Source organism: Achromobacter pulmonis, assembly GCF_902859765.1.
Classification (GTDB): domain Bacteria; phylum Pseudomonadota; class Gammaproteobacteria; order Burkholderiales; family Burkholderiaceae_B; genus Achromobacter; species Achromobacter pulmonis.
On sequence record NZ_CADIJV010000033.1, the window covers coordinates 1 to 55752 of the forward strand.

The following is a 55752-nucleotide window of genomic DNA, read 5'->3' on the forward strand; positions in this document are numbered from 1 at the left end:
AGCCGGGGCGCCGGCCGCCGGCTGGCCCGGCGCCACGCCCAGACCGGCCGCCATGGTCTGGCCCAGCGCCGCGCCAGCCGCCAGGCCCGCGCCGATGCCGGCGATACCGCCTTCGTTCTGCGCCGCCAGCGGGATCGAGGTGGCCGTCTGGTACTGGGTGAACTTGCCCAGGTCGCCGGCCATGCCCATCGAGATCCGCGTGTCCAGCGCCTTCTGCAGTTCTTCCGGCAGCGACACGTTCTCGACGGTGAAGTTGTCGAGCTTGACGCCGTAGCGATCGAACACCGGCGCCAGTTGCTCGGCGATGCTCTGCGACATCAGCCCCTGGTTGCCGGCAATGTCCAGGAACGGCACCTTCGAGCCGCCCAGCGCCGTGGTCATGGCCGCGACCACCATGTTGCGCAATTGCATTTCCAGGTCGTCGACGGTGTAGACATCGCGCGTGCCGCTGACCTCGCGGTAGAACGTGGCCGGATCGGTGATCTGATACGAATAGACGCCGAAGGCGCGCAGGCGCACCATGCCGAATTCGCTGTCGCGCAGCGTCACCGGCTGCGCCGTGCCCCAGCGCCGGCCCAGTTGCAGGCGGGTACTGAAGAAGATGACGTCCGACTTGAAAGGCGACTCGAACAGCTTGTCCCAGTTCTTCAGGTAGGTCAGCACCGGCAGGGTCTGGGTGGTCAGCTTGTACATGCCGGGGCCGAACACATCGGCCACCTTGCCTTCGTTGACGAACACCGCCATCTGCGACTCGCGCACGGTCAGGCTGGCGCCATACTGGATTTCGAAATCCTGCATCGGATGGCGCCAGGCCAGCACGCCGTCGCGATCCTCGTTCCATTGCAGGATGTCGATGAACTGCTTGCGGATAAATGAACCGAGACTCATGGCAAGTCCTCCTGTGTCGGATAGGGTCGACGCGCGCGGCCGCTCAGGTCAGGCAGGCGGCGTTGACCACGCCGGCGGCCAGCGAGATCGAACCGATCAGGCCGCCCATGGCGATGTTGTTTTCCTCGATGGCCTCGTGCAGGCCCTGGATGGCGCGCGACACGACGGCGTAGACCACCAGTTGCACCGCCATCGCCGCCAGGCCCCACACCAGGAACATGACGAAGCTGGCATGGATGGCGATGCTGGAGCAGAGCGTGAAGGAAAAGCCCACCAGCGCACCGCTGTAGGACAGCACCGCCGCGATATTGCCCTGGCGGATCAGCTCGAATTCCTTGTAGCGCGTCACGGCGGTGTAGACGGCGGTGAAAATGCCCAGCATGACCAGCGCCGAAACAATGTAGATCAGATAGGTCACCGCCGGATGCATCGCTTCTCCCATGATCGCCCCTCTCCAGGCTCTGATTGCGCGCAGTATATACGGCGCCTTCGATATACTGCGAACGCATTTTCTGAGTCGGAACCCCCATGCGCGACCGCGTTCTCATCCTGTCGGTATTGATCGTCGCATCCTGCGGCCTGGGCTACGAGCTCATCAGCAGCGCGCTGGCCAGCTATCTGCTGGGCGATTCGATCCTCCAATTCTCCTCCGTCATCGGCTGCTATCTGTTCGCGATGGGCATCGGATCGTGGTTGTCAAAATATGTAAAAGACGACGACGTTTTGAATCGGTTCATCGACGTCGAGCTGGCCGTCGCGTTATTGGGCGGGGTTTCCGCCGCGGTCCTGTTCCTGGTGTTCGCCTGGCTGTCGGCGCCGTTTCGCGCCGCCTTGTACGCCGGCGTCTTCATTATCGGACTGATGGTGGGCATGGAGATCCCGCTGGTGATGCGGGTGTTCAACCAGCGCAAGGCCGAGTTCCGCGAAATCGTCAGCCGCGTGCTGACCTTCGATTATCTCGGCGCGCTGGCGGTGTCGCTGATCTTCCCGCTGCTGTTGGCGCCCAAGCTGGGCCTGCTGCGCACCAGCTTCCTGTTCGGCATGCTCAATGCCGGGGTGGCACTGTGGACCACCTGGCTGTTCCGCGCCGAGATCCGGCGCCCGGCGGAACGGGCCATGCGCGGCTGCGTGGTGCTGGGCCTGCTGGCGCTGGGCTTCCTGTTTTCCGGTCAGATGACGGCGTGGGCCGAGAAGGGGCTGTATGGCGACGACGTGGTGCATGCCGAGACCACGCCCTACCAGCGCCTGGTGGTGACGCGCTGGCACGACGACCTGCGGCTGTACATCAACGGCAACCTGCAATTCTCGTCGCGCGACGAACACCGCTACCACGAATCGCTGGTGATCCCCGGCCTGCAGGCGCTGCCCTGGGCCCGCAACGTGCTGGTGCTGGGCGGCGGCGACGGCCTGGCGGTGCGCGAGATCCTCAAGTACAAGCATGTCGAGCATGTGACGCTGGTGGACCTGGACCCGGCAATGACCGGCCTGTTCTCGCGCTCCGAACCCCTGACCAAGCTGAACCAGGGTTCGCTGACCGATCCGCGCGTCACCGTCATCAACGACGACGCCGGCCGCTGGCTCGAAAGCCACGCCGAGGTCTACGACTTCATCGTGGTGGATTTCCCCGACCCGTCCAACTTCGGCCTGGGCCGCCTGTACTCGGTGCCGGTCTACCACCTGATGGCGCGCCACCTGGCCGAGAACGGCTATATGGTGATCCAGTCGACCTCGCCCTACTTCGCGCCGCGCTCGTTCTGGAGCGTGGACGCCACGCTCAAGGAAGCCGGCCTGAACACCTGGCCGTACCACGCCTACGTGCCATCATTCGGCGACTGGGGCTTCATCCTGGCCGGCAAGCGGCGCGACTACACCCCGCCGGACAAGGTCAGCGTGCCCACCCGCTACCTCGACCCCGCCACCCTGCGCGAGCTGTTCCACTTTCCCGCCGACATGCCGGCGCTGGCCATGCCGCCGAACCGCCTGAACGAGCAATCGCTGGTGCGCTACTTCGACGAGGACTGGCGCAAGGTCATCCGCTGATGCGCCGCCGCACCTTCCTGCTGGGCGCCGCCACCGCCGCCGCCGCGGGCACGGCGGGCTATTACCGTTCGCGCGTGGTCGAGACCACGCCCGAGGTGCGCTATCCCGGCATGCAGGCCGGCCACGCACTGCGCGATGGCGCCGCGCTACCGCCGTCCTCCGGCACCCGGCGCTGCCAGGTAGCGATCCTGGGGTCCGGCGTGGCCGGCCTGTCGTGCGCCTGGAAACTGGCGCGCGAGGGCTTCACCGATTTCGTGGTGGTCGAAGGCCCCGAGTACGGCGGCAACGCCGCCGCCGGCACCCGCGATAGCCTCGACTATCCGTTGGGCGCGCATTACCTGCCGCTGCCATCGATGCAGTCCACCCACGTGCGCGAGATGCTGGCCGACTTCGGCATCGCCGAACGCGACGCCTTCGGCGCGCGGCCTTATTACGACGAAGCCATCCTGGCGCACTCGCCGCAGGAACGGCTGCTGCGCGACGGCCGCTGGGAAGACGGCCTGCTGCCGATGCACGGGCTGCCCGCGGCCGATATCGATCAGCACCGCAAGTTCCTGGCGCTGGTCGAGCGGCTGCAGGGCGCGGTCGGCAACGATGGCCGCAAGGTCTTCTGCATCCCGATCGTGCTGTCCTCGCGCGACCCGGCCTGGCGCGCGCTGGACACGCTGACCTTCCGGCAATGGCTGGAGCGCGAAGGCTACACCTCGCCCGCGTTGCACTGGTACCTGAACTACTGCTGCCGCGATGACTACGGCGCGCCCTACGACCGGGTCTCGGCCTGGGCCGGTCTGCATTACTTCGCCAGCCGCGACGGCCACGCCGCCAACGCCAACGATGGCGCGGTGCTGACCTGGCCCGGCGGCCTGGCGCCGCTGGTGCAGCGGCTGCGCGGCGCCATCGACGCGCGGCTCGGCCACCGCAACTGGCTGCTGCCCGGCACCGCCGCGCGGCTGCGCGAAAGCGCCGCCGGCCCGCGCATCGATTGCCTCGCCGCGGGCGCGGCGGCCAGCGTCTTTACGCTGCAGGCGCAACGCGCGGTCTGCGCCATGCCGCTGTTCGTGGCGCAGCGCCTCCTGCCGGACATCCGCGCCTATGGCTACGATCCGGCCATGCATACCTCGCCGCACGCTCCCTGGCTGGTGTCGAACTTCGTCATGGACGGTTATCCGCGCGAGGCGCCGGGCGAGCCGCTGTCGTGGGACAACGTGGTCTACCAGGGCCAGGCGCTGGGCTACGTGGTCTCGACCCACCAGCTGCTGCGCGTGGCGCGCTCGCCGCGTACGGTGTTCACGGCCTACCACGCCCTGAGCAACCAGACGCCGCGGGCCGCGCGCCAATGGCTCGCCGACGCCCGGCCCGAGGCGCTGCGCGACGAAGCCGCCGTCGACCTGATCGCCGCGTATGGCGACGAATTCTGGCGCCGCGCCCGCCAGTTGGAGATCACGGTGCGCGGGCACGCCATGGCCTCGCCCTATTGCGGCTACCTGTCGAACGCCGGCCTGGCCGCCTTGCGCGAGGTCGACGGTCCGGTGCTGTTCGCCCATGCCGACCTGTCGGGCTATTCCGTGTTCGAGGAAGCGGCGTGGTGGGGCGTGGCGGCGGCGGGGCGTATCCTGGGACAACGGCCGGCGAGCTGACGCGGCGGGCGGCGCCGGCGCCGCAGGGCGTCAGCCGCGTCCTCATGGATATTCCTCGTCGCGCGGCGCCGGCCCCTGCCCTACAATCGGCCGCTATTTCCCTTGGACTCGCACCGATAAATCACGATGGGCAAGCAAGTCATTGTGCTGGGCGCCGGCATCGTCGGCGTCTGCTGCGCGCTGGAACTGCAGCGGCGCGGCCTGGACGTCACGCTGGTCGACCGCCAGGCGCCCGGCCAGGAAACCTCGGCCGGCAACGCCGGCGTCCTGGCCCGCAGTTCCCTGATGCCCTTCAACCATCCCGGCCTGTGGCGCCAGTTGCCGCGCCTGCTGCGCAACGACGCCGTGCAGTTCCGCTATCGCGCGTCCTATCTGGCGCGCAACCTGGGCTGGGCGGCCGGTTTCCTGGCGCGCGCCCGGCCGTCGGTGTTCTATGAAACCACGGCGGCGCTCGACGGCCTGATCCGGCTGTCCGCTGCCGAACACCTGCGCCTGCTGGACGCGGCCGGCATCCGGCATCGCCTGCGCGACAGCGGTTGGATCTTCCTGTATCGCAGCGAGCAGGCCTGGCACGGCAGCGCCCTGGCGCGCGCGGCCTACGCCCGCCACCAGGTCCCGACCCAGGCGCTGGCGCCCGCCGAGCTGGCGCAACTGGAACCCGCGCTGGCGCCGATCTTCGCGCGCGCGCTGTGGATCCAGGGCTCGTATTCCGTGGACGACCCCGGCGCCGTGACCGCCGCCTACGCCGACCTGTTCCAGCGCTCGGGCGGCACATTGCGGCGCCTGCGCGCCAGCGCGATCCGCCGCGACGGCGAACGCGGCTGGGAGGTGCAGGGCGATGCCGGCTCGGAAACGCTGACCGCGCCCGCCCTGGTGGTGGCGCTGGGCCCGTGGTCCAAGGCCTTGCTCAAGACCACCGGCATCGACCTGCCGCTGGCGTTCGAGCGCGGCTACCACATGCACTACGGCGCGGCCGATGGCCCCGCGCTGGGCCGCCCCGTGTACGACACGGGCGGCGGCTACGTGCTGTCGCCCATGGCGCGCGGCCTGCGGTTGACCACCGGGGTCGAACTGGACGATTGCGAGGCGCCCCCGCGCCCGGTGCAACTGGACCTAGCCGAGGCCCGGGCACGCGAAGCGATCGGCCTGGGCCCCCGGCTCGACCCAAAGGCCTGGCTGGGCCGCCGCCCCACGCTGCCGGACAGCCGCCCGATGATCGGTCAGGCGCCGCGCCATCCAGGTCTGTGGCTCGCGCTGGGCCACCAGCACATCGGCTTCAGCACGGCGCCCGGAACCGCTCGGATACTGGCCGAGCTGATGTGCGAAGACGGCGCCCCGGCCCGCCATGCGGCATTCCGGCCCGGCCGCTTCATCTAGGCCGTATCGACATTCAAAGAAGGCGCGCGCAGGCCGGCACTCGCCCGCCGCGGTCCAGCGAAAAACAAAACGTCCGGCGCGGCCTCCGATAGAAGGCCACGCCGGACGCGGTGATGGCGCCGGCCGGTGCGGCTTCGCGCCATCAGCCCAGCAGCAACGCGTCGTCCGACAGCTTCTCGCCGCGCACGCGCTCGAACATGGCCAGCAGGTCCGGCACGTCCATGCCGCGGCGTTCGTCACCGGACACGTCCAGCACCACCTGGCCCTGGTGCAGCATCACGGTGCGGTCGCCCACGTCCAGCGCCTGGCGCATGCTGTGGGTGACCATCATGGTGGTGAGCTTGCTTTCGGCCACGATGCGCGCCGTCAGTTGCAGCACGAAGTCGGCGGTGCGCGGGTCGAGCGCAGCGGTGTGCTCGTCCAGCAGCAGGATGCGCGACGGTTGCAGCGCCGCCATCAGCAGGCTCACGGCCTGCCGCTGGCCCCCCGAAAGCAGGCCGATGCGGTCGCTCAGGCGGTTTTCCAGGCCCAGGCCGAGCGTGGCCAGGCGTTCGCGGAACCCTTCCTTCATCGAAGCCTTGACCGCGCGGCCGTAGCCGCGGCGCGCACCGCGCAATTGCGCCAGCGCCATGTTCTCTTCGATGATCAGGTCTTCGCAGGTACCGGCCATGGGATCCTGGAACACGCGCGCCACGCGGCCGGCGCGGCCCCACACCGGCTGGCGCGTGACATCGGCGCCGTCGATCTCGATGCGGCCGGAATCGACCGGCAGGTCGCCCGAGACAGCATTCAGGAAGGTCGACTTGCCGGCGCCGTTGGAACCGATGACGGTGACGAACTGGCCCGAGGGGATCTCCAGCGACAGCCCGCGCAACGCGCGCGTTTCGATCGGCGTGCCGGCGTTGAAAGTGATCTTGAGGTCTTTTGCGGACAACATATCAGCGCCCCTTCTTGCCGACCAGCCGGCGCTTGAGCATGGGAATGACCAGGGCGATCGTGACCAGCACCGCGGTGACGAGGTTCAGGTCCTGCGCCTTCAGGCCGATGAAGTCGCTGTTCAGCGCCAGCGCGATGAAGAAGCGGTAGACAATGGCGCCGATGATGACGGCCAGCGTGGCCAGCACCAGCTTGCGCGACGGCAGGATGCTTTCGCCGACGATCACCGCGGCCAGGCCGATGACGATGGTGCCGATGCCCATGGAGATGTCGGAGCCGCCCTGGGTCTGCGCGAACAGCGCGCCGGCCATCGCGACCAGCGCGTTCGACAGCGCCATGCCGCCCAGGATCATGCGGCCGGTGTTGACGCCCTGCGCGCGGGCCATGCGGCCATTCGAGCCGGTGGCGCGCACCGCCAGGCCGGTCTGGGTGGCGAAGAACCAGTCCAGCGCCAGCTTGGCCAGGATCACGATGACCAGCAGGATCAGCGGCCGCGCCACGTAATCCGACAGCCATGCGGGCTGCAGAATAGTGAAGACGGTGGGCTCGGTGATCAGCGGCACGTTGGGCTTGCCCATGATGCGCAGGTTCACGGAATACAGCGCGATCATCATCAGGATGCTGGCCAGCAGATCCATGATCTTGAGCTTGACGTTGAGCCAACCGGTGACCAGGCCCGCCGCCGCGCCGGCGAACGTGGCGGCGACGGTGGCCAGGAACGGGTCGGTGCCCGCGGCGATCAACGTGGCACAGACGGCGCCGCCCAGCGGGAAGCTGCCGTCAACGGTCAGGTCCGGAAAGCGCAGCAGGCGAAAGGAGATATACACGCCCAAGGCCACCAGGCTGAAGATCAGGCCGATCTCCAGCGCGCCTAGCAACGAGAACAATGACATGGGACAAATCCAATCAGGTAAGAAACGAGCATATTAGAGATTCGGAACGTCCAACTTCTTGCGTTTCGGGATCAGTTTTACCCGAGCTTTCGCAATAAACGTTTCCTGCCGTGCGATTTTCTCTCGATTCCTGCCAAGGCGTCGCCGGGCTTGGCGGCCGGGGCCGCAAGCGGGCTGCTTGATGAACGCTCCGGGGAGCAAAACGCGGCGCGGCGGCCGGGGGCCGACATGCCGTTCAAGACCAACGCCTGCGCGCCGGGCCGCGCGCACCTTGTGGATGCTGCCGCCCTGGAAACCCCGCGTACCGGCGCGGGGCCAACAAGAAAACAAGATAAAACAAACCCCGCTCATGCCGGGTGGGCAGGAGCGGGGCCGGACGACTTGCGTTTTACTTTACCACCACCGCGGCCGACTTGATGATGGCGTCGGACAGCGTCACGCCCTGCTTGGCGGCGGCGCCCGGGTTCACGTACAGCTCCAGCTTGGAGATGGTTTCCGACGGGATCGCGCCGGGCTTCTCGCCCTTGAGGATGCGCACCACGATCTTGCCGGTCTGCACGCCCAGGTCACGGTAGTTGATCCCCAGGGCGGCGATGCCGCCGCGCTTGACGCTGTCGGTATCCGAGGCGATCAGCGGGATCTTGGCGTCGTTGCCGACCTTCACCAGCGACTCGTAGGCCGAGACCACGTTGTTGTCGGTGTTGGTGTAGATCACGTCGACCTTGCCGATCAGGCTGCGCGCGGCGGAAGCCACGTCAACCGAACGCGGCGCGGCGGCCTCGACCAGGCTCATGCCCGACTTGGGCAGCAGTTCCTGCAGCTTCTTGACCACCACGACCGAGTTGGCCTCGCCCGGGTTGTAGACCATGCCGACGCGCTTGGCGTTGGGCACGATCTTCTTGATCAGTTCGACCTGCTTGTCCAGCGCCAGCAGGTCCGACACGCCGGTGACGTTGGTGCCCGAGGCGTCCATGCTGGGTACCAGCTGGGCGGCGACCGGGTCGGTCACGGCGGAATACACCACCGGCACGTCCTTGGTGGCGGCCACCACGGCCTGGGCCGACGGGGTGGCGATGGCGACGATGGCGTCAGGCCGGTCGCCGACGAACTTGCGCGCGATCTGGGCCGCGGTGCCGGTGTTGCCCTGGGCGCTCTGGTACTGCCACTTCAGGTTCTTGCCCGGCTCGTAGCCGGCCTGCTTGAGGGCGTCCTGCACCCCGTCACGCACCGCATCCAGCGCCGGATGCTCGACGATGGCGGTAACCGCCACCGACTTCTGCTGCGCCGCCACCGGCGCGGCGATAGCCAGCGCCAGCGCCATCGCGCCAACCGTCAGAAAATGTTTTTTTCCGATCAGCATAGGTAAGCTCCTTGAACCCTGCGTTATTTGTTCATTGTTACGGCTGTTCCGCGGGCTTCCCCACGGGTCCGGACAGCCGTAAAGCCGTATAGTCTAACGTGTCGCAACCCAATTTCACTTGGGGGGAATCCCTGAAATGGTGCATGCGCGGCAGACGCGCCCCATGCCGGGGCGGACTGCGCCAATGCACAAAAAGCGCCACGCCCGCGCGACACGACATCCGAGACATCCAAAGGGCCACATCATGATCAAACGCGCACTCGGCCGTTCCGGCCTGCAGATCCCTCCCCTCACCTTCGGCGGCAACGTCTTCGGCTGGACCGTCGACGAGGCCGGCACGTTCTCGCTGCTGGACGCGCTGGTGGACGCCGGCCTGAACTTCATCGACACCGCCGATGTCTATTCGCGCTGGGTGCCCGGCAACCAGGGCGGCGAATCCGAAACCCTGATCGGCAAGTGGCTCAAGCGCTCGGGCAAGCGCGACCGCGTGCTGATCGCCACCAAGGTCGGCATGGAAATGGGCCCGGACGCCAAGGGCCTGGCGCCGGCCTACATCCGGCGCTCGCTGGAGGCCTCGCTGGCGCGGCTGCAGACCGACCACGTCGACCTGTACCAGTCGCACCAGGATGATCCCGCCACCCCGCTGACCGACACGCTGGGCGAATACGCCAAGCTGATCGAGGCCGGCAAGGTGCGCGCCATCGGCGCCTCCAACTACACGGCGGTGCGCCTGTCCGAAGCGCTGATCGCCAGCGAACGGCACAACCTGCCGCGCTACGAGAGCATCCAGCCCGAGTACAACCTCTACAGCCGCGAGCCGTTCGAGGCGCACCTGCAGGCGCTGGTCAAGGCGCAGGACTTGGGCACCATCAACTATTACGCGCTGGCCAGCGGCTTTCTCAGCGGCAAGTACCGCAGCCCGGCCGACGCCGGCAAGAGCGCGCGCGGCAAGAAGATCGTCGACACCTATCTGAACGAGCGCGGCGATCGCATCCTCAAGGCGCTGGACGACGTGGCCGAGGATGCCGGCTGTACGCCGGCCCAGGCCGCGCTGGCGTGGCAGATCGCGCAGCCCGGCATCACCTCGCCGATCGTCAGCGCCACCTCGCTGGCGCAGCTGGACGAACTGGTCAAGGCCGCCAGCCTGACGCTGACGCGCGACCAGCTGGCCAGGCTCAGCCTGGCCAGCGAGTGGCGTTGACGCGGGCGCGCGCCAACGCCGCGGGCGTCAATCCAGCTTGACGCCCGAATCGGACACCACCTTGGCCCAGCGCGACACTTCGCTATCGACGAACTTGCCGAAGGCCGGGCCGGTCAGGGTCGGAATGGCCGAGCCGTTGCCTTCCCAGGTTTCCTTGAGCTTGGGCGTGTTCAGGGCCTTGGTGATCTCCGCCGCCATGCGGTCCACGGCTTCCTGCGGGGTGCCGGCAGGCGCCCAGACCGCGTACCAGGTCGACACCACGTAGTTCGGCACGCCGGCCTCGGCCGCCGTCGGCACCTGCGGCAGCGACGGTGAACGCTTGTCGGCGGCCACCGCCAGGGGCTTGATCGCGCCCGCCCGGATGTGGCCGGCCGACGAGCCCAGGCCGTCGAACGCCAAGTCCACCTGCCCGCCGATCAAGGCCGACAGCATCGGGCCCGCGCCCTGATACGGCACATCGACCAGCTTGATGCCGGTCTGCATGGCGAACAGTTCGCCGGCCAGGTGGTGGGTGCTGCCCTTGCCGGCGGTGCCGAAGTTGATTTCACCGGGGTGCTTCTTGGCGTAATCGACGAATTCCTGCACCGTCTTGACCGGCAGCTTGGTGGAATTGATGACAATCACCTGCGGCGGTTGCGCCACCAACGCCACCGGCACGAAGTCCTTCTGGATGTTGTAGTTCAGGTTCTTGTACAGCGACGGCGCCAGGGCGTGGTGCGCGCCGCCCATGAAGAAGGTGTAGCCATCGGGCCTGGCCTTGGCGGCCACGCCGGCGCCGACGGTGCCGCCCGCGCCGCCCTTGTTGTCGATTACCACCGACTGGCCCAATTGCATCGTCAGTTGCTGGGCCAGGGGACGGGCAAACGTATCGGTGCCGCCTCCCGCGGGAAAGGGCACGATAAGCGTGATGGGCCGTTCCGGCCACGAGGCGGCGCCGGCGCTGCCGGCAAAACCTGCGGCCAGGGTGGCCAGCAGGGCCACGGCGAGTGTGCGGTATTTCATTGTTGTCTCCTCTCTTGCTGCAGCGTGGGGACGGCGCGTTTCCCGCGTCTCGTCTCTTGTGTTCTTGGATTGGAATGCTGCCTGGTTCGGGAATCGTTCTGAAAGGGATCGGGCTCCTTGGAAAAAAATGGCCGGTCCTCATGGACCGGCCCGGCATGATGGCGCTACAGCGCCTGGTAGGTTTCGCGCAGCACGTTCTTCTGCACCTTGCCCATGGTGTTGCGCGGCAGTTGGTCAACGATGTGGACGCGCTTGGGCACTTTGAAATTGGCGATGCGCGCCTTCAGTTCGGCCTGCATCGCAGCGGCATCGATGTTGGCGCCGTCCTTGGGCACCACCACCGCCACCACGGCTTCGCCGAAATCGGGATGCGGCACGCCGATGACGGCCGACTCGGCCACGCCCGGCATGTCGTCGATCAGGGTCTCGATCTCCTTCGGGTAGACGTTATAGCCGCCCGAGATGATCAGGTCCTTGCTGCGGCCGACGATCGACAGGTAGTCGACCGGCACGTCGCGGCCGGCGGATTCGCCGCCCCAGCGCCCCACATCGCCGGTCTTGAACCAGCCGTCCGCGGTGAATTCCTCGCGGGTCTTCTCCGGCATGCGCCAGTAGCCCGAGAACACATTGGGCCCGCGCACCTGCACATTGCCGATCTCGCCCGGCGCCAGCGCGATGCCGGCATCGTCCACCACCCGCACCTGCACGCCCGGCAGGGCCCGGCCCACGGTGCCGGCCAGGCGCTCGCCATCGGCCGGATCGTAGGGATTGGAAGTCAGCATGACGGTCTCGCTCATGCCATAGCGTTCCAGGATGGCGTGGCCGCTGCGCTCGCGGAAGTCGTTGAAGGTTTCCGACAGCAGCGGCGCCGAGCCCGAGATGAACAGGCGCATGTTGGCGCACACCTCGCGGTTGAAGCGCTTGTCGGCCAACAGCCGCACGTAGTATGTCGGCACGCCCATCATCACCGTGCTTTGCGGCAGGTAGCGCAAGGCCTGGTCGGCGTCCAGCTTGGGCAGCCAGATCATCTTGGCGCCGGCCAGCAGCGCGCCGTGCGAGGCCACGAACAGGCCATGCACGTGGAAGATCGGCAGCATGTGCAGCAGCACGTCGTCCGAACGCCAGCCCCAGTACTTGTGCAGCACCTGCGCGTTGGACGCCAGGTTGCCGTGCGACAGCATCGCACCCTTGCTGCGGCCGGTGGTGCCGGAGGTGTACAGGATGGCGGCCAGGTCGTCCGGCTTGCGCTTGACGGTCTTGAAGGTCTGCGACAGCCCGCCGGCCGCGTCCAGCAGGGTGCCGGTGCGGTCTTCGTCGAGCGTGTAGACGTAGGCGCAGCCGGCCTTGTCGGCGGCGCGCTGGACCCAGTCGCGGTTCTTGCTGGCGCAGACCACCACGGCGGGTTCGGCGTTGCCCAGGAAATACTCGATCTCGGCTTCGCGGTAGGCGGTATTCAGCGGCAGGTATACCAGGCCGGCGCGCAGTGTCGCCAGGTACAGCAGCAGGGCTTCGGGCGATTTCTCGACCTGCACCGCGACCCGCGCGCCTTCGGGCAGCTTGAGCGAACCCAGCAGGTTGGCCAGGCAGGCCGTGGCGCGGTCGATGTCGTCCCAGGTGTAGGCCAGCTCGGGGGTTTCGAGCGCGACCTGTTTGCGATCGGCGGGGAATCCGCCCTCCAGCACAGCGTATAGATTGGCGTTGCTCACCGTTTTCAGTCTCCGGAAAAGTGGGGGTCCACGCCGGCCAGGAAAGCGCGCACGCCCTCCTTGTGGTCCTGGCTGTCGGCGTAGGAGAAATAATCCTGGTATTCGGCTTCGGTCAAGGCCCCGCCCTGCATCAGGCGGGCGGACAGGCGTTTGTTGATGCGCGCGGCCAACGGCGCGCCCTGGCCGATGCGCTCGGCGCTGCGCAGGACCTGCGCGGCCACCTCGGCATCGGCCACGACGCGGGTCAGCAGGCCCAGTTCACGGGCCTCGGCAGCGCCGAACACGCGGCCTTCGAGCAGGATCGCCAGCGTGGCGGCGCGCCCGGCCAGCGCCAGCAGGCCGCGCATCTCGTCCGGCGCCATCGGAAAGCCCAGCCGGTTGATCGGCACGCCGAAGCGCGCCGACTGGCCGGCGATGCGCAGGTCGCATTGGCAGGCGATCTCCAGCCCGCCGCCGACGCACACGCCTTCGATCTGCGCCAGCACCGGCTGCGGGCATTGCGCCACGGCCTGCAGGGCCGGCGCCAGCACCTCGCGGTGATAGCGCTGCACGCCCGCGGCGTCGGCGCGTTCGACCGGGAACTCGCGGATGTCCGCGCCCGCGGCGAAATTGCCGCCCTCGCCGCGCACGATCACGCAGCGCACGTCGTCATCCGCGGCGATGCGCGTGAACACATCGCGCAGTTCGCGCCACATGCCCACGGTAATGGCGTTCAGGCGCCCCGGATGCGACAGCGTCACCCAGGCCAGCGGCCCGTCACGTTGCAGCAGCACACGGCCTGCCGTGTTGTCCATCATGTCCCCTCGGAAATTATCTTTTTTCTGTCCTGCGCGACGCGTCGCCGCTTCAGGCCGCGCGCCCCACGCTGCGGCTGACCTGGGGCTTGCCGTCATGCAGGCGCGCCAGGTTGCCGTCCAGTTCATCCAGGTCGTACAGGTAATTGACCATCAGCCCGCAGGACTGTTTGAGCCCCTTGGCCGAGGTGTCCGCCGCCCAGTTCAGGCGCTCGATGCGCGCGCCATTGCCCAGGTGAAAGCGCGCCACCGCATCCAGCGGCAGGCCATTCTTCATGGCCTGCAGATAGTGCGCGGCCAGGCGGAAAGCGGCGCGCTTGACCACGTCGGGCGTCTTTTTGCCTTGCGCCGCGCGCGCCAGCCGCGCTACCCAGCGCCGACCGTCGGGCACGCCGGCCCGCTGGCGCGCCTTGGCGCGCGACTTGTCCTCGCGCAGCATCGCCTCGACCGCCTCGGCGTCCAGCTTGCCGAGCCAGTCGGCGAAACCGGGAATCGGCGACAGCGTCGCGAACGACTTGAGCTTGGGCAGCTCCTCCAGCAATTGCTCGACCACGCGCTTGAGCAGGAAATTGCCAAAGCTGATGCCCTTCAGGCCCGGCTGGGTGTTCGAGATGGAATAGAAGATCGCCCAACGCGCCTTCTCCAGGTCCTGCGGCGGCGCGCTGCTGTCCAGCAACGCCTGCACGTTGTCGGCCATGCTGCCGGCGAACGCCACCTCGACGAAGATCAATGGCACGTCCGGCAATTGCGGGTGAAAGTAGGCATAGCAGCGGCGGTCCGGCGCCACGCGGTGGCGCAGATCGTCCCACGACTGGATCTCGTGCACGGCCTCGTAAAGGATCAGCTTTTCCAGCAATGATGCGGGCGAGTCCCAGGTCAGCGGCCGCAGCTCCAGCAGGCCGACGTCGAACCAGGCCGACAGCAGGCCCTCCAGGTCCTTGTCCAACGCCTGGATGCCGGCCACCTGCTTGCGCCAGCGCAGCATGTCGGCGCGCAGTTCGACCAGGAAGCGCAGGCCCAGCGGCTGCGCGTTGAAGCGCTTGAACAGGCGCACGCCCTCGCCGCCATCGCTGGCGAAGGTGCCGCGCACCTGCGCCAGCGCGGCCAGCATCAGGCGCCGGTCCTTGCCGTCGGCGGCGCCGTACTGGTCGCACCAGCGCCGCGCCAGCTTGTTGGCGGCCACGTCGGTCAGGCGCGCCTCGAACAGCCGCCGCACTTCGGATTCACTGGGCAGGCGGCCGCGCTCCCACAGGCGCCCCAGGCGCGTGATCAGGCTGTCGCCGGCCTCGGCGGCGTCCGTGTCGATCGGTTCGGCGTCAGGCGTGCGTGCGCCGCGCGCGGGGGCGAGATTGGCGGGTGCGTTCATGGACGGATTCCTCGGCTACGGGAAGATCGGAAAGCGGCGGCGCGTCATCGTCGGCGGCGGCCAACGCGCGCAGCACCTCAAGTTGGCGCATCAGGTGATGGCGCGCCAGCGCCTCGGCGCGCTCGGGGTCGCGGGCCTGGAGGGCCTCGAATATGGCCAGGTGCTCGGCACAGGATTCCTGGATGCGGCCGGGCCAGGCCAGGCTGCGGTGGCGCGACAGGCTCAGTACCTTGCGCAGATTGCCCACCATGTCGACCAGCCACTGATTGCCGGCGAGCGCCTGCACCGCTTCGTGGATCAGGTAGTTGGTCTGGTAATAGGCATCGACGCGGCCGGCGGCGGCATGGCCCGCCAGCGCCTCGTGCAGCGGCGCCAGCGCCGCCAACTGCGCGTCCGACGCCTTGCACGCCGCCTCATGGGCGCAGCGTCCTTCCAGCATGGCCATCAACGGGAAGATGTCTTCCAGGTCCTGCGCCGACAGCTCATTGACGAAGCAACCGCGGCGCGGCTCCAGCCGCACCAGCCCCTCGGTGGCCAGCACTTTGAGCGCCTCGCGCAGCGGCGTCCGCGAGATGCCCAGCTCGCCGGCCAGGCGCAGTTCGTCGATCCACTCGCCATTGCGCAGCGCGCGCGCATGGATCATGCCGCGCAGGCGATCCGCGACTTCCAGGTACAAGGCTTGCCGGACGATGGGAGAGGTCATGGGCAGACGGCCTGACGGCGCCGTAATTCATAATTATGAATAGGCCCATCATAGCGTCGTCCGGTGAATCCGTCCTAGAGGCAGACACTAAGGAATTGCCCTACCCTGGCCAGGAAAACGGGGCCAGGGCCAGGCGCGGATCTCAGAAATGCAGGATGCCGTCGACCGCGTGCCGGGTCAGCGAACGCGCCCAGCGGCGCGCCGGCAATCCGTACTGCGATTCGACCACCTCGGCGCGCGCCAGCAGCTCGGCGGGCGTGACCGCCAGGCGCGGGCCGGAAAACGCCAGCACGATCTGGTTGCCGGCGTCGATCTCGGGCAGCAGGACGACGCGGTCGTCAAAGGCCTTGGACAGGTTGTCGATGTTCTTGCCGAAGCTCTCGTGGCGGCCGAACAGGTTCACCGCCAGCACCCCGACCTCGCCCAGCACGCGGCGGCAATCGCGGTAGAACTTGACGCTGTCGCGCACCGGCCCCTGGGCCGAGGCGTCGTACAGGTCGACCATCAGCACCGGGCAGCGGCCCGCGTTGAGCGGATCGGCGGCCCATTCGGCGGCGTCGGCATGCTCCACCCGCAGGCGGTTCTCGCCCGGCAGGCGGAAGAACATGTGGCAGGCGGCGGTGACGCGCGGGTTCCACTCCACCGCCAGCAGCGGCGCGCGCGTGTGCTTGGCGCAGAAGCGCGCCAGCGAACCGGCGCCCAGGCCGAACATGCCAATGGCCTCGTCCTTGGGCGGCTCCAGGAACAGCAGCCACGCCATCATCTGGCTGGTGTATTCCAGCACCAGTTCCGACGGATTCTTGATGCGCATGGCGCCCTGGACCCATTCGGTGTTGAAGTGCAAATAACGCACGCCATCGACTTCCGACAGGGTCGGCTGGTCGAGTTCGGAGGGGAATTTGGATTTGTACATGGCGCGATTGTAGGCCGGCGCCCGCCCTGCAACGGGCGGGCCATTGCGGCCCGCCCCGGCGCGCCCCGGGGGGGCGCCTGACGCTGCGCTCAGATGCGCTCGAAGATCGCCGCGATGCCCTGCCCGCCGCCGATGCACATGGTCACCAGCGCGTAACGGCCCTGCACGCGCTGCAATTCGTGCAACGCCTTGACGGTGATGATGGCGCCGGTGGCGCCGATCGGGTGGCCCAGGCCGATGCCGCTGCCGTTGGGGTTGACCTTGGCCGGGTCCAGCTTCAATTCGCGGCTCACGGCGCACGCCTGCGCGGCGAAGGCCTCGTTGGCCTCGATCACGTCCAACTGGTCCACGCTCAGGCCGGCGCGCTTGAGCGCGGCCTGGGTCGCGGGCACCGGGCCGATGCCCATGATGGTCGGGTCGACGCCGGCGTGGGCATAAGCCACCAGGCGCGCCAGCGGCTTGATGCCGCGCTTGGCCGCGACCGAGGCGTTCATCAGCACCAGCGCGGCGGCGCCATCGTTCAGGCCCGAGGCATTGCCGGCGGTGACGGTGCCGTTTTCCTTCTGGAACACCGGCTTGAGCGCGGCCAGGCTCTCGGCCGTAACGTCGCGGCGCACGTGCTCGTCGGTGTCGAACACCACTTCGCCCTTGCGCGTCTTTTGCACGATCGGCACGATCTGGTCGCGGAAATGGCCGGCCTCGATGGCGTTGGCGGCGCGGCGGTGCGACTCGGCGGCCAGCGCGTCCTGGTCCTGACGGCTGATGCCGAACTGGGCGGCGACGTTCTCGGCGGTCACGCCCATGTGCATGCGGCCGAACGGGTCGGACAAGGCGCCGGTCATCATGTCCTGCATGATGCTGTCACCCATGCGCGCGCCCCAGCGCTGCGCCGGCGCGATGTACGGCGCGCGGCTCATGCTTTCGGCGCCGGCGCCGACGGCGATATCGGCATCGCCCAGCAGGATGGTCTGCGCCGCCGACACGATGGCCTGCAGGCCCGAGCCGCACAGGCGATTGACGTTGAAGGCCGGGGTTTCCTTGGCGATGCCGGCGTTGATGGCAGCCACGCGCGACAGGTACATGTCGCGCGGCTCGGTGTTGATGACGTGACCGACGGCGACGTGGCCGACTTCGTCGCCCTTGACGGCGGCGCGTTCCAGCGCGGCCTTGATGACAGTGGCGCCCAGGTCGCAGGGCGGCACGTCTTTCAGCGCGCCGCCGAAATCGCCGATGGCGGTACGGACGGCGGATGCGACGATGACTTCGTTCATGATGTTTCCTCCTGATGATGCCTTCATCATACTCGTGCGGCCTGCGCCCCAGCCCGCCCCCGGGGCGCCGATATCCGATCCTTATCGCCAGGCAAGAATTTACTATTGGACAGTCCGCGCGCGGCTCGCCGATAGTGGCCAGCGGCGCGCCGCCTCCGGCGCCCGCCAGACCGGACCCACCCATGATCGATACGCTGGAACTGACCGCCATCCCCCCCCAGGACGAAGCCCTGCGCGCCGAGGTGCGCGACTTTCTCGCCGCGGCCCTGGACGGACTGGAACCCGACGAACGCGCCCGCTCCTGGATGGGCTATGACGCCGCGTTCAGCCGCCAGTTGGCCGAACGCGGCTGGCTCGGCCTGACGCTGCCGCGCGCATATGGCGGGGCCGAACGCGGCCACTTCGCGCGCTTCGTGCTGTCCGAGGAACTGCTGGCAGCGGGCGCCCCGGTCTCGGCGCACTGGATCGCCGACCGCCAGAGCGCGCCGCTGATCCTCAAGCTCGGCACGCCGGCGCAGAAGGCCTTCTACCTGCCGCGCATCTGCCGCGCCGAGGCCTTCTTCTGCATCGGCATGAGCGAGCCCGGCTCGGGCTCCGACCTGGCCAGCATCCGCACCCGCGCCGAACCGGTGGCGGGCGGCTGGCGCCTGAACGGCAGCAAGGTCTGGACCACCAATGCGCACCGCTCGCACTACATGATCGCGCTGGCGCGCAGCTCGGGTACGCCGGAGGACCGCCACCAGGGCCTGTCGCAACTCATCGTCGACCTGTCGCTGCCGGGCGTGTCCATCAAGCCGATCAAGGACCTGGCCGGCGACGCGCATTTCTCCGAAGTGTTCTTCGACAACGTCGAACTGGCGCCGGACGCGCTCATCGGTCAGGAAGGCGCGGGCTGGGCCCAGGTCAACGCCGAACTGGCGTTCGAGCGCAGCGGGCCGGAACGCCTGTATTCCAGCATTGCACTGCTGCAATGCTGGCTGGCGCACGGCCGCGACGGCGCGGCGCAGGACAGCGCCGACCAAGCCTTGCTGGGCGCCATCCTGTCGCAGATGGCGGTGCTGCGCGCGCTCTCGCTGGCGATCGCCGGCAAACTGGCGGCGGGCCAGAGTCCCGCCATCGAAGCGGCCTTGGTCAAGGACCTCGGCACCGAACTGGAACAGGACATCCCGCGCCTGATCGCCGACGCGCTGGGGCGCCGTCCGGAGCAGCCGCCGCCCTTGCCACTGCTGCGCACGCTGGCCTATCTCGAACAGGTCGCCCCCACCTTCTCGCTGCGCGGCGGCACCCGCGAAATCCTGCGCGGCATCATCGCGCGCGGCCTCGGCCTTCGATAGGAACCCCATCATGGATTCGATTTTTGGCGATGCCGCCGAACGCTTGTTCGCGCAGACCTGCACGCCCGACGTGATCCGCCAGGCCGAGCAGGGCCAGGCGCCCGCGCAAGCCTGGCGCGCCTGCGAGGACGCCGGATTCGCCGACGCGCTGGTGCCCGAACCCCAGGGCGGCGCCGGCCTGGCGCTGGCCGAGGCGCTGCCGCTGGCCACCGCCGCCGGCCGCCACCTGTGTCCCTACCCCATCATCGACACGCTGTTGGCGCGCGCCTGGCTGGCACGAGCCGGCCACGCCCCGGTCACCGGATCAATCGCGCTGGCGCCGCATGGCTGGCAGGTGTCCGCGCGCCAGGCCACGGGCGCCAACGTCCCCTGGATCCGCGGCGCCGACGCGGTGCTGGCTCGCATCGGCGAACAGATCTGGCTGCTCCCGGCCCGCGCCGCCACCATCGAACCCAGCGGCGTGCACGGCAGCCTGGACGCGCCAGCGCGCTGGTCGCTCGACGATGGCGTGCGCATCGAGGCCGGCGCCGGCCTGCCGGCCCTGGACGAACTGGCGGCCACCGCCTGCGCCGGCCTGATCGCCGGCGCCATGGAGCGCGTGCTGTCGATGACACTGGATTACGCCAACCAGCGGCGGCAGTTCGGCAAGCCGATAGGCCGCTTCCAGGCCGTGCAGCAGCAGATCAGCGTGATGGCTGAACAGGTATGGGCCGCGCGCATGGCGGCGCAGTTGGCATTCCAGGGCCGCGACGGCCTGCCGCAACCGCTGTTGGCCGCGCTCGGCAAGGCCCGCGCCAGCCTGGCGGTAGCGCGCGTGGCCGATATCGCCCACGCGGTGCACGGCGCCATCGGTGTCACCGAGGAATACGACTTGCAGCTGTACACGCGCCGGCTGCGCGAATGGCGGCTGGCCGCCGGCTCGGAATCCCACTGGCACGCGCGCATCGGCGCGCACGCGCTGGATGGCGGCGATGACGTCGTCTCCTACCTGCGCACCGCGCTGTTCGATCGCGAAGCTGCCTGAAACTCAACCGCCGGCCACGCCGGTCAGTCCCCCTGCGCCAGCATGCTGTCGCGCAGGCGCAGCACCGCTGCGCAGGACGTGGCGCGGTGCGTCACCAGCGACAGCGACAACGCCTCGCGCGCCTCGGCGTCGGCCAGCGGCACGAATGCCACCAGCGGCGTGGAGTAGGCCCGCGTCACGCCCGGCACCAGCGCCAGCCCCATGCCGCTGGCCACCAGGCTGACCAGCGTCTGCACCTGGATCGCCTCCTGGCTGATGCGCGGCGAGAAGCCGGCCTTGCGGCACAGCGCGAGCGCCACGCCATGCAGGCCTGGCACCTTGGCCGGCGAGTACATCACGAAACTCTCGCCGCGGGCCCGCGCCAGGCTGACCGGGCCGGCGCCAGCCAGCGCATGGCCCGCCGGCACCGCCAGGATCAGATCATCGCGTTCGACCACCCAGGATTCCAGCGCCGGGTCATCCGCCAGCGGCCCCCGCACCAGGCCCGCGTCGATATCGTTGGCGCGCAGCATCGCCGCCAGGCCGACGGTGCTGTCCTCGCGCAATTCCAGTTGCACGTCCGGATACTGCGCGCGAAACACCGGCAGGCAGCGCGGCAGCAAGGTGTAAGTGGCCGAACCGACAAAGCCCAGCCGCAGCGTGCCCCATTCGCCCAACGCCACGCGGCGCGCGGCCTGGCGCGCCTGCTCGCTATGGAACAGCGCGCGGCGGGCGTCGGCCATCAGTGCCTGGCCCGCCGGGGTCAGCGTCACGCCCCTGGCGCCACGCGCCAGCAGCGGCACGCCAACCGCATGCTCCAGTTTCTGGATCGACACCGACAGCGCGGGCTGCGCGATGTGCAGGGTATCGGCGGCGCGACGGTAGCTGCCCAGTTCGGCGATGGTGACGAACTGGCGCAACTGCCGTAGATCGATAGCCATAACGGATTCCATATCAAGCAATACCAAAGCCATATTAGACGGGTATAGGCCACGCCGATAGGATTTCCGCCATGACTTCCGCTTCCCTTCCCCAAGCCACCGCCCTCGGCGGCCTGCGCGTGCTGGACCTGACCTCGGTGGTGTTCGGCCCTTACGCCTCGCAGATCCTGGCCGACTACGGCGCCGACGTCGTCAAGATCGAAGCGCCCGCCGGCGACTCCACCCGCAACACCGGCCCGGCCCAGGAACCCGGGCTGGCCGCCATTTTCCTGGGACTGAACCGCAACAAGCGCAGCGTGGTGCTGGACCTGAAGCAGGCCGCCGCCCGCGACGCGCTGCTGGCGCTGGTGGACGGCGCCGACGTGCTGATGCACAGCATGCGGCCGGCCAAGATGGCCGCGCTGGGCCTGGACCCGGCTACGCTGTGCGCGCGCAATCCGCGGCTGGTGTACGCGGGCCTGTACGGCTTTGGCGCCGGCGGCGCCTACGACGGCCGGCCTGCCTACGACGACATCATCCAGGGCCTGGCGGGCTTTGCCGACCTGGCCGACCGCCAGACCGGCACGCCGCGCTACCTGCCCACGGTGGCGGCGGACAAGACCTGCGGCCTGGTCGCCGCGCACGCCATCCTGGCCGCGCTGTTCCAGCGCGAGCGAACTGGCCTGGGCCAGCAACTGGAAGTGCCGATGTTCGAAAGCATGGCCTCGTACGTGCTGGTCGAGCACTACTACGGCCGGCACCTGGCGGACACGCCCGGCGAGGCCGGCTATCCGCGTGTCCTCACGCCGTGGCGCCGGCCCTGCCGCACCGCCGACGGCCATGTCTGTCTGATGCCCTACACCGACGCTCATTGGCGCAGCTTCTTCGAAGCTGCCGGGCGCCCCGACCTGGCCGCCGATCCGCGCTTCAGCGACATCGCCGCGCGCACCCGCCACATCGAGACGCTCTACGAACTGCAGGCCGGCATCGTCGCGGCGCGCGACACCACCTACTGGCTGGCCCTGTGCGAAAAACTGGAAATCCCCGCGGCCCGCGTCAACCGCCTGCAAGACCTGGAGACCGACCCGCACCTGCGCAGCGTGGATTTCTTCCAGCCACTGCAAAGCGCCGCCGGCAACCACTACCGCTTCCCGCGCAACCCTGTGCGGCTGCAGCGCTCGCAGGTGCCGCCGGCGATGCCACCGCGGCTCGGCGAACACACCCGCGACGTGCTGGCGCAAGCCGGCCTGGACTGCGCCGCCATCGACGCCCTGCTGCAAACCGGCGCTGCCCGGCAAACCGACACCCTTCCCGCCTCCCCCAAGGACTCCGCATGACCCAAGACCGCACCGCCCCCGCCCCGCTCGGCCAGGGCTACTACTGGCAGGACCTCGCCGTCGGCCAGCGCTTTCGCACGTTCCGCCGCACGGTCACCGAAACCGACATCGTCAACTTCATCAGCGTCACCGGCATGCTGGAGACGATCTTCATCGACGCCACCTACGCGCATGGCGCGATCCAGGGCCGCCCCGCCCCCGGCGCCCTGACCTACGGCCTGATCGAGGGCCTCATCATGCAGGGCATGGTGCAGGGCACCGGCCTGGCGCTGCTGGAAGTCCACAAGAAAATGCTGGCGCCGGTGGTGGCCGGCGACACCATCTGGGCCGATATCGAAGTGACCGGCGTACGCCCGACCTCGCAGCACAACCGTGCCGTGGTCAGCTCCACCATCGAGGTTTTCAACCAGCACGGCAAGCCCGTGATGGCCTACACCGCGACGCGCATGCTGGCCGGCCGACCGGGCTGACGCGGCGCTCGGCGGACAGGCGTCCCGCAGAGGGCGCCGCCGCCATGGGGCCTCGCCCCTTCCACCAAAGCAAGGAGACAACCATGAAGAAAATATTGCTCGCGGCCGGCCTGGTCGCGCTGGCACTCGGTAGCGCCGCCACCGCCCAGGCCGCCTGGCCCGAGCGCCCCATCACCATGGTGGTGCCCTTCCCGCCGGGCGGTCCCACCGACCTGGTGGCGCGGGTACTGGCCAAGCAGTTGACCGACCAGTTGGGCCAGACCGTGGTGGTCGAGAACAAGGGCGGCGCCAACGGCAACATCGGCATGCAGTACGCGGCAGCCGCCAAGCCGGACGGCTACACCGTGCTCTACAACACCTCGTCGATCGCGCTCAGCCCCAATCTCTATCGTTCACTGGCCTTCGATCCGGTCAAGGACTTCGCGCCAGTGTCGTCCACCGCCGTGATTCCGCTGGTACTGCTGGTGCATCCATCGGTGCCGGCGCAGGACGCGCGCGGCTTCGTTGACTACGCGCGCCAGCATCCCGGCAAGCTGTCGTATGGGTCGGCGGGCGCCGGCAACGTCACGCACCTGGGCGCGCTGCTGCTGCTGCGCTCGCTCGACATCGACGCCGTGCACGTGCCCTATCGCGGCAGCGCCCCCGCCATGACCGACCTGGTCGGCGGTCAGGTGCAGGTCATGACCAACACCTTGAACGATTCGCTGGGCTTCATCCGCGAGGGCAAGCTGCGCGCCCTGGCGGTCACCAGCCGCGAGCGCAGCGCGCAACTGCCCGACGTGCCGACGGTGGCCGAAACGGTGGTCCCAGGCTTCGAGATGGGCGCCTGGCAAGGCGTGGTGGTGCCGGCGGGCACGCCGGACGCAGTGGTCGGCAAGCTCAATGCCGAGATCCGTCGCGCCCTGCAATCGCCCGAGATGCAGAAGCAGCTCAAGGCCCAGGGCGCCCAGGCGCTGGGATCGACGCCGCAGGAATACGGCGCCTACATCAGGAACGAGATCCAGCGCTGGGGCGCGGTGATCAAGGAAGCCGGCGTCAAGCTCGACTAGGCTCGCGCCACGGCGCCGGCTGGCGCCGCGGCGTCAGCGGCCGGCGGCCTTGGCGCTCAGGCCGTTGGCCACGCCCATGTCGGTCTTGGGCACGTCGCGAATCAGCACCCGCACGTCCTCGCCCGAGATGCCGATGCTGGCGCACACGGCCTGGTTCAGCGCCGCGATCAGCGCCGACTTCTTGGCCTCGTCGCGGCCTTCGATCAGGGCCGCGTCGACGCGCGCCATGGCCTTGCCGATCTCGCCGGCCACGATCACGTGCTCGGCGGGGATTTCCTGCAACACGATGCGCACGCTGGACAGCGGCGCGGCGATGCTCTCGACCACCGCCTGCGACGCCGCTTTCAACAGCGCGGTCTTCTGGGCGGCAGAATGGCCCTGCATGATCTGGACGTTCAAGATTGGCATGACGGGTTCCGATATTCCGAATGATGGCTGGCCGGCAGTGATTGCCGGCCAGCCATCATATCCGGACTGGCCCCGGGCGCAAGTCCGCGCTCCGCGGACGCGCCGTCCGCCCTGGCCGGCGCCCTGGCAGGGCGCGGGCGCCGCCAGCCGTCAGGCGGCCTCGCCGCGCGGCTCGGGTTCCTGCGCCCCGGCCGCCTCCGGCTCGCCCTCCACGGCGGTCTGGGCGGTGTCCGCCAGCACCGGCGTCACCAGTTCGACCACTTTCTTGCGCGAGAGCATGCCGATGAACTCGTCGTTCTCGCCCGTCACGGCCACAGGCTGGTCGCTGTGCACCAGCTGGGCCAGCACCTCGCCCAGGCCGGCCGTGGCCGGCACCGAAGCCAGGTCCTCAACGAAGCGCGACACGTCGCGGCCGCCTTCGTTCACGGCCTGCTCGGCCGCCCGCAGCGTCAGCACGCCGGCCAGGCGCTTGCCATCCAGCACCGGCGCATACTCGTAGTTCAGCGCGCGCATACGGTCGACCGCGTGCGCCGGGCGCGACCGCATGGTCAGCGTCAAGCGCGCCGGATTGACGGCATGGGTGGCGTTCAGCACCTTGGTGCGATTGACGTCCTGCAGGAACGACTGCACGTAATCGTTGGCCGGGTTCAGCAGGATGTCTTCCGGCGTGCCCTCCTGCACCAGTTCGCCGTCCTTCAGGATGGCAATGCGGTTGCCCAGGCGCAGCGCCTCGTCCAGGTCGTGGGTGATGAATACGATGGTCTTGTTGAGCTTGGATTGCAACTGCAGCAACTGGTCCTGCATCTCGCGGCGGATCAGCGGATCGAGCGCCGAGAAGGCTTCGTCCATCAACAGGATCTCGGCATCGGTGGCCAGCGCCCGCGCCAGGCCCACGCGCTGCTGCATGCCGCCCGACAACTGGTGCGGATACTGCTGTTCAAAACCCGACAGGCCCACTTGCTCCAGCCAATCGCGGGCGCGCCGTTCGCGCTCGGCCCGGCCCACGCCCTGCACGGCCAGGCCGTAAGCGGCGTTGTCCAGCACGGTGCGGTGCGGGAACAGGCCGAAACGCTGGAACACCATGCTCATCTTCTTCTGGCGGAAGGTCTCCAGGTCGCGCTTGTTCAGGCTGACCACGTCGACGCCATCGACCAGGATGTGGCCGGCGCTGGGCTCGATCAGGCGGTTGAAGTGGCGGATGAGCGTCGACTTGCCGGACCCCGACAGGCCCATGATGACGTAGATGCTGCCCTCTTCGATCGACAGGCTGATGTCCCGCAGGCCCAGCGTGTGGCCGCTTTCGGCCAGCAGCGCTTCCTTGCTCATGCCGCCCTGGGCGGCTTGCAGCCACTTCTTCGGATGCGGCCCGAAGATCTTGTAGATGTTCTTGACTTCGATCTTGCTCATCGCTGGCCTCCCATGCGCATGCGCTGTCCATACGATTGCGTGATCCGGTCGAACAGCACGGCCAGCACCACGATGCCCAGGCCCGCCAGCAGGCCGCGGCCGACTTCCAGGCGGTTGATGCCGAGCAGCACTTCATACCCCAGGCCGCGCGCGCCGATCATGGAGGCGATCACCACCATCGACAGCGCCATCATGGTGGTCTGATTGATGCCGGCCATGATGTTGGGCAGGGCCAGCGGCAGCTGCACGCCGAACAACTGCTGACGCGGATTGGCGCCGAAGGCGCGCGAGGCTTCCAGCACCTCGCGGTCGACCAGGCGGATGCCCAGATCGGTCAGGCGGATCAGCGGCGGCACCGCGTAGATCACGGTGGCGATGATGGCCGGGATCTTGCCCAGGCCGAACAGCATCACGACCGGAATCAGATACACGAAACTGGGCATGGTCTGCATCACGTCCAACACCGGCAGCATGAGCGAACGCAGCCAGTTGACGCGCGCCATCAGCACGCCCAGCGGAATGCCGATGACCACCGACAACCCGGCCGCCATGATCATCAGCGCCAGCGTCTGCATGCCGGCGTCCCATAGGCCGAGCACGCCGATCACGCACAACAACGCCCCCATGGCCAGGCTCAGGCCGATGCGGCGGCTCACCAGCCAGGCAATCGCGATGGTCACGATGACCACGGCCCACCAGGGCGAACTGCGCAGCAGTTGCTCCAGCCACACCAGCGCATGCAGCACGGGCTGGGACAGCTTCTCCAGGGTGTCGGCGTAGTTGGTGACCAGGTGATCGACGAATCCATCGATGGCCCCCCGCACCTGGCGGGCAGGAATGATTTCAGGAAACATGTTTTGACTCCATTTCAGCGTGTGCGCCGCGATCCGGTGCGCGGCAGGGGCCACGGCCCGCGAATCGCCTGGCGGACATGCGCGCCAGGACCACGAAAGGCAGGGATGACGGCGACACGCTTACGGTGCGGCGCAGGCGGGAACCGCCTGCGCCTTGCCCGCGTGGCGGGCATTGCGCCTGCCGGAGGGCTTTTTCCCCTTGGGGGCATCCCAAGGGGAAAAAGTCCAAACCGGCGGCCCGCCCCGGTCGGCCGGAGCGGGCCGCCGCCGGAAAGGCGGCGGGGGTTACAGCGCGCCTTGCACGCGCCCGGCGACGTCCGCGGGAACCCATTTGGTCCAGACGTCGGGCTTGCTCTTCAGGAACCACTTGGCCACCGCGGCGGACTCGTCGCCGGAGTCTTCCATGTGGGCCAGGGTCTCGTTCATCACGGGCAGCGGCACCGAGACCTTCGACAGGAACTCGGTCAGCACCGGCGCCTCCTGCGAGAACTTGGTGTTCACTGCGGTGAAGACGGGATTGTCGGGATAGGCGCTGGCCTCGGGCTTGGCGCACTTGGGCGACGTCAGGCACTTGTGCTTTTCGGCGTCGTAGGGCGGCAGTTCAAGCTTGACCAAGTCCAGGGCGCCGACCAGCGGCGTGGGCGACCAGTAATAGAACACCACGTTCTGCTTGCGCTTGTAGGCCGACATCAGGGCCGCCTTCTGCGCCGCGCCGGTGCCCGGCGAGTACAGCGTGTAGGTATCGCCCAGCTTGAGGGCTTTGAACAGGTTGGTGCTGGTGACTTCGCAGCCCCAGCCCGCCGGGCAACCGTAGAAGCGGCCCTTGCCCGGCTCTTCGGGATCCTTGAACTTGTCCTTGAACTTGGGCAGGTCGGCCGCCGACTTCAGTTCAGGCAGGCGCTCGGCCGTATAGCGCGGGATGTACCAGGCCTCGCCGCCCATGTACAGATCGCCGATCCGCTTGACGCGGCCGGTCTTCTCGGCGCGTTCCCAGGGGTCGGCAACGCTGTTCAGCCAGACTTCGGTGTTGACGTCCAGGTCGCCGCGTTCAAGCGCGGCCAGGGCCGGGAGGGTCTCGGTGGGCAGGGTTTCGGTCTTGCAACCATAGCCCTTTTCCATGATGAAACGCTCGATGTCGACCAGGACCAGATTGGATTCCCAGTTCATGCCGCCGAAATTGATCGGACGCTTGAGTTCGCATTGCGGCGCATCGGCGGCTTGGGCCGAACCGGCGAAGGCGAACAGGACGGCCGCGGCGGCCAGGGTCTTGACGGGGGTGAAACGCATTGGCTTTTGCCTCCATAGGTTCAGGGACACGGCGGCATTGGACCAACCGTGCCATGGAGCTAAGGGGGTTGTGCGGAAGACGGGCAGAACCGCCAATACAAACCGACACTAGCAACAAGAGAATCCGCGGGGTGCGGAGTCTTGCAAGACAGGAGCCTCGAAACAGGGATTTCGAGAACCCACAGATAGTGAACAAACTGAAAGAAGAAGGCAGCATCTTAACCGAAATTGATGCACACCCCAAGCCCGAGCCTGAACAAAACAGATACATTCAGCCCGAAAAACGTCCGGACAAACCCTGATTCCCAAGAGACGATTCGCCGTTTTTCCCTGCGAAAGCCCCCCTCGAAAATCAAGATACATCCCGTTAATATTTTATTCTTATGAATACACTCGCGCCGCAAAACCCCCGTCTTCAGGCGCCCTGCCCGGGCGCGTCGCGGTACATATAGTCGCGCCGCCAGGGATAGGCCAGGTCGGGCGGGTCGTCCAGTTCATCGGCGCGTCCCGTGGCCGGGTGCTGCCCCAGCACCTGATGCAACGCGATCCAGCCATGCTCGAAGCCCATGGCGCAACCGGCCAGATAGAGCCGGTAGGCGCGCAGGGACCGCGCCCCCTGCTCGCCGCTCAGGATCTGCGCGGCCTGCGGCAGACGCGCCTCGAGCGCGTCGCTCCAGGCCCAGAGCGTCCGGGCATAGTGCGGCCGCAGGTTCTCGATGTCGACCTCCTCCAGGCCGCCGTTGGTCATGGCCTCCATGACCACGCTGATATGGGTCAGCTCGCCACCCGGGAAGATGTATTTCTCGATGAACTCGCCCATGCCGCTGCCCAACTCGGCGTTGTACACGCCGGCCGCCGTGATGCCGTGGTTCATGATCAACCCGCCCGGCTTGAGCAGCCGCCGCAACTTGGCGAAGTAGCCTTCCAGCTGGGCGCGGCCGACGTGCTCGAACATGCCGACCGAAGCGATCTTGTCGAACGGCGCGGCCTCGTCGAGCTTGCGGTAATCCAGCAATTCCACCCGCACGCGTCCGCCCAGGCCTTTGTCCTGGATCAGCTTGCTGACATGGGCATGCTGGTTGCGCGACAGCGTAATGCCTGTGGCATCCACCCCGTAGTGTTCGGCCGCCCACAGCAGCAGCCCGCCCCAGCCCGCGCCCACGTCGAGGAAACGCTCGCCGGGACGCAACCGCAGCTTGCGGCAGATGTGATCGAGCTTGGCCTCCTGGGCCTGCGCCAGGCTCATGCCGGGTTCGCGGTAATAGGCGCAGGAATAGACCCGGCGCGGGTCCAGCCATAAGGCGTAGAAATCATCGGACAGGTCGTAATGGAATTCGATCTGGCGGGCGTCGCGCTCGACCGAGTGACGCCAGACCGACATCACTTTGCGCACCAGCTCGGTCAGCCATCCGCCGCGCGCCGCATCCACCGGCGAGCCCGGCAGCAACGCGGCCGCCGCCGCCATCACGTCACGCATCGACCCTTCGATGTCGATGCGACCTTCGACGTAATCCTGACCCAGCACGCCCACCGCGCCTTCGGCCAGATGGGCCAGGGCGGTCTTGTCGTGCGTCACGAAGCGGACCCGGGGATCCGGCGGCCCGATCACCGTGCCATCGGGCAGTACCAGTTGCACCGCCACGGGCAACGCCTGGAGCTTGCGTTCCACAACAGACAACAAAGGATTCACGGCCTCTCCTCTGGAATACGTACGGACACGACAAACTGTATCGGAAATTCCTCGCCATTTGCGTGTAAGGCGGCGCGTGATACAGTCGTTGGCTTGGCGCAAAACGCGCAATACAGCGCGCCGCGTCCTGTCCCTGCGCGATCTGCCTCGCGATCCACATGCCCCCTACACTTTCTCCACGCGGCGCGCTGCCGGGCTGGCTCATTCTCATGGGCGCCCTGACCGCGATCGGCCCCTTCGCCATCGATATGTACCTGCCGGCGTTCCCGACGATCGCCGCCAACCTCGGCGTGCCCCGTGGCGACGTCGAACGCACCCTGGCCGCCTACCTGATCGGCCTGGCGCTGGCACAGGTGTTCTACGGGCCCATGGCCGACCGCTACGGCCGCAAGCCGCCGCTGATGGCGGGCCTGACGCTGTTCATGATCGCCTCGCTCGGCTGCGCCCTGGCTGGCTCGGTCGAAGCCCTGACCGGCTGGCGCGTGGTCCAGGCGATGGGCGGCGCGGCCGGCATCGTGATTCCGCGCGCGGTCATCCGCGATCACTATGAAACCCACGAGGCGGCGCGCGCCATGTCGCTGCTGATGCTGATCATGGGCCTGGCGCCGATCCTCGCGCCGCTCGCTGGCGGGCAACTGCTGGGCATCGCCAGCTGGCGCAGCCTGTTCTGGGTCATGCTGGCCGGCGGCGCCATGCTGATGGCCGCGGTCATCCTGATCATGAAGGAATCGCTCGCGCCCGAACGCGTCGTGCCGCTGCGCCTGGGCACCATCATGCAGAACTACCGCGCCCTGTTCGCGCATCGCGGCTTCATGGCGCACAGTCTGGCGGGCGGCTTCGGCCAGGCCGGCATGTTCGCCTACATCATCGGCTCGCCGCGGGTGTTCATCGAACTGTACGGCGTCGATCCCAAGTATTACGGCCTGCTGTTCGGCACCAACGCGCTCTCGCTCATCGTCTGCTCGCAGATCAGCGCCCGCCTGCTGCGCAGCCATACCCCGCGCCAGCTGCAGCGCCGCGCGCTGACCTCGCTGGCCTGCGCCAGCCTGGCGGCGGTGGCGCTGACATTGCTGGGCTGGATGACGCTGCCCTTGCTGATGGCCTGCCTGATCTGCTACATGGGCAGCCAGGGCTTCGTGAATCCCAATTCGGCGGCCCTGGCGCTGTCCGATCAGGGCAAGCGGCTGGGCGCGGCCTCGGCGCTACTGGGGACGCTTCAACTGTCGTGCGGGGCCCTGGCGGGTTTCGCCGTCAGCGCCTGGCAGACCGACAGCGCCCTGCCGCTGACGACCACCCTGGCGACCTGCGCCTGCCTGTCGTGGCTATCGGGCCGGGTGGCCCGGTCCCATCCCGTCTGACTCCGAAGCGCGGCACGGAAACCACGCTTTGGCCGCCGGCCGCGCCTTGGCACTTGATTTACCTGGATTTTTCGTATTATAATCTACGTCTTCACATGAAGTTTCCCGTGCTGGACTACTATGCTTTGTAGTTCAACACTCTGACCCCCAAGCGCATTTTTGCGGATGGCAGGCAGCGGGTATAAGCACTGGGCGAAATCCCGGAGTTTGAAATCAAAACTCAGGATCTTCCCCCTCATCCACTAAGACTGGGTGGCCGGCAAGATGGCAGAAACCTCGGGCAAGACCCGGCGGCAAGCCTCTCACAGCCCGGCGGCTGACACCCCGTCTACCTCCCCGGTGATGCGCAAGAATAAATGAGGTGCATCCATGGCACGCGTATGCCAAGTGACCGGCAAAGGCCCGATGGTGGGCAACAACGTTTCGCACGCGAACAACAAGACCAAGCGTCGCTTCCTGCCCAACCTGCAATCGCGCCGGTTCTGGGTTGAAAGCGAAAACCGCTGGGTGCGCCTGCGCGTCTCGGCCAAGGCCATCCGCACGATCGACAAGAACGGCATCGACGCCGTGCTGGCCGACATGCGTGCCCGCGGCGAACTGGCCTAATCGGCCCCCCGCCAATCTGACATACTAGGAGCACGACATGGCCAAAGGTATCCGCGAAAAGATCAAGCTCGAGTCGACCGCCGGCACGGGTCATTTCTACACGACCACCAAGAACAAGCGCAACATGCCCGAGAAGATGCTGATCAAGAAGTTTGATCCGGTCGCTCGCAAGCACGTCGACTACAAGGAAACCAAGCTGAAGTAATTCAGCCGGTATCCGGATAGCCAGAAAGGCCCTGCATCGCAGGGCCTTTTTCATTGGCGGAACCTGGCCGGCCGGGCATGGGACCGACCCGCGCCCGCGCCGTTTTCCTTGGCGCAGGGCGCCGCGCATGCTTCAATTGGGCCAAAACTGCAATCGTGTCCTACATTGGCCCGGTTTCGACCGGCCGCTCCTGCCTGCGATATCCGCCCATGTTCCCTGCCTGCCTGCCCCTGCTGCGCCGCGCGCTCGCCCCCGCGCTCCTGGCCCTGGCGCTGACCCCCGCCGCATTCGCCAAAGACACTCCGGACAAGCAACCGCCGATCCGCATCGGCGAAATCAACAGCTACAAGGCCATTCCCGCCTTCCTGGGTCCATACAAGAAAGGCTGGCAACTGGCGCTGGAAGAAATCAACGGCTCGGGCGGCGTCCTGGGCCGCAAGCTGGAGGTGTTCTCGCGCGATGACAACGGCAACCCCGGCGACGCCGTACGGGCCGCGCAGGAACTGCTGGCCCGCGAGAAAGTGGACCTGTTGTTCGGCGGCTTCCTGTCCAACACCGGCCTGGCGCTGACCGACTTCGCCAAGCAGCAGCAGGTGTTCTTCCTGGCCGCCGAGCCCTTGACCGACAAGATCACCTGGCAGGAAGGCAACCGCTACACCTGGCGCCTGCGCCCTTCCACCTGGATGCACGTGGCCGCCCTGGCGCCCAAGGCGCTGGCGCTGCGCAAAAAGCGCTGGGCCATCGTCTATCCCAACTACGAATACGGGCAGTCCGCCGTGGCCACCTTCAAGGCCATGATGAAGTCATTCCAGTCCGATGTGGAATTCGTCGCCGAACAGGCGGTGCCGCTGGGCAAGGTGGACGCCGGCGCGGTCGTGCAGGCATTGGCGGACGCCAAGCCGGACGCCATCTTCAACGTGCTGTTCGCCGCCGACTTGACGCGCTTCGTGCGCGAAGGCAACACCCGCGGACTGTTCGAGAACCGCGCCGTGGTCTCGGTGCTGTCCGGCGAACCGGAATACCTCGAGCCGCTGGGCGCCGACACGCCCACTGGCTGGATCGTCACCGGCTACCCCTGGTACGCCATCGACACGCCGGCCAACAAGACCTTCGTCGAAGCCTACCGCAAGCGCTACAACGAGACGCCCAAGGTCGGCTCGGTGGTCGGCTACGCCTCGCTGATGTCGCTCGCCCAGGGCCTGAAAGCAGCCGGAGAGGTCGATACCGACAAGCTGATCGATGCCTTTGGCGGGTTGAAAGTGGACACGCCCTACGGGCCGATCCAGTACCGCAAGATCGACCACCAGTCGACCATGGGCGTGTACATCGGCATCACCGCGGTCGAGGACGGCAAGGGCGTCATGAAGGACTTCGCCTACATCGACGGCGCGCGCCTGCAGCCGCCCGACGAGCAAGTGCGCAAGATGCGTCCGCACTGATGAGCCTGTCCGGGCTGCTGTCGCAACTGCTCAACGGCTTGGCCGACGCCAGCGCGCTGTTCCTGGTGGCGGCGGGCCTGTCGCTGATTTTCGGCGTCACGCGGGTGGTGAACTTCGCCCACGGCTCGTTCTACATGTTGGGTATCTACCTGGCCTGGAGCTTTACCCGCTATTTCGGCGACGGCCCTGGCTATTGGGCCGGACTGCTGCTGGCGGCGCTGGCCACCGGCCTGATCGGCGCCGCCGCCGAACTGCTGGTCCTCAAGCGCCTGTACCGCGCGCCGGAACTGTTCCAGTTGCTGGCGACCTTCGCGCTGGTGCTGATCATCGGCGATGCGGTGCTGGCCTTCTGGGGCCCGGAAGACCTGTTCGCGGCGCGCGCGCCGGGCCTGTCGGGCGCGGTCGAAATCCTGGGCCGGCGCTTTCCGCAATACGACCTGCTGCTGATCGCCGCCGGCCCGCTGGTGCTGGGACTGCTGTGGCTGCTGCTGATGCGCACGCGCTGGGGCCGCCTGCTGCGCGCCGCCGCCGAGAACCGAGACATGCTGGCCGCGCTGGGCGTGAACCAGGCCTGGCTGTTCACCTCGGCCTTCACCCTGGGCGCCTTCCTGGCCGGGCTGGGCGGCGCGCTGGCCGCGCCGCGCGTGCCGGCCACGCTCGGACTCGACCTGGAAATCATCGCCAGCGCCTTCGTCGTGGTGGTGGTCGGCGGCCTGGGCTCCATCCCCGGCGCCTTCCTCGCGGCCCTGCTGATCTGCGGCGTCAAGGCGCTGTTCGTCTTCGTCGGCCAGGTGCATTTCGGCCCCTGGGAATTCAATCTGTCGAAACTGACCTTGTTGGCCGAATTCGCCGTCATGGCGGTGGTGCTGGTGGCGCGCCCCTGGGGCCTGCTGGGAAAGCCACCGGCGCCCTCGTCGCAGGCGCTGGCGGCCGAGCGCCCCCTGGTCCCCGCCGGCCCGGGCCTGCGGCGCGCCTACGGCGGACTGCTGGCCCTGCTGGCCTTGGCGCCCCTGGCCGCCATGCACGCGCCATACCTGGGCATCCTGCTGATCGAGATCCTGATCGCCGCCCTGTTCGCCGCCAGCCTGCATTTCCTGACCGGCCTGGCGGGCATGACTACATTCGGCCATGCCGCCTGGTTCGGCCTGGGCGCCTATGGCGCCGCCTTGCTGCTGAAACTGGCGGCGCTGCCGATGGAAGCGGCGTTGCTGCTGGGACCGTTCGCCGCCATGTTCGGCGCCGCGGTGTTCGGCTGGTTCTGCGTGCGCCTGTCCGGCGTGTACCTGGCGATGCTGACCCTGGCGGTGGCGCAGATCCTGTGGGCGCTGGCGTATCAATGGGATGACGTGACCGGCGGCAGCAACGGCCTGATCGGACTGTGGCCGTCCACCTGGCTGGCGCGCGGCCCCTGGTTCTACTACTTGACACTGGTCCTGTGCGCCCTCGGCATCGCCTGGTTGCGGCGCCTGGCATTCTCACCGCTGGGCTACGCGCTGCGCGGCGCGCGCGATTCGTCCTTGCGGGCCGAGGCGCTGGGAATGGATACGCGCCGCATCCAGTGGGCCGGCTTCGTCGCGGCGTCGCTGACGGCCGGCATGGCCGGATCGCTGTACGCCTTTTCGAAAGGCAGCATCGCCCCCGATGTGCTCGCTGTCAGCCGCTCGGTCGACGGCCTGGTGATGGTGCTGCTGGGCGGCCTGCAAACCCTGGCCGGCCCGCTGGTGGGCGCGGCCGCCTATACCTGGCTGCAGGACACCGCGGCCCGCGGCACCGAGTACTGGCACGCGGTGCTGGGCCTGGCGATCCTGGCGCTGGTCATGCTGTTTCCCGCCGGCCTGGCGGGCGCGGCCGCGCAATTGCGGCGCAAACACCCATGACGGCCGCCGCCTCCCCCTTGCTGCGGGTCCAGGGACTGCGCAAAGCCTTCGGCGGCATCGACGCGCTGGCGGATATCTCGTTCCAGTTGGAAGCCGGCCACATGCTGGCATTGATCGGCCCGAACGGCGCCGGCAAGTCCACCTGCTTTAACGTGCTGGGCGGACAATTGCGCCCCGACGCCGGCTCAGTCCGGCTGGACGGACAGGAACTGGTCGGCCGAGCGCCCAGCGCCATCTGCCGCCTGGGCGTGGGACGCACGTTCCAGACCGCCGCCACGTTCCGCTCGATGACCGTGCTGGAAAACGTGCAGACGGCGTTGCTCTCGCGCGACCGCCTGCTGTTGCGGCCTTGGCGCCGCGCCGCCTCGCACCGCCCCGACGAGGCGCTGGCGCTACTGGAACAGGTGCATCTGGCCGGCCAGGCCGGCGCCCATTGCGGCGCGCTGGCCTATGGCGAGGTCAAGCGGGTGGAACTGGCGATGGCACTGGCGCATCGGCCCCGATTGCTGCTGATGGACGAACCCACCGCCGGCATGGCCACCAACGAACGCCACGCGCTCATGCGCCTGACCCGCGAACTGGCCGATACCCAACGCATGGCGGTACTGTTCACCGAGCACAGCCTGGATGTCGTTTTCAGGCACGCCGACCGCATCGCGGTCCTGGTGCGCGGCAGCCTGCTGGCCGAAGGGCCGCCCGACCGCATCGCGGCCGATCCGCGCGTCAAGGCGGCCTATCTCGGCAGCGAGGCGCCACCAGCCTGAACAACGCTCAGCCACCGGCCTGCGGGCTGTCCGGCTGGCATTCCCGGAACACCTTGGCGCGACAGCCCGCGCAGATGCCGCGATCCAGGCGGGCGTAGATGGTGTGCAACGCCGTCGCCTTGTCTGGAAACACGTGGTCCTCGCCCAGCCGCTCCAGGAAACCGGTGCGGCGCCACATCGCCAGCACTTCCGGCCGCGGCCGATGGAAATACAGGTCGCCCCCCATCGCGCGGCGCGCGGCCAGCTCATCCTCCCAGACCTGGGCGCCGGCCAGATCGATGAAGTTCATGCTCTTGGCCATCACCAGCAGATGACGCGGCGCATCGGGCGCCGCGCGCAGCGCCTGCAGGCGCTGCGCCACGTGCGCGGCGGCGCCGAAATAAACCGAGCCTTCCATGCGCAGCAGCTTGAGCTGGGGACATTCCGGCAGCGCGTCGGGCTGCTGCTCCAGCACCACGAAGCGGCGTCCCATTCCGCGCGAATCAAAACCCATGGTGCGCATCGCCGGCCGCGAGGTGCGATGCAGGTAGGCCATCAGCGACAGCAAGGTGCCCAGCAGGATCGCCACTTCCATGCGGATGGTCACGGTGGCCGCCAATGTGGCGGCGGCGATGACGGTTTCGGCCCGCTGGCTGCGGAACAATTGGCGCCAGCGCGGCGCATCCAGCAAGGTCCACGCCACCAGCAGCAGCAAGCCGGCAATGGCGGCGTGCGGAATCCGCGCCAGCAGCGGACCGCTCAGCGCCACCAGCAGCATCAGCAGCAACGCCGAGAACACCGCCGCCAGCGGCGTCTTCGCCCCCGCCTCGTAATTGGGCATGGAGCGGTTCAGCGAACCACAGGACAGATAACAGGAAAACAAGCCGCCCACCACATTGGACAGCCCCTGCCCGACGAATTCCCGGTTGGCGTCGATACGCTGGCCCGAGCGCGTGGCCACCGCCTTGGCGATCGAAATGGACTGCGCCAGCGCCACGATGGTCAACGCAAAGGCGAGGCTGAGCAGATCCGGCAAGGCGCGCCAATCGACCCGGGGGATATGGAATGGCGGCCATGGCTGCGCCAGGTCGCCCAGCGCCGGCACGGCGGCGGCGCCGAACCGCGGCGCCATGGCATTGAACACGGCGGCGGCCAGTGTCCCCGCGGCCAGGCCCGCCAGCATGTAGGGCTTGCGTTTGTCCAGCCGCTTGAGCAGCAGCGCCACCGCGATCGTCACCGTGGTCACCAGCAGCGCGCCCCCTTGCACCTGATCCAGGTTGGCCGCCAGGCTGGCCAGCAAGGCGCCCGCGCCGTGCGAGGCGGGCGCCGGCAATCCGAGCGCATCTTTCAAGGCATGGACGGCGATCAGCAGGGCCGCGCCGCTGGTGAAGCCGAACAGCGCCGAGGGCGAGATGAAATGCGCCAACGATCCCAGGCGCAAGGCGCCGACCAGCCACTGCATCAATCCGACCAGCACCGTCACCGCCAGGGCCAGCTCGATATAGCCCGGGCTGCCCGCCACCGCCAGCGGCGTCAGCACCGCGAACAGCGCCAGCGAATTGGCATTGGTGGGGCCGGACATGACGTGGCGGCTGGAGCCGAACAGCGCCGCCACGATACAGGGCACGATGGCGGAATACAGGCCGTACTGCGCCGGCAGGCCGGCCAGCGTGGCGAACGCCACGCCCTGCGGCAGCACCAGCAGGGCTCCTAGCAGCCCCGCGGCCAGATCGGCGCGCAGGGTCGCGGGACCGACTTCCGGCACCCAATCGCCAAACACCCGCACCAGCCACTGCCTGCGTCCCGCCGCCATCATTCCCCGTCCTTGTGTGCTTTTGTTCTTTTCGATGCCCCGGGCACGCTCAGCGCAGGAATTTGCGCTCCAGTTCGCGCATGCCCGCGTCGCCCTGCAGGCCGATGATATCGCGCACCGTGGGCAGGCCGGCATCCACGCCATGGATGCCGCCGTCGGCGCGGATGCGGGCAAAGACCTCGCGCATCGCCCCCACGGCGGCGCGGATCGCGTGGTTGCCGTAGATCACCAGCCCCACCTTGCCCAGGGCCTGGATATCGGCCTCGCGCAACTGCGGGTACGCGGTCGGCACCAACACCAGCGGCACGCGGCCGGACCAGGCCGCGATGAAGGCCAGCACCTCATCCGGCGTGTTCTGCTTGGAATGGATCAGGATGGCGTCGGCGCCGGCGGCCTCGTAGGCGGCCGCGCGCGCCAGCGCCTCGGCCTGGCCGAGCCCCGCGATCAACGCCTCGGTACGGGCGATGACGCAGAAATCCGGATCGCGCCGCGCGGCGCAGGCCGCCTCGATCTTGCCCTGGAACTCGGCCACGCGCACCAGTTCCTGGCGGCCGCCGGCGCGCAGGCTGGTGTCCTTGGGAAAGGTCTTGTCTTCCATCACCACCGCCGACACGCCCGCCGCCTCGTATTGCGGCACGCTGTACGCGACATTGATGGCATTGCCGAAACCCGTGTCGATATCGGCAATGACCGGCACATCGACGGCCGCCGCGATGGCCCGCATCATCTCCAGGTGCAGGCCCGCCGACAGGATGTTGGCGTCCGGCACGGCATAGCTGGCCGACAGCTCGAAACCGCTGCCCCAGATCGCATCGAACCCTGCCTCGGCCGCCAATTTGGCGGACAGCGGATTGTGCGCCGACATGGCGTGCATCAGGGTAGCGTGCTGCAACTGCTGGCGAAAACGTGTGTGGCGGGGCATGGCGTGGCGGCCTGTTAACCCGGCGCGAAAGGCGCCGGCAGGGACCATTTAACACGAAAAAGCGCCGCGCCCGGTACGCGGGACGGCAATGCGCCGCTCAGCCCGCGCCGCCGCCGCGCCGCGCCTTCATCGCCCGGCTGATCAAAGCCAGCGCGTCGTCGGAAACCAGGCGCGCGGCCAGCGGCAACAGTTCGTCTTCTTCGCGCCGGATATGCTCGGCATAGGCGATCGCGAATGCCTCCACCTGCGCCGCCGGCAATTCGGCGGGATGACCCGCGGCAACCGCTTCCAGTATCTGCCGCAGCGGCGCCCACAGCGCCGCCAGGCGTTCATGGTCGGCCACCAGGCCGTCCACCAAGGCATGCAGGCAGACCGCGTCCGAGCCGGCCATGGCTTCGATCAGGGCCGGGAACAAGTCCTCTTCCTCGTCCTCATGGTGGTGCTGTGCGGCAGTCTGGAAATAGCGCATGACGGCCGCGGCCGCGACCTGGGCCGCCTCGTCGCTGCCATGCGCCGGCAGGTGCACGGCCAGCCGCCGCAACGTCTCGCACTGGCGCGCAATGCGGCCATGGCAGGCCGACAGCAGGCCCAGCGGATCATCGGGGGTCGGCGCCGCCGCCGGGCCGCCGGGAAAACTCACTGCCATGGCACACCTCTCACTCAGCCTGAGTGGCCGCGCCACCACAGGCGAATCGAATCCCAGGCGCGGCCGGCCAGGCCGGCCTCGGCCACCGGTTCAAGCGCCACCACCGGAAACTGCATGGCGGGCTTGCCGTCGACCATCACGCGCAGCGAGCCGACCGGAGACTGGGCCGCGATCGGCGCCACCAGCGGGTCCCGCGGCGCCCATACCGGCTCGACCTTGGCGCCGGCCGGCACGGTGACGTAGGCGTCCCGCGCGAAGCCCGCCTTGAGCGTATCGGCCTGGCCCTTCCAGACCTCGGGCGTAGCCACCGCCTGGCCCTTGGCATACAGCTTGATGGTATTGAACCCCTGGAACCCCCATTCCAGCAACTCGCGGCTTTCCTGAGTGCGCAGCTTGTCCGAAGCCGTGCCCACCACCACCGTGATCAGGCGCCGCTGCTCCTTGCCGTTGGGCCGGTGCGCGGTCGCCACGATGCAATACCCGGCCGCGTCGGTATGGCCGGTCTTGAGGCCATCGACGCTGGGATCGAGCCACAGCAGCCGGTTGCGGTTGGGCTGCGTGATGTTGTTATAGGTGTAGGTCTTGGCCGAATCGTAGGTCTTGTACAGCTCGGGGTAATCGCGGATGAAGCGCGTGGCCAGGATCGACAGGTCGCTGACCGTGGAATACGTGCCCGGGTCCGGCAGGCCGTGGGGGCTGGCGAAATGCGTGCCGTGCAGGCCCAATTGCGCCGCGGTGTCGTTCATGCGCGCCACGAACGCCTCGACACTGCCCGACACCGCTTCGGCCAGCGCGATCGCGGCATCATTGCCCGACTGAATCATGAGGCCGCGCAGCAACTGGTCCACCGACACCTTCGAGCCCGGCTCCAGGAACATCTTGGAACTGCCGGGCGGCACCTTCCAGGCGCGCGTCGAGATCGTCACCTTCTGCTCCGGCGACAACTCTTTGTTGTGGATGGCGCCGAACACCACGTACGCCGTCATGATCTTGGTGAGGGAGGCCGGCTCGATCCGGGCGCTGGCCGCGTGCGACGCGATCACCTGTCCGCTGGTTTCATCGAGCAGCAGCCAGGCCTTGGCGGACAGCGCCGGCCGGGGCATGGATTGCGCCATGGCGCCTGAGATACATGCGGTCGCAACGAGCAGGCTCGCCGCCAACTTCTTCATCAACATATGAGGGATTCACTTCCATGCAGGGTAGGAATGGCGCGCCGGCAACGCACGCAGGCTGCCGCAAGGCCGTCCGCGCCGCGCGCCGTCGCGCGGCGCGAAGCATTGGAACACGTTGGCCGCGGATGGTTCAAAACCCCATTGGGCAAGCACTTTGCGCGCGGCGCGCGGCGCTGAAAAAATCGCAGCGATTGTCACCGCATTTTGCAAAACCCCTTGTAGAAGGGGTTTTTCTGCCTGGAAAACAACAAAGATTGCGCGAAAGGCCTTGCGAAAGCGGCTACAACGGCCACTCTTCCGCTATCATCGGGCGCGTAGTGTTAAACGCCGATACCCGGCGCGCGCGCTGCCACATGTCCTCAACATACGGATTTTGACCATGGCCACGAAAGCTAAAGCTCCTGCCAAGAAAGTCACCAAGCCCGCCGCCAAGGCGCCCGCAAAGAAGGCTACCGCCGCCAAGCCCGCCGTGAAGCCGGCTGCCAAGAAGGTCGTCGCTGCCAAGAAGGTCGTCGCCGCCAAGAAGGTCGCCGCCCCCAAGGCCATCAAGGCCGCGCTGAACAAGACCCAACTGATCGCCTACATCGTCGAACAGTCCGGCGTCGAAGCCAAGGCAGTCAAGGCCGTCCTGGCCAGCCTGGAAACCTCGGTGCTGAGCTCCGTGGACAAGAAGGGCGCCGGCGAATTCACGCTGCCCGGCCTGTTCAAGGTTGCCGTGCAGCAGGTCCCCGCCAAGGCCAAGCGCTTCGGCAAGGATCCGTTCACCGGTGAAGAGCGCTGGTTCCCCGCCAAGCCGGCTTCGGTCAAGGTGAAGGTTCGCCCGCTCAAGAAGCTGAAGGACGCCGCGCAGTAATTCCGCACGGATCTTCCGGTCAAACCGGAAAGGGCCTGCCCCGCGAGGGGCGGGCCCTTTCTTTTTTCCTCGCTGTTGCGGCGCCAGTCCGGGCCGGCCCATGGCGCAGCGCATCTGCCCAGGCGATCACGCGCCTTGCCGCATCGATGGCCGCCCTGCTAGAATTTATCTTCACGTAAAGATACTTTATATAAAAACATCATGGACGATCTGGTCGATCTCGTGCTGGCGCAATGGGAGCGCGAATGCCCCAACCTGGACACTTCGCCGATGAGCGTGCTCAGCCGCGTGTTCCGCTTCCACGCTTTCGCCGCGCGCGACGTCGGCCGCGCATTCAAGCGCCACAACCTGCATCAGGGCGAATTCGACGTGCTCGCGACGCTGTATCGCAGCGGCGCGCCGCACGCCCTGAATCCGCAAAAACTGGTTGCCGCGCTGCTGTTGACTTCGGGCGCCATGACCAACCGTCTGGACCGCCTGGAGCAGGCCGGCCTGCTGACACGCGCGCCCAACCCCGAGGATCGCCGCGGCGTCATTGTCGCCCTGACCGCCGAGGGCTTGCGCGTCATCAAGCTGGTTCTCAAGGACTACCTGCGCGAAATCGAAACGCTGCTGCATCCCCTGAACGCCGCCGAACGCCGCCAGATGGCCGGCCTGTTGAAGAAGCTGTTGCTGGCGCACGACCAGGACACGCCTGGCGGCATCGCCGCCTGAACCTTTGCCCACCGCAATATCCGCCTGCCTCACATGAACGCCACACCCGCATGAACGCCACACCCGCCCAAACCGCCCCGCTCACCGCGCCCGTCATCCTGCTGATGTCCGTGGCCACCGGCCTGGCGGTGGCCAGCAACTATTACGCGCAACCGCTGCTGCACACCATCAGCCAGCAGTTCTCCCTGTCCAACGCCACCGCCGGCAGCATCGTCATGATCGCGCAGCTGAGTTACGCGCTCGGCCTGATCCTGCTGGTGCCGCTGGGCGACCTGTTCGAGCGGCGCGGCCTGATCGTGCTGATGACGCTGCTGTCCTCGGGCGGCCTGCTGCTGTCGGCCTTCGCCCCCAATATCCAGATGCTGATGCTGGGCACGGCCGTGACCGGCCTGCTATCGGTGGTGGCGCAGGTGCTGGTGCCATTCGCGGCCACCCTGGCGGCGCCGCACGAGCGCGGCAAGGCGGTCGGCACGGTCATGAGCGGCCTGTTGCTGGGCATCCTGCTGGCCCGCACCGCGGCCGGCGTGCTGGCGGACCTGGGCAGTTGGCGCACCGTCTACTGGGTCGCGGCGATCCTGATGCTGGCCATGTCTTGCGCCCTGTGGAAGGTATTGCCGCGCCACAAGAGCCCGGCGGCCATGAGCTATCCGCGCCTGCTGGGCTCGATCTTCCGCCTGTTCGCCGAAGAACCGCTGCTGCGCGGCCGTTCGCTACTGGGCGGCCTGCTGTTCGCCGCCTTCAGCATGCTGTGGACGCCGCTGACCTTCCTGCTGTCCGGCCCCGACTACGGGTTCAACAACACCACCATCGGACTGTTCGGGCTGGCCGGCGCGGCCGGCGCCTACGCCGCCAACCGTTTCGGACGCCTGGCCGACCGCGGCCTGGGCAACCAGGCCACCCGCATCGGCCTGTGGCTGCTGCTCGCTTCCTGGGGGCTGATGGCCTTCGGCCAGGCCTCGGTGATCGCACTGCTGGCCGGCATCCTGATCCAGGACCTGGCGATCCAGGGCGTCCACGTCACCAACACCAGTTCGCTGTACCGCACCCGGCCCGAGGCCCGCAGCCGCCTGACGGCCGGTTACATGACCAGTTACTTCATCGGCGGAGCCACCGGATCACTGGTATCGTCCTGGCTGTACTCGCATTACGGCTGGCCCGGCGTGGTCACCGCGGGCGCGGTTCTGGGGGCCGTGACCCTGGCCTACGGCATGCTGGCGGCCAGCGCCCGCATCCCGGAAATGGCCCCGTCCCCTATCCGCGCCTAGCACCTCCTATAATCAGGGGTTTTGGCCGCCCCCGCGCCTGGCGCGTGGGGGCGGTTCACCCATTTTTCGCCATCGCGCACGAGCCCATGCAGGAACGTTACCTCCCCACTACCGTCGAAGCGGCCGCCCACCAAGACTGGCAGGCCCGCGACGCCTATCTGGTCCATGAACACGCGAAGAACCCGGACGGCTCCGAGAAGCCGAAGTTCTACGCCTGCTCGATGCTGCCTTATCCCAGCGGCAAGCTGCACATGGGCCACGTGCGCAACTACACCATCAACGACATGATGGCGCGCCAGCTGCGCATGCGGGGCTACAACGTGCTGATGCCGATGGGCTGGGACGCCTTCGGCATGCCGGCCGAGAACGCCGCCATCAAGTCCAAGGTGCCGCCGGCCAAATGGACCTACGACAACATCGCCTACATGAAGAAGCAGATGAAGGCGATGGGACTGGCGATCGACTGGTCGCGCGAAATGTGCGCCTGCGACCCCGAGTACTACAAGTGGAACCAGTGGCTGTTCCTGAAGATGCTCGAAAAGGGCGTCGCCTACCGCAAGACCCAGGTCGTGAACTGGGACCCGGTCGACCAGACCGTGCTGGCCAACGAACAGGTCATCGACGGCCGCGGCTGGCGCTCGGGCGCGCCGGTCGAAAAACGCGAGATCCCCGGCTACTACCTGCGCATCACCGACTACGCCGATGAATTGCTGGGCGCGGTGCAGAATGACCTGCCCGGCTGGCCCGAGCGCGTGCGCCTGATGCAGGAAAACTGGATCGGCAAATCCGAGGGCCTGCGCTTCGCCTTCCCGCACCAGATCGCCGGCCAGGACGGCCAATTGATCCAGGACGGCAAGCTCTACGTCTTCACCACCCGCGCCGACACCATCATGGGCGTGACCTTCTGCGCCGTGGCGCCGGAACACCCCCTGGCGACCCACGCCGCGCAGTCGAACCCGGCGCTGGCCTCCTTCATCGAACAATGCAAGCTGGGCGGCACCACCGAGGCCGAACTGGCCACGCGCGAAAAGGAAGGCCTGCCCACCGGCCTGTTCGTGACGCATCCGGTCACCGGCGACCAGGTCGAGGTCTGGGTCGGCAACTACGTGCTCATGACCTACGGCGACGGCGCCGTGATGGGCGTGCCCGCTCATGACGAGCGCGACTTCGCCTTTGCCAAGAAGTACAACCTGCCGATCCGCCAGGTCGTGGATGTGGCCGGCAAGGCCTATTCCACCGACGCCTGGCAGGAATGGTACGGCGACAAGCAGAGCGGCCGCACCGTCAACTCCGGCAAGTACGACGGCCTGTCGCACAAGGAAGCCGTGGACGCCATTGCCGCCGACCTGGGCGCGCAAGGCCTGGGCGAAAAGCAGACCACCTGGCGCCTGCGCGACTGGGGCATCTCGCGCCAGCGCTACTGGGGCACCCCGATCCCCATCATCCATTGCCCGGACTGCGGCCCGGTGCCGGTCCCCGAAAAGGACCTGCCGGTAGTGCTGCCGGACGACCTGATCCCGGACGGCAGCGGCAACCCGCTGGCCAAGAATGAAGCCTTCCTGTCGTGCGCCTGCCCCAGCTGCGGCAAGCCGGCACGCCGCGAGACGGACACGATGGACACCTTCGTGGACTCGTCCTGGTACTTCATGCGCTACACCTCGCCGGGCAACGACAACGCCATGGTCGACGCCCGCAATGACTACTGGATGCCGATGGACCAGTACATCGGCGGCATCGAGCACGCGGTCCTGCACCTGCTGTACGCGCGCTTCTGGACCAAGGTCATGCGCGACATGGGCCTGTTGAACTTCGACGAGCCCTTCACCAAGCTGCTGTGCCAGGGCATGGTGCTGAACCACATCTACTCGCGCAAGAACGCCCAGGGCGGCATCGAGTATTTCTGGCCCGAGGAAGTCGAAAACGTCTATGACGCGCGCGGCGCCATCACTGGCGCCAAGCTCAAGGCCGACGGTTCCGACGTGACCTATGGCGGCGTGGGCACGATGTCCAAGTCCAAGAACAACGGCGTCGATCCGCAATCGCTGATCGACACGCTGGGCGCCGACACGGCCCGCCTGTTCGTCATGTTCGCCAGCCCGCCCGAACAGACCCTCGAATGGTCCGATTCCGGCGTCGAAGGCTCGAACCGCTTCCTGCGCCGCCTGTGGTCCATCAGCTATGCGCAACGCGACGCCGTTGCCCGCGGCCTGGCCGCCGGCGCCGACTGGACCGATGCGCCCGCCGCCGTCAAGGACCTGCGCCGCGAGGTCTACAGCCTGCTCAAGCAAGCCGATTACGACTACCAGCGCATCCAATACAACACCGTCGTGTCGGCATGCATGAAGATGCTCAACGCCATCGACGACGCCAAGCTGGCGCAAGGCGCGCATGCCGACGCCGCCTACGCCGAAACGCTGGGCGTGCTGCTGCGCGTGCTGTACCCGGTGGTGCCGCACATCACCTGGCACCTGTGGCGCGACCTCGGCTACGCAAACGAGCTGGGCGACCTGCTCGACGCGCCGTGGCCGCACGTCGACGAAGCCGCGCTGGTGGCGGACGAAATCGAACTGATGCTGCAGGTCAACGGCAAGCTGCGCGGCTCGATCCGCGTCGCCGCCAAGGCCGCCAAGGAAGACATCGAGAAGCTCGCCGCCGCCCAGGATGAAGTCGCCCGCTACCTGGAAGGCCGCCCGCCCAAGCGGGTCATCGTGGTTCCGGGCAAACTGGTCAACGTCGTAGGCTGATGAGGTCAAGCATGTACTTCGCCGGGCAACAAACGCAATCCCCCCGCCAATCCTGGCTGCTGCGCGGCGCCTGCCTGGCGCTGTTCATGCTGATCTCGGCCTGCGGTTTCACGCTGCGTGGGGTCACGCCGCTGCCGTTCGATACCCTGTACATCGGCATTCCCGACAACACCCAATTCGGCGCCGACGTGCGCCGCGCGCTGCGCGCGGCGTCGCCGAACACCAAGCTGGTGCCCGTGCCCAAGGATGCGCAGGCCATCCTGCAGCAGGTCTCCAACGAGCGCACGCTGCGCGAAGTCTCGCTGAACGCGCAGGGCCGGGTGGAAGAATACGAGCTCGGCATCAACTACACCTTCCGCCTGATCGATGCCGAGGGCCGCGCCCTGATCCCGGACACCACGCTGTCGATCTACCGCGAAATGCCGTACGACGACCAGATCGTCCAGGCCAAGCAAGGGCAGATCGAAACGCTCTACAACGCCATGCAACGCGACTTGGTCTCGCGCCTGCTGCGCCGCATGACCGCGCCGGAAGTGCGCAAGGCATTCGAGAACCGCGAGCAGCGGGGCGAGGACGGCGAGACCCCGCTGTTCGACCCGACCGCGCCGATGCCGCACAGCACCCCGGCCCCGTGGCAGACGCCGTCCACCACGGACCCGGCCTACACCCGCTGACCGATGGCACACCCCCTGGACGCGGATCGCCTGGCCGACCACCTGCAGCGGGCAGGCGACCGCCTCGCCCCGCTGTATACGGTATCGGGCGACGAGCCGCTCCTGGTGACCGAAGCCGTGGACGCGCTGCGCGCCGCCGGCCGCAACGCGGGCTACACCGAACGCCTGTCGATGGTGATGGACGCGCGCAGCGACTGGAGCGCGGTTATCGCCGCGACCCAGAGCGTGTCGCTGTTCGGCGACCGCCGCATCCTCGAACTCAAGATTCCCACCGGCAAGCCCGGCAAGTCCGGCGCGGACACGCTGGCGCGGCTGGCCGAGCAGGCTGAAAAACAGGCCGACAATCCCGATACCCTGATCCTGGTCGCCCTGCCGCGCCTGGACAAGGCCACCCGCGAAAGCCGCTGGATGCAGGCCTTGAGCCGCGGCGGCATGACGGTCGACATCGCCAATGTCGAACGCGGCCGCCTGCCCGCCTGGGTCGGCCAGCGCCTGGCGCGCCAGAACCAGCGCGCCGACAACGCCACGCTGCAGTGGATGGCCGACAAGGTCGAAGGCAACCTGCTGGCCGCGCACCAGGAAATCCAGAAACTCGGCCTGCTCTATCCCGAAGGCCAACTGGCGGCCGAAGACGTCGAGCGCGCCGTGCTCAATGTCGCCCGCTACGACGTGTTCGGCCTGCGCGACGCCATGTTGGCCGGCGACATCGCCCGCACCATCCGCATGATCGACGGCCTGCGCGCCGAAGGCGAAGCCCTGCCGCTGGTCCTGTGGGCGGTGGGCGAAGAGATCCGCCTGCTGGCGCGCGTGGCCGAAGCCCGCAGCCTGGGCCAGGACGTCAACGGCCTGATGCGCCGGCTGCGCATCTTCGGCGCCCACGAACGCCTGGCGTTGCAGGCGCTGGGCCGGGTCCGTCCCGACGTCTGGCCCGCCGCGGTGCAACATGCGCACGAGGTCGACCGCCTCATCAAGGGCTTGTCGGTGCCAGGCAGACTGTCCGACCCCTGGGAAGAAATGACCCGCCTGGCCCTGCGCGTGGCCGCGGCCGGCACACGACCGTGATGGCGGCCCCGGCCGCCTCGTCCTCCCGGCCACGGGCCGGATAAACTATCCCCATCCGCCAGCGGCTTTCCGCCGCCTTTTTTTCACTATGAACGACGCCGTCATGTCCTCGTCCTCCATCGAACAAGCCATGTTGACCCTGGGCGAGAATGCGCGCAGGGCCTCACGCGCCATGATGCGCGCCCACAGCGCCGCCAAGAACCAGGCCCTGCTGGCAATGGCCGAGGCACTGGCCGCGAACCAGGCCGAATTGCTGGCCGCCAACGCCAAGGACGTGGCCGCCGCGCGCGCCAACGGCCTGGAGCCGGCCCTGCTCGACCGCCTGACGCTGTCGGAAAAAACCCTGGCCCACATGGCCGAGGGCCTGCGCCAGATCGCCGCGCTGCCCGACCCGGTCGGCAGCATCAGCGCAACCAGCGTGCGTCCCAATGGCATGCGGGTGGCGCAGATGCGCGTGCCGCTGGGCGTGATCGGTATCATTTACGAGTCCCGCCCCAATGTCACCATCGACGCGGCCGCGCTGTGCCTGAAGTCCGGCAACGCCGCCATCCTGCGCGGTGGCAGCGAGGCCTTGCACTCCAATGTGGCGCTGGGCCGCATCGTCCAGCAGGGCCTGGCCGCCGCCGGCCTGCCGCAGGACGCGGTGCAGGTGGTCGCCACGGCCGACCGCGCCGCGGTCGGCAAGCTCATCACCATGACCGAACACATCGACGTCATCGTGCCGCGTGGCGGCAAGGGCCTGATCGCCCGCCTCTCGCAGGAAGCGCGCGTGCCGCTCATCAAGCACCTGGATGGCAATTGCCACGTCTACATCGACGCCGCCGCCGATCCGGACAAGGCCCATGCCATCGCCTTCAATGCCAAGACCTACCGCTATGGCATCTGCGGCGCCATGGAGACCCTGCTGGTGGACGCCGTGGCCGCCGTCTCGATCCTGCCGAGTCTGGCCGCGGCGCTGACCGAGCACGGCGTTGAACTGCGAGGCTGTCCGCGCACGCTGGCGCTGCTGCCGCATGCCAAGCTGGCCACTGACGAAGACTGGGGCACCGAGTACCTGGGTCCGATCCTGGCGATCCGCATCGTTGACTCGCTCGATGACGCCATCGAGCACATTGCGCGCTGGGGCTCCGGCCACACCGACGCCATCGTCACCGAGGACCTGTCCGCCGCGCAGCGGTTCCAGCGCGAGGTCGATTCCAGCTCGGTCTACGTCAACCTGCCTACCTGCTTCGCCGACGGCTACGAATATGGCCTGGGCGCCGAGATCGGCATCTCCACCAACCGGCTGCACGCGCGCGGTCCGGTCGGCCTGGAGGGCCTGACCACGCTCAAGTGGGTACTGACCGGCGAAGGCCAGACCCGCGGCTGAGTCGTCTCTATCACCTTCTGTCTGCGGTACCGCCGCGTCTTATCGGAACTTCCATGCATTCACCCGCCATGGCCATGGCCTTCAGCCTTTTCGTGCTGTGTTTCATCACCTGCTCGCTGTGCGGCCTGGTTCTGTTCTTCGTCAAGAGCAAACAGATCAACGCCACCCTCAAGCACCCCTACCTGCAGCATCGTCCGTTCGAACGCTACCCACTGGCGATCAAGGCGGCCATCATGCTGGACTATTTCTTCCGCCTGATGTTTCCGGGCACCCGCTTCTGGCTCATTGGCAATGCCAATGAGCTATTGGCCCACGTCGACCCCAAGAAAACGCCGCTGGCCCTGAAATGGCCCATCGTCGGCTTCTGGGGCGCATGCTGGCTCGGCCTGATCGCCATGATCGTCCTGTGGACCTTGTTGTTCCTGGGAACGTGACGCGCATGCAACTCCAGATCGAGGACTATCCCGGCTGTGCCGAAGCGGCCCGCACGCTGATCGCGGCCCGCGAGTCCGGCCTCGCGGGCCCTCGGTTACCCGCGGCCTGCCGTCCGCAGAACCAGGGTCAGGCCCTGGCGGTGCAGTTGCGCACCGCCCAACTGCTGCGCGAAACACGCCAGGACAGCATTGCGGCCTGGAAGAGCGCCTTGCCCACGCCCGAAAAAACCGTGGTGGCGCCCATCTACGCCTCGACCATGGCATGGGCAGGCACCGTGCCGGCCCAAGCCCAAGCGCCAGTCGTGCGCATCGAGCCGGAAATCGCCTTCGAATTGGCGCGTGACCTGCCCGCCCGCGAAGAACCCTACAGCCATGCCGATGTCGATGCCGCCATCGGAGGGGCCCGGCTGGCACTGGAAGTGCTGGGGTGCCGCTACGCGGCGCCCGAACATGCCAGCCTGCCGGAACTGCTGGCCGATCACATGTTCAATGCCGGCCTGGTGCTGGGACCACGCATTGCCTCGCCCGACGCCGCTCCCGCCAGCATGACCCTCACCTTGTCGGTCGATGGCGCCGAAATCGAGCAGCACGCCGGCATCCATCCCAACAACCAGGCCAAGGCCGGCCTGTACTGGCTCGCCAATTTCCTGCGCGCGCAAGGCCTGGGCCTGAGCGCTGGCCAGCATGTCATCACCGGCTCGTATGCCGGCTTCCTGGACGTGCCCGCCAATCGCGACATCGAGCTCGCCTATGGCGACCTCGGCATCTTGAAACTGCGATTCGCCACCGGTTAAGCTGGAAGCCGTTCCTGCCCACGGCCTCGTCCATGCTCACCCTGCGCCCCTTCTCGACTCGCGACTACCCCCTGCTTGCCAGTTGGTTCCACAGTCTGGCCGACGTGGTGCAATGGGGAGGCTCGCACTTGTCATTTCCCTTGACGCCGGCCGACCTGGACGCCATGCAACGGGAAGGCCAGGCACAGCCGCCGTCGCGCCGCTGCTGGATGGCGTGCCGCGACGGCGCGCCTATCGGCCACGCGCAACTGGCCTATGAGTGGCACGATGGCAACGCCCGCCTGGGCCGTGTCGCGATTGCCCCGGACGCCCGTGGTCAGGGGTTGGCGCGGCCGATGGTGGCGCTGATGGTCGCCGAGGCCTTCGCCACGCCGGGCATCGAACGCCTGGAACTGAACGTCTACATGTTCAATACCCCCGCGATCCGGACCTACGAAGCCCTGGGCTTCACGCTGGAAGGCGTGAGACGCTCGGCCACGCGCGCCGGCAAGGAACGCTGGGATACCGGCATGATGGGATTGCTGCGTTCCGAATGGCGCGGCACGGCCGGCTGAAGCGCCGGCCAGCCCGGTAACCCCGAGCTTGCAGCCGGCCACCACCGGCCATGGCTCCGCCCGCCTCAGCCCACTGCCGGTTCCGCGATCGTGACCAGGGGACCAGCCGCTTCGATGGCCTCGCCCGCCGCCAGGCATAGATCTTCCCGGTAGCGCCCGGCCACCACCTGCACCCCCACGGGTCGATCGGCGGCACTTCCCATGGCCACCGATAGCCCCGGCAGGCCCATGAAAGGCAAGCCGATCTGCGTCATCTGCGCGCGCCAGACCCGCTCGTAGGCCGCCTCGCCCTGCAGGTCGAGATGGTCGGTGAACGGCAGTTCGGCCGACACCGGTAGCAACAACACCGGATATTCGGCCAGGAACACTTCCCATGAGCGCGTGAGCGTCGCGCGGCGCGTCAGCACCGCCGAAAACTGCGCCATGTCCATGCCGGCCACGCGCGCGCGCTGGCCCTCCAGCGCGGTCAGCGCGCCGCGGTCGCCTTCCTTGCGCGCCGCCTCGAGCATGGCCTCGTAGCCATCGGCCATCCACATGCGAATCTGCAGGTCGGCAGCTTCCCGCAAGGGCGGCACGCTGTCGATCGTGTCCACCGACCAGCCGGCCTCGCTCAAGCGCCTGGCCGCCTCCTGCAAGGCCTTGACCACCGCGGGATCGGTGTCCATGCCATCGGGATTCAGGCACAGCGCCGCCCGGCGCGGCACGGCGGGCCCGGTCAGCGGCGCCGGCACCCACCAGGGGTCGCGTGCATCGGGCGCGGACAGGGCGGCCAGGCCCACCCGCAGGTCAGCGATCCGACGCCCCAACGGCCCCGACACCGCCGTGATCTGGCCGCCGATGGTGCGTTCGGGCAAGGCCGCGTTGTAGGCGGCCACACGCCCCAGCGAGGGGCGCAGGCCGTGCACGCCGCAGGCATAGGCCGGATAGCGGATGGAGCCGGCGATGTCGGTGCCATGCGCCAGATGTCCGATGCCCGCCGCCACCGCCGCCGCCGCGCCACCGGAGGATCCTCCCGGCGTCAGCGCGGGATTGCGCGGATTGCGCGTGTCGCCATGCAGCAGGTTACCGGTGAACCAGCGCAGCGAGAACGCCGGCGTGTTGGTGCGGCCGACGATCACGGCGCCGGCGCGGCGCAGGTTGTCGACCACGGGATTGTTGACGCGGGCAAGCAGGTCTTTCTGCAGCGTCACGCCGTTGGTGGTGGCATAGCCAGCCTGGTCGACGTTGACCTTGACCGTCACCGGCACGCCGGCCAGCACGCCGGGATCATCACCGCGCGCCAACGCCCGGTCGATCTCGGCAGCCTGGGCCAGTGTGTCATCGGGACGATGATCGACCACGGCGTTGATCCGGGGATTCACGTCTTGCAAGCGCGCCAGCGCGCTGCGCGCGGCCTCCACCGCGGAAACGTCGCGCCGGCGGACAAGGGCGGCAAGCTCTACTGCGGACAAACGCCAAAGATCGGACACGCGGCACTCCTGTTGCAAGAGGGGAAGCAGCGCCACCATGGCGCCGGATGGTCAACCTTAGCGCCCCTTGCCATGCGCCACAAGCCACGGGTTACCGCAGCCCGCGCGCGCGCGAGTCTTCCTCGAACACCTCGATGATGGCATCGGCCATGGCCCGCACACGCGCCGTGCGGTTCAGGTCGCCATGCATCACCAGCCACAGCTCATAGGACTCGCTCCGGTTCGGCCAGATCCGCACCAGGTCCGGATACTGCGGCGCCATGTGAACCGGCAGCTCGCCGATCCCCAGCCCCGCCGCCACCGCCTCGATGATCATCACGCCGGAATTCAGTTCCATTGCGATACGGCCATTGCCGGTCGGCTCGCCGCAGAAGGTATCGGACCAGCCAGGCAGCACCGCCTGCTGGTAGGTCACGAGCGTATGGCCGGCGAATGCGGTGCCGGGGCGCGGCTCGCCATGCGCCTTGACATAGGATTTCGATGCATACAGGCCGACCTCGCGCCGTGCCAGTAGACGGTGGATCAGGTCGGGACTGTCCGGCTTGACGTTGCGGATCGCCAGATCGGCCTCGCGCCGCGTCAGGTTGCTCAACTGGATCGACGTTGACAACGAGACGCGGATATCGGGATGTTGCCCGTGCAGCCGGCGTACGGCTTGCATGATGTAGTAACTGGCCACGGTCTCGGATGCCGCCACCCGCACCACGCCCGAGAGCCGGTGATCCAGTCCCTGCATCTGGCGCTGCAACTGATCGGCGGCCAGTTCCATCCGTTCGGCCGCGGCAAAGGCCTGTTCGCCCGCGGCGGTCGGCACGTAGCCCGATGGCGTGCGCAGGAACAGTCGCGCATCCAGCGACGCCTCCAGCGCCGCCAGCCGCCGCCCCGCCGTGGCCTGGTCGATCTGCAACAGCGCGGCCGCGCCGCGCAGGGTGCCATTGCGATAAATCGCCAGGAAGATACGCGCATTGTCCCAATCCATCGGTCTGGCCGCTCCCACGAGGTCCGGATGATGCAAATTTGCATCCCAATCAAGCAATTATTCCTCTTTTTTGCATCAAGGAAAAATCCTAACCTGTGCGTCTTGGCAAGTTCCCCGGAAGTCCCCCATGCGTACCGCCTGCCCCGCCACCCCAGTTCCCCCCGCGCCAGCGACCGCAGCCGCCACCACCGGCCTGCTGCCCCTGGTCACGCTGGCCATCGGCTTCGTCATGGCCATGCTGGACGTTACGGTCGTCAATGTCGCCCTGCCGAGCATCGCGCAGCAGTTCACCGTGCCGCTCACCGACCTGGTCTGGATCGTCGATGGCTATACCCTCACTTTTGCCGCCCTGCTGCTGGTGGCCGGCGCGCTGGCGGACCGCTACGGCGCCAAGACCATCTACCTGGCCGGCCTGGGGGTCTTCACCCTCGCCTCCCTGCTGTGCGGCATCGCGCCGGACGGCGACCTGCTGATCGGCGCCCGTATGTTGCAAGGCCTCGGCGCGGCGCTGTTCATGCCCAGCTCCCTGAGCCTGCTGGCCCATGCCTACGACGACGAACAAGTGCGCAATCGCATGCTGGCGGCCTGGTCGGCCATCGTCGCCGTGGCCGGCGCCGCCGGTCCTTTGCTGGGCGGCGTGCTGATCCACCAATTCGGCTGGCGTGGCATCTTCCTCATCAACCTGCCCTTGGGCCTGGCAGGCCTCTGGCTGGCGCGGCGCCGCATCCAGGCCGCGCCGCGCCGGCCGCGCGCGCTCAACCCCCTCAGCCACGCGCTTGGCGTCACGGCGCTGGCCTCGCTGTGTTTTGTCCTGATCCAGGGCAACGCCTATGGCTGGTCGTCAGCGCCCATCCTGGCAGCGGCGGCCGTCGGCGCGCTGGCAGGCGTGGCGCTGGTGCGGCGCGAGCGGCGCCACGCCGAACCGATCCTGCCCCGCGCCCTGTTCCAGACGGCGCAGTTTCCGGCGGCCAACGGCGTGGGCTTTCTGATCAATCTCGCGGCCTACGGCCAGTTGTTCCTGCTCAGTCTGTTCCTGCAGCATGCGCGCGGCGCCGACGCCTTGCAGACCGGCATCCAGCTGGTGCCCATGCTGGCGGTGTTCTCGATCGGCAATCTATTGTCGGGCCGGGCGTCGGCACGCTGGAATGTCGCGGCCACGCTATTGGGCGGCATTGCGCTGGCCGCGGCCATGAGCGCGGCCGGCCTGTTCATGTTCACGCCCGCCATGCCGTACTGGCCCTTCGCCACGATCGTGGCGCTGGCTAACCTGGGCGTGGGCATCGCGGTGCCCGCAATGACCAGTGTAGTCATGCAGGTATCGGGCAAGCATCACGCCAACAGTGCCGCCGCCGCGCTGAACGCCAACCGCCAATCGGGCGCGCTGGTGGGCGTCGCGCTAATGGGCACCATCCTGCACCTGCTGCCGGATTGGCACGCCAGCCTCCCCGCCGCCTACGCCATCATCAGCCTCTCCTATCTGGGCGCGGTGATGCTGGTATGGCGCTACCTGCGCCTGGCCCGCAACGCATAGCCCGGCGCGCCGCGAGCGCCGCGCATGGCAAGCGCGTTGTCTTTGCTTCACAATGGGCTCTCCTATCGACACTTTCCGGAGCGCCGCATGACCGTCACGTCCAACACCCCTGCCATCCGCCGCGTTGCCGTCGTCGGCGCCGGCACCATCGGTGCCAGCTGGGCCGCGCTGTTCCTGGCGCATGGGCTCGAGGTCGTGGTCAGCGATCCCGCCGCCGACGCCGAAGCGCTGACGCGCGCGCGGGTCGCCGCCGCCTGGCCGGTGCTGGCCGAACTGGGACGCGTCGCAGCGGGCGCAACGCCCGACAACCTGCGCTTCGAGTCCGACCTCACGATCGCGCTGCGCGATGTCGACTTTGTGCAGGAAAATGCGCCGGAACGCGAAGACTTCAAAACCGAACTGTTCGCGCGCATGGACGCCCTGCTGGCGCCCCATGCGATCGTCGCCTCCAGTTCGTCGGGACTCATCATGAGCCGCCTGCAGGCGCGCTGCGAACATCCCTCGCGCTTTGTCATCGGCCATCCGTTCAACCCACCGCACCTGATCCCGCTGGTGGAGGTTGTGGGTGGCAAGCAGACCTCGGCGGCCACCATCGATCGTTGCATCGACTTCTACCGGCAACTGGGCAAGTATCCGATCCGCGTCAACAAGGAAGTCCCGGGCCATATCGCCAACCGCCTGCA

At 67.9% G+C, this 55752-nt stretch carries 51 protein-coding genes (1 of these 51 only partly in view); 27 read left to right on the plus strand and 24 right to left on the minus strand.

What is annotated here, in order from left to right:
* The coding region (locus HV701_RS22050) for an SPFH domain-containing protein (RefSeq protein WP_175135143.1) at positions 1-888 on the minus strand (888 nt) is incomplete at its 3' end.
* Positions 889-931: 43 nt separating this feature from the next.
* Positions 932-1318, minus strand: coding sequence for a DUF350 domain-containing protein (locus tag HV701_RS22055; RefSeq protein WP_175135193.1), 387 nt, complete (start codon positions 1316-1318; stop codon positions 932-934).
* 98 nt (positions 1319-1416) lie between these two features.
* On the opposite strand from HV701_RS22055, the gene HV701_RS22060 reads away from it, so the two are divergent.
* The 3 genes from HV701_RS22060 (at position 1417) to HV701_RS22070 (ending at position 5942) form a co-directional block, all read left to right on the plus strand.
* On the plus strand, positions 1417-2928 hold the full coding sequence (locus HV701_RS22060) for a polyamine aminopropyltransferase (RefSeq protein WP_175135144.1): 1512 nt from the start codon (positions 1417-1419) through the stop codon (positions 2926-2928).
* On the plus strand, positions 2928-4565 hold the full coding sequence (locus tag HV701_RS22065) for an NAD(P)-binding protein (protein ID WP_175135145.1): 1638 nt from the start codon (positions 2928-2930) through the stop codon (positions 4563-4565). The genes HV701_RS22060 and HV701_RS22065 overlap by 1 nt, the downstream gene beginning before the upstream one ends.
* Before the next feature lie 126 nt (positions 4566-4691).
* Positions 4692-5942: an NAD(P)/FAD-dependent oxidoreductase gene (locus tag HV701_RS22070; protein ID WP_175135146.1), complete on the plus strand. Its 1251-nt coding sequence runs from the start codon at positions 4692-4694 to the stop codon at positions 5940-5942.
* 142 nt (positions 5943-6084) lie between these two features.
* On the opposite strand, the gene HV701_RS22075 is transcribed toward HV701_RS22070, so the two are convergent.
* The 3 genes from HV701_RS22075 to HV701_RS22085 form a co-directional block, all read right to left on the minus strand.
* Positions 6085-6879: an ABC transporter ATP-binding protein gene (locus tag HV701_RS22075; RefSeq protein ID WP_175135147.1), complete on the minus strand. Its 795-nt coding sequence runs from the start codon at positions 6877-6879 to the stop codon at positions 6085-6087.
* A gap of 1 nt (position 6880) precedes the next feature.
* Entirely contained in the window at positions 6881-7771 is an 891-nt protein-coding gene (locus HV701_RS22080) for an ABC transporter permease (protein ID WP_175135148.1), read from the minus strand.
* A 388-nt stretch (positions 7772-8159) separates the two neighbouring features.
* Entirely contained in the window at positions 8160-9131 is a 972-nt protein-coding gene (locus tag HV701_RS22085; protein WP_175135149.1) for an ABC transporter substrate-binding protein, read from the minus strand.
* Positions 9132-9375: 244 nt separating this feature from the next.
* Here HV701_RS22085 and HV701_RS22090 point away from each other — a divergent pair, with 244 nt between their 5' ends.
* Positions 9376-10332: an aldo/keto reductase gene (locus tag HV701_RS22090; protein ID WP_175135150.1), complete on the plus strand. Its 957-nt coding sequence runs from the start codon at positions 9376-9378 to the stop codon at positions 10330-10332.
* Between the two features lie 27 nt (positions 10333-10359).
* On the opposite strand, the gene HV701_RS22095 is transcribed toward HV701_RS22090, so the two are convergent.
* The 7 genes from HV701_RS22095 to bktB all read right to left on the minus strand — a co-directional run bounded on the left by HV701_RS22095 (position 10360) and on the right by bktB (position 18087).
* Positions 10360-11334, minus strand: coding sequence for a Bug family tripartite tricarboxylate transporter substrate binding protein (locus HV701_RS22095; protein WP_175135151.1), 975 nt, complete (start codon positions 11332-11334; stop codon positions 10360-10362).
* Between the two features lie 164 nt (positions 11335-11498).
* Positions 11499-13040, minus strand: coding sequence for a malonate--CoA ligase (locus HV701_RS22100; protein ID WP_175135152.1), 1542 nt, complete (start codon positions 13038-13040; stop codon positions 11499-11501).
* A 5-nt stretch (positions 13041-13045) separates the two neighbouring features.
* Positions 13046-13837: an enoyl-CoA hydratase/isomerase family protein gene (locus HV701_RS22105; RefSeq protein WP_175135153.1), complete on the minus strand. Its 792-nt coding sequence runs from the start codon at positions 13835-13837 to the stop codon at positions 13046-13048.
* A gap of 49 nt (positions 13838-13886) precedes the next feature.
* A complete protein-coding gene (locus HV701_RS22110; protein ID WP_175135154.1) occupies positions 13887-15200 on the minus strand; it encodes a malonyl-CoA decarboxylase domain-containing protein in 1314 nt (437 codons plus the stop codon).
* Positions 15151-15903, minus strand: coding sequence for a GntR family transcriptional regulator (locus HV701_RS22115; protein WP_175135155.1), 753 nt, complete (start codon positions 15901-15903; stop codon positions 15151-15153). Before HV701_RS22115 ends, HV701_RS22110 begins: the two co-directional genes overlap by 50 nt.
* Positions 15904-16045: 142 nt before the next feature.
* Positions 16046-16816 (minus strand): class I SAM-dependent methyltransferase, encoded by a 771-nt coding sequence (locus tag HV701_RS22120; protein ID WP_175135156.1) that lies wholly within the window; start codon positions 16814-16816, stop codon positions 16046-16048.
* An 89-nt stretch (positions 16817-16905) separates the two neighbouring features.
* Positions 16906-18087: a beta-ketothiolase BktB gene (gene bktB, locus HV701_RS22125; RefSeq protein ID WP_175135157.1), complete on the minus strand. Its 1182-nt coding sequence runs from the start codon at positions 18085-18087 to the stop codon at positions 16906-16908.
* Positions 18088-18269: 182 nt separating this feature from the next.
* On the opposite strand from bktB, the gene HV701_RS22130 reads away from it, so the two are divergent.
* Positions 18270-19421 (plus strand): acyl-CoA dehydrogenase family protein, encoded by a 1152-nt coding sequence (locus HV701_RS22130; RefSeq protein ID WP_175135158.1) that lies wholly within the window; start codon positions 18270-18272, stop codon positions 19419-19421.
* 10 nt (positions 19422-19431) lie between these two features.
* Positions 19432-20445: an acyl-CoA dehydrogenase family protein gene (locus HV701_RS22135; RefSeq protein ID WP_175135159.1), complete on the plus strand. Its 1014-nt coding sequence runs from the start codon at positions 19432-19434 to the stop codon at positions 20443-20445.
* A 23-nt stretch (positions 20446-20468) separates the two neighbouring features.
* Here HV701_RS22135 and HV701_RS22140 read toward each other — a convergent pair whose 3' ends face one another.
* The gene (locus HV701_RS22140) at positions 20469-21365 is read right to left on the minus strand and encodes a LysR family transcriptional regulator (RefSeq protein WP_236756006.1); all 897 of its coding nucleotides are present in this window, start codon (positions 21363-21365) and stop codon (positions 20469-20471) included.
* Positions 21366-21436: 71 nt separating this feature from the next.
* Here HV701_RS22140 and HV701_RS22145 point away from each other — a divergent pair, with 71 nt between their 5' ends.
* The 3 genes from HV701_RS22145 to HV701_RS22155 all read left to right on the plus strand — a co-directional run bounded on the left by HV701_RS22145 (position 21437) and on the right by HV701_RS22155 (position 24200).
* Positions 21437-22681, plus strand: coding sequence for a CaiB/BaiF CoA transferase family protein (locus HV701_RS22145; protein WP_175135161.1), 1245 nt, complete (start codon positions 21437-21439; stop codon positions 22679-22681).
* The gene (locus tag HV701_RS22150) at positions 22678-23151 is read left to right on the plus strand and encodes a MaoC family dehydratase (RefSeq protein ID WP_175135162.1); all 474 of its coding nucleotides are present in this window, start codon (positions 22678-22680) and stop codon (positions 23149-23151) included. The genes HV701_RS22145 and HV701_RS22150 overlap by 4 nt, the downstream gene beginning before the upstream one ends.
* An 83-nt stretch (positions 23152-23234) precedes the next feature.
* Positions 23235-24200 (plus strand): Bug family tripartite tricarboxylate transporter substrate binding protein, encoded by a 966-nt coding sequence (locus tag HV701_RS22155; RefSeq protein WP_175135163.1) that lies wholly within the window; start codon positions 23235-23237, stop codon positions 24198-24200.
* Between the two features lie 33 nt (positions 24201-24233).
* Here the strand turns inward: HV701_RS22155 and HV701_RS22160 are convergent, their stop codons facing one another.
* The 5 genes from HV701_RS22160 to HV701_RS22180 form a co-directional block, all read right to left on the minus strand.
* Entirely contained in the window at positions 24234-24608 is a 375-nt protein-coding gene (locus HV701_RS22160) for a tautomerase family protein (protein WP_006390595.1), read from the minus strand.
* A 150-nt stretch (positions 24609-24758) separates the two neighbouring features.
* Positions 24759-26015, minus strand: a complete 1257-nt coding sequence (locus tag HV701_RS22165) for a quaternary amine ABC transporter ATP-binding protein (protein WP_175135164.1) — start codon at positions 26013-26015, stop codon at positions 24759-24761.
* A complete protein-coding gene (locus tag HV701_RS22170; protein ID WP_175135165.1) occupies positions 26012-26869 on the minus strand; it encodes an ABC transporter permease in 858 nt (285 codons plus the stop codon). The genes HV701_RS22165 and HV701_RS22170 overlap by 4 nt, the downstream gene beginning before the upstream one ends.
* A gap of 285 nt (positions 26870-27154) precedes the next feature.
* The gene (locus HV701_RS22175) at positions 27155-28156 is read right to left on the minus strand and encodes an ABC transporter substrate-binding protein (protein WP_175135166.1); all 1002 of its coding nucleotides are present in this window, start codon (positions 28154-28156) and stop codon (positions 27155-27157) included.
* 415 nt (positions 28157-28571) lie between these two features.
* Positions 28572-29846 carry a class I SAM-dependent methyltransferase gene (locus HV701_RS22180; RefSeq protein ID WP_175135167.1) on the minus strand — a complete coding sequence of 425 codons (1275 nt, stop codon included), beginning with the start codon at positions 29844-29846 and terminating at the stop codon, positions 28572-28574.
* 209 nt (positions 29847-30055) lie between these two features.
* Between HV701_RS22180 and HV701_RS22185 the strand changes: the two genes are divergently transcribed.
* The 6 genes from HV701_RS22185 to HV701_RS22210 all read left to right on the plus strand — a co-directional run bounded on the left by HV701_RS22185 (position 30056) and on the right by HV701_RS22210 (position 36095).
* On the plus strand, positions 30056-31204 hold the full coding sequence (locus HV701_RS22185; protein ID WP_175135194.1) for a Bcr/CflA family multidrug efflux MFS transporter: 1149 nt from the start codon (positions 30056-30058) through the stop codon (positions 31202-31204).
* A 369-nt stretch (positions 31205-31573) separates the two neighbouring features.
* Positions 31574-31810 carry a 50S ribosomal protein L28 gene (rpmB, locus tag HV701_RS22190; RefSeq protein WP_006390601.1) on the plus strand — a complete coding sequence of 79 codons (237 nt, stop codon included), beginning with the start codon at positions 31574-31576 and terminating at the stop codon, positions 31808-31810.
* A 37-nt stretch (positions 31811-31847) separates the two neighbouring features.
* Entirely contained in the window at positions 31848-32015 is a 168-nt protein-coding gene (rpmG, locus tag HV701_RS22195) for a 50S ribosomal protein L33 (protein ID WP_003810296.1), read from the plus strand.
* Between the two features lie 209 nt (positions 32016-32224).
* On the plus strand, positions 32225-33454 hold the full coding sequence (locus HV701_RS22200) for an ABC transporter substrate-binding protein (RefSeq protein ID WP_175135168.1): 1230 nt from the start codon (positions 32225-32227) through the stop codon (positions 33452-33454).
* Positions 33454-35331 (plus strand): ABC transporter permease, encoded by a 1878-nt coding sequence (locus tag HV701_RS22205; protein WP_175135169.1) that lies wholly within the window; start codon positions 33454-33456, stop codon positions 35329-35331. Before HV701_RS22200 ends, HV701_RS22205 begins: the two co-directional genes overlap by 1 nt.
* On the plus strand, positions 35328-36095 hold the full coding sequence (locus tag HV701_RS22210) for an ABC transporter ATP-binding protein (protein WP_175135170.1): 768 nt from the start codon (positions 35328-35330) through the stop codon (positions 36093-36095). The genes HV701_RS22205 and HV701_RS22210 overlap by 4 nt, the downstream gene beginning before the upstream one ends.
* Before the next feature lie 7 nt (positions 36096-36102).
* Here HV701_RS22210 and HV701_RS22215 read toward each other — a convergent pair whose 3' ends face one another.
* The 4 genes from HV701_RS22215 to HV701_RS22230 form a co-directional block, all read right to left on the minus strand.
* Positions 36103-37887: a SulP family inorganic anion transporter gene (locus HV701_RS22215; protein ID WP_175135195.1), complete on the minus strand. Its 1785-nt coding sequence runs from the start codon at positions 37885-37887 to the stop codon at positions 36103-36105.
* 49 nt (positions 37888-37936) lie between these two features.
* On the minus strand, positions 37937-38809 hold the full coding sequence (locus HV701_RS22220; RefSeq protein WP_175135171.1) for a phosphonopyruvate hydrolase: 873 nt from the start codon (positions 38807-38809) through the stop codon (positions 37937-37939).
* A 97-nt stretch (positions 38810-38906) separates the two neighbouring features.
* Positions 38907-39455, minus strand: a complete 549-nt coding sequence (locus HV701_RS22225) for a hemerythrin domain-containing protein (protein WP_175135172.1) — start codon at positions 39453-39455, stop codon at positions 38907-38909.
* Positions 39456-39469: 14 nt separating this feature from the next.
* Positions 39470-40630, minus strand: coding sequence for a D-alanyl-D-alanine carboxypeptidase family protein (locus HV701_RS22230; protein WP_175135173.1), 1161 nt, complete (start codon positions 40628-40630; stop codon positions 39470-39472).
* Between the two features lie 376 nt (positions 40631-41006).
* Between HV701_RS22230 and HV701_RS22235 the strand changes: the two genes are divergently transcribed.
* The 10 genes from HV701_RS22235 (at position 41007) to HV701_RS22280 (ending at position 51090) form a co-directional block, all read left to right on the plus strand.
* Complete coding sequence (locus tag HV701_RS22235) at positions 41007-41480, plus strand: HU family DNA-binding protein (RefSeq protein ID WP_175135174.1); 474 nt, start codon at positions 41007-41009, stop codon at positions 41478-41480.
* Between the two features lie 201 nt (positions 41481-41681).
* On the plus strand, positions 41682-42194 hold the full coding sequence (locus HV701_RS22240; protein WP_175135175.1) for a MarR family winged helix-turn-helix transcriptional regulator: 513 nt from the start codon (positions 41682-41684) through the stop codon (positions 42192-42194).
* Positions 42195-42244: 50 nt separating this feature from the next.
* A complete protein-coding gene (locus HV701_RS22245; protein WP_175135176.1) occupies positions 42245-43459 on the plus strand; it encodes an MFS transporter in 1215 nt (404 codons plus the stop codon).
* Positions 43460-43545: 86 nt separating this feature from the next.
* A complete protein-coding gene (leuS, locus tag HV701_RS22250; RefSeq protein ID WP_175135177.1) occupies positions 43546-46203 on the plus strand; it encodes a leucine--tRNA ligase in 2658 nt (885 codons plus the stop codon).
* Between the two features lie 11 nt (positions 46204-46214).
* Positions 46215-46877, plus strand: a complete 663-nt coding sequence (locus tag HV701_RS22255) for an LPS-assembly lipoprotein LptE (protein ID WP_175135178.1) — start codon at positions 46215-46217, stop codon at positions 46875-46877.
* A gap of 3 nt (positions 46878-46880) precedes the next feature.
* A complete protein-coding gene (gene holA, locus HV701_RS22260) occupies positions 46881-47939 on the plus strand; it encodes a DNA polymerase III subunit delta (RefSeq protein ID WP_175135179.1) in 1059 nt (352 codons plus the stop codon).
* An 88-nt stretch (positions 47940-48027) separates the two neighbouring features.
* Entirely contained in the window at positions 48028-49308 is a 1281-nt protein-coding gene (locus tag HV701_RS22265; protein ID WP_175135180.1) for a glutamate-5-semialdehyde dehydrogenase, read from the plus strand.
* 53 nt (positions 49309-49361) lie between these two features.
* On the plus strand, positions 49362-49742 hold the full coding sequence (locus HV701_RS22270; RefSeq protein ID WP_175135181.1) for a hypothetical protein: 381 nt from the start codon (positions 49362-49364) through the stop codon (positions 49740-49742).
* Between the two features lie 5 nt (positions 49743-49747).
* Positions 49748-50536, plus strand: coding sequence for a 2-keto-4-pentenoate hydratase (locus HV701_RS22275; RefSeq protein ID WP_175135182.1), 789 nt, complete (start codon positions 49748-49750; stop codon positions 50534-50536).
* A gap of 32 nt (positions 50537-50568) precedes the next feature.
* Positions 50569-51090, plus strand: coding sequence for a GNAT family N-acetyltransferase (locus HV701_RS22280; protein WP_175135183.1), 522 nt, complete (start codon positions 50569-50571; stop codon positions 51088-51090).
* A gap of 65 nt (positions 51091-51155) precedes the next feature.
* Here HV701_RS22280 and HV701_RS22285 read toward each other — a convergent pair whose 3' ends face one another.
* Positions 51156-52559, minus strand: a complete 1404-nt coding sequence (locus HV701_RS22285; protein ID WP_175135184.1) for an amidase family protein — start codon at positions 52557-52559, stop codon at positions 51156-51158.
* 91 nt (positions 52560-52650) lie between these two features.
* A complete protein-coding gene (locus tag HV701_RS22290; RefSeq protein WP_175135185.1) occupies positions 52651-53538 on the minus strand; it encodes a LysR family transcriptional regulator in 888 nt (295 codons plus the stop codon).
* Positions 53539-53665: 127 nt separating this feature from the next.
* Between HV701_RS22290 and HV701_RS22295 the strand changes: the two genes are divergently transcribed.
* Positions 53666-55069 (plus strand): MFS transporter, encoded by a 1404-nt coding sequence (locus tag HV701_RS22295; RefSeq protein WP_175135186.1) that lies wholly within the window; start codon positions 53666-53668, stop codon positions 55067-55069.
* An 87-nt stretch (positions 55070-55156) separates the two neighbouring features.
* A protein-coding gene (locus tag HV701_RS22300) for a 3-hydroxyacyl-CoA dehydrogenase NAD-binding domain-containing protein (RefSeq protein WP_175135187.1) crosses the window boundary here: on the plus strand, positions 55157-55752 show its 5' portion. Its footprint extends 349 nt past the window's final position; 596 of the gene's 945 nt are visible here — the first part of the coding sequence; it begins with the start codon at positions 55157-55159; the stop codon falls past the right edge of the window.

What these genes read in the sequence shown, in the direction of transcription:
- HV701_RS22095 (WP_175135151.1), bottom strand. Translation starts at nt 11,334, where the DNA reads ATGAAATACCGCACACTCGCCGTGGCCCTGCTGGCCACCCTGGCCGCA.
- HV701_RS22230 (WP_175135173.1), bottom strand. Translation starts at nt 40,630, where the DNA reads ATGTTGATGAAGAAGTTGGCGGCGAGCCTGCTCGTTGCGACCGCATGT.
- HV701_RS22160 (WP_006390595.1), bottom strand. Translation starts at nt 24,608, where the DNA reads ATGCCAATCTTGAACGTCCAGATCATGCAGGGCCATTCTGCCGCCCAG.
- HV701_RS22145 (WP_175135161.1), top strand. Translation starts at nt 21,437, where the DNA reads ATGACTTCCGCTTCCCTTCCCCAAGCCACCGCCCTCGGCGGCCTGCGC.
- HV701_RS22220 (WP_175135171.1), bottom strand. Translation starts at nt 38,809, where the DNA reads ATGCCCCGCCACACACGTTTTCGCCAGCAGTTGCAGCACGCTACCCTG.
- HV701_RS22120 (WP_175135156.1), bottom strand. Translation starts at nt 16,816, where the DNA reads ATGTACAAATCCAAATTCCCCTCCGAACTCGACCAGCCGACCCTGTCG.
- HV701_RS22245 (WP_175135176.1), top strand. Translation starts at nt 42,245, where the DNA reads ATGAACGCCACACCCGCCCAAACCGCCCCGCTCACCGCGCCCGTCATC.
- HV701_RS22105 (WP_175135153.1), bottom strand. Translation starts at nt 13,837, where the DNA reads ATGATGGACAACACGGCAGGCCGTGTGCTGCTGCAACGTGACGGGCCG.
- HV701_RS22170 (WP_175135165.1), bottom strand. Translation starts at nt 26,869, where the DNA reads ATGTTTCCTGAAATCATTCCTGCCCGCCAGGTGCGGGGGGCCATCGAT.
- HV701_RS22225 (WP_175135172.1), bottom strand. Translation starts at nt 39,455, where the DNA reads ATGGCAGTGAGTTTTCCCGGCGGCCCGGCGGCGGCGCCGACCCCCGAT.
- HV701_RS22075 (WP_175135147.1), bottom strand. Translation starts at nt 6,879, where the DNA reads ATGTTGTCCGCAAAAGACCTCAAGATCACTTTCAACGCCGGCACGCCG.
- HV701_RS22065 (WP_175135145.1), top strand. Translation starts at nt 2,928, where the DNA reads ATGCGCCGCCGCACCTTCCTGCTGGGCGCCGCCACCGCCGCCGCCGCG.
- HV701_RS22255 (WP_175135178.1), top strand. Translation starts at nt 46,215, where the DNA reads ATGTACTTCGCCGGGCAACAAACGCAATCCCCCCGCCAATCCTGGCTG.
- HV701_RS22205 (WP_175135169.1), top strand. Translation starts at nt 33,454, where the DNA reads ATGAGCCTGTCCGGGCTGCTGTCGCAACTGCTCAACGGCTTGGCCGAC.
- HV701_RS22240 (WP_175135175.1), top strand. Translation starts at nt 41,682, where the DNA reads ATGGACGATCTGGTCGATCTCGTGCTGGCGCAATGGGAGCGCGAATGC.
- HV701_RS22295 (WP_175135186.1), top strand. Translation starts at nt 53,666, where the DNA reads ATGCGTACCGCCTGCCCCGCCACCCCAGTTCCCCCCGCGCCAGCGACC.
- HV701_RS22280 (WP_175135183.1), top strand. Translation starts at nt 50,569, where the DNA reads ATGCTCACCCTGCGCCCCTTCTCGACTCGCGACTACCCCCTGCTTGCC.
- HV701_RS22210 (WP_175135170.1), top strand. Translation starts at nt 35,328, where the DNA reads ATGACGGCCGCCGCCTCCCCCTTGCTGCGGGTCCAGGGACTGCGCAAA.
- HV701_RS22110 (WP_175135154.1), bottom strand. Translation starts at nt 15,200, where the DNA reads ATGAACGCACCCGCCAATCTCGCCCCCGCGCGCGGCGCACGCACGCCT.
- rpmG (WP_003810296.1), top strand. Translation starts at nt 31,848, where the DNA reads ATGGCCAAAGGTATCCGCGAAAAGATCAAGCTCGAGTCGACCGCCGGC.
- HV701_RS22090 (WP_175135150.1), top strand. Translation starts at nt 9,376, where the DNA reads ATGATCAAACGCGCACTCGGCCGTTCCGGCCTGCAGATCCCTCCCCTC.
- HV701_RS22215 (WP_175135195.1), bottom strand. Translation starts at nt 37,887, where the DNA reads ATGGCGGCGGGACGCAGGCAGTGGCTGGTGCGGGTGTTTGGCGATTGG.
- rpmB (WP_006390601.1), top strand. Translation starts at nt 31,574, where the DNA reads ATGGCACGCGTATGCCAAGTGACCGGCAAAGGCCCGATGGTGGGCAAC.
- HV701_RS22265 (WP_175135180.1), top strand. Translation starts at nt 48,028, where the DNA reads ATGAACGACGCCGTCATGTCCTCGTCCTCCATCGAACAAGCCATGTTG.
- HV701_RS22130 (WP_175135158.1), top strand. Translation starts at nt 18,270, where the DNA reads ATGATCGATACGCTGGAACTGACCGCCATCCCCCCCCAGGACGAAGCC.
- bktB (WP_175135157.1), bottom strand. Translation starts at nt 18,087, where the DNA reads ATGAACGAAGTCATCGTCGCATCCGCCGTCCGTACCGCCATCGGCGAT.
- HV701_RS22155 (WP_175135163.1), top strand. Translation starts at nt 23,235, where the DNA reads ATGAAGAAAATATTGCTCGCGGCCGGCCTGGTCGCGCTGGCACTCGGT.
- holA (WP_175135179.1), top strand. Translation starts at nt 46,881, where the DNA reads ATGGCACACCCCCTGGACGCGGATCGCCTGGCCGACCACCTGCAGCGG.
- HV701_RS22235 (WP_175135174.1), top strand. Translation starts at nt 41,007, where the DNA reads ATGGCCACGAAAGCTAAAGCTCCTGCCAAGAAAGTCACCAAGCCCGCC.
- HV701_RS22080 (WP_175135148.1), bottom strand. Translation starts at nt 7,771, where the DNA reads ATGTCATTGTTCTCGTTGCTAGGCGCGCTGGAGATCGGCCTGATCTTC.
- HV701_RS22060 (WP_175135144.1), top strand. Translation starts at nt 1,417, where the DNA reads ATGCGCGACCGCGTTCTCATCCTGTCGGTATTGATCGTCGCATCCTGC.
- HV701_RS22150 (WP_175135162.1), top strand. Translation starts at nt 22,678, where the DNA reads ATGACCCAAGACCGCACCGCCCCCGCCCCGCTCGGCCAGGGCTACTAC.
- HV701_RS22070 (WP_175135146.1), top strand. Translation starts at nt 4,692, where the DNA reads ATGGGCAAGCAAGTCATTGTGCTGGGCGCCGGCATCGTCGGCGTCTGC.
- HV701_RS22055 (WP_175135193.1), bottom strand. Translation starts at nt 1,318, where the DNA reads ATGCATCCGGCGGTGACCTATCTGATCTACATTGTTTCGGCGCTGGTC.
- HV701_RS22175 (WP_175135166.1), bottom strand. Translation starts at nt 28,156, where the DNA reads ATGCGTTTCACCCCCGTCAAGACCCTGGCCGCCGCGGCCGTCCTGTTC.
- HV701_RS22270 (WP_175135181.1), top strand. Translation starts at nt 49,362, where the DNA reads ATGCATTCACCCGCCATGGCCATGGCCTTCAGCCTTTTCGTGCTGTGT.
- HV701_RS22140 (WP_236756006.1), bottom strand. Translation starts at nt 21,365, where the DNA reads ATGGCTATCGATCTACGGCAGTTGCGCCAGTTCGTCACCATCGCCGAA.
- HV701_RS22200 (WP_175135168.1), top strand. Translation starts at nt 32,225, where the DNA reads ATGTTCCCTGCCTGCCTGCCCCTGCTGCGCCGCGCGCTCGCCCCCGCG.
- HV701_RS22185 (WP_175135194.1), top strand. Translation starts at nt 30,056, where the DNA reads ATGGGCGCCCTGACCGCGATCGGCCCCTTCGCCATCGATATGTACCTG.
- HV701_RS22275 (WP_175135182.1), top strand. Translation starts at nt 49,748, where the DNA reads ATGCAACTCCAGATCGAGGACTATCCCGGCTGTGCCGAAGCGGCCCGC.
- HV701_RS22085 (WP_175135149.1), bottom strand. Translation starts at nt 9,131, where the DNA reads ATGCTGATCGGAAAAAAACATTTTCTGACGGTTGGCGCGATGGCGCTG.
- HV701_RS22115 (WP_175135155.1), bottom strand. Translation starts at nt 15,903, where the DNA reads ATGACCTCTCCCATCGTCCGGCAAGCCTTGTACCTGGAAGTCGCGGAT.
- HV701_RS22135 (WP_175135159.1), top strand. Translation starts at nt 19,432, where the DNA reads ATGGATTCGATTTTTGGCGATGCCGCCGAACGCTTGTTCGCGCAGACC.
- HV701_RS22290 (WP_175135185.1), bottom strand. Translation starts at nt 53,538, where the DNA reads ATGGATTGGGACAATGCGCGTATCTTCCTGGCGATTTATCGCAATGGC.
- HV701_RS22165 (WP_175135164.1), bottom strand. Translation starts at nt 26,015, where the DNA reads ATGAGCAAGATCGAAGTCAAGAACATCTACAAGATCTTCGGGCCGCAT.
- leuS (WP_175135177.1), top strand. Translation starts at nt 43,546, where the DNA reads ATGCAGGAACGTTACCTCCCCACTACCGTCGAAGCGGCCGCCCACCAA.